Below are 54,427 nucleotides of genomic sequence, written 5' to 3'. Positions count from 1 at the left end.
GGCCTGCATTTCTTCGGCGACAAGATCGAGATCTACTATCTGATCCCCGGCTTCCTCGGCCTGCTCGCGCTGCCGATGATCGCGCTCGGCGATATCCTGGAAGGCACCTCGCGCGCCAACCATTGGCCGGTCATGGCGCTGAGCCCGGTCTACATCGTCCGGCCGATCCTGATCATCCTCTTCATGCTGATCGCCAACGCCATGGGCGCCGAGCATACGGCGGTCGTTGCGATGCAATCGGCCCTGCTCGCAACCTATGTCACGGCGCTCGGCCAGTATGTGGCGACGCTGCTGCGCCTGCGCCGCCATTACGACACCGGCCAGCGCAAGGTGGATTTCATCGCCTGGCTGAGCGTCGCCTTCCCGATCTTCCTGATCGAGGGGGCGAGCTTCCTGCTCACCAATTCCGATGTCGTCATCGTCGGCATCTTCCTCGAGCCGCATGACGTCGCGATCTATTTCGCCGCCGCCAAGACCATGGCGCTGGTGCAGTTCATCATGTTCTCGGTGAAGGCAGCATCGGGCCCACGCTTCTCCAGCATCATCGCCGGCGGCACCCGGGCCGAGCTTGCCGTGGCTGCTGCCGATGCGGCCCGCTGGACCTTCTGGCCGGCGCTCGGTATCGGCCTCTGCGTCCTGGCCGCCGGCCATCTGCTTCTCTCGCTTTTCGGCGGCGCCTTCACCGCCGGTTATGTGCTGATGGCGATCCTGCTTGCCGGCATCCTCGCAAAGGCGCTGGTCGGCCCGGCCGAAACGCTACTGATGATGGCGGGCAAGCAGAACCTCTGCGCCGCCCTCTATGCCGGCGCGCTGACGGCAAACATCACGCTCAACCTGACCCTCATCCCTCACCTCGGAACCGTCGGCACCGCGATCGCCACGGCATCGGCCATGGCCGTCGAGGCGACACTTCTCCACATCGCCGTGCGGCGCACGCTCGGCATCGTTCTCTTTGCATTCAGCCGCCCGGCAACGGCGCAGGCAGACAGGAAGGCCCATTGATGGTGCGCACTCCTCCGAATACCGAGTCCACGGACGCCACGACGAACCGCATGGTCCATGAGCTCGCCTCCTTGAATTTCGACGGACCGCAGGCGGAAGCCCGCGTCGAGGTCGGCCGCGCCGGCCGCGAGCTCTGCGTCTATCCCGGCAAGCTCGGCTATGAGCTGCAGGACGAGCTCGACTTCCTTTCGAACCGCGCGATCGAGCCGAACGTCTTCTTCACCGGCCGCTTCCTTGCGCCCGCCATGCCCCGCCTCGACGACAGGCAGGTGAGCTTCGCCCTGATGCGCGACACCGGCAGCAACCGCAGCCGCATGCGCTTCCTGATGCCCTTCTCCGTCGAGAAGCCGGGCTTTGCCGTCGGCCCCTCGATCATCCGCGGTTGGTCGAACAGCTTTGCGCCGCTCGGCACTCCGCTCGTCGATGCCGAGGATGCCGCCGAGACGCTCGACAACCTCTTCGAAGGCCTCACGGCCCGCGACCTGCGACTGCCGCAGATTCTCGTGCTGCCTGATCTCCGGCTGAACGGCATCTTCGCCCGGCTTGTGAAAGCAGTCGCTCTCGGCCGCAACCTGCCGCTGACGATCACCAATCCCTTCGAGCGCCCGATGCTGGAGAGCGAGGAAGACGCCGTCGCCTATCTCGCAAGCTCCGTCTCCTCCTCGCACATGCGCGAGATGCGCCGCCAATGGCGCCTGCTCGAGGACAAGGGCACCGTGACCTACAGCGTCGCCCGCCAGCCGCGCGACGTGCATATGCGCTTCGAGGAGTTCCTGGCGATGGAAGCCGGCGGCTGGAAGGGCAAGAAGCGCAGCGCGCTCGTCACCGACCGCTATCACACCGCCTTCGCCCGCGAAGCCGTTTCCAATCTCGCCGCCATCGACGCCGTGCGTATCCATACGATCGACTTCAACGGCAAGGCGATCGCCGCGATCGTCGTGCTGATGATGGGGGGCGAAGCCTATACCTGGAAGACGGCCTATGACGAAGAGTTCGCCCGCTTTTCGCCCGGCAAGCTGCTGATGGGTGAACTGACGGAATGGCATCTCGACGACGCCAACATCGTCCGCTCGGATTCCTGCGCCATCCCCGATCACCCGATCATGAGCCGCTTCTGGAAGGAGCGCGAAGACATGGGTACGCTGGTCATCGGCCTTAACCAGAACGGCGACCGCGATGTCCGCCAGGCGGCCACCCAGCTTCACATGTACCGCAACACCCGCAACATGGCGAAGATACTGCGCGCCAAGATCATGTCGCTCGCAGGCCGCGGCTGACCTGCTGAGCTCAAGCGGCTTCGGCCGCTGCCCGCTCACGCAGCAGGCGGCGGATCACCTTGCCGGTTGTCGTCAGCGGCAGGGCATCGACGAATTCCACCTCGCGCGGATATTCATGCATCGAAAGCCGCATCTTCACCCAGTCGCGGATTTCGGCGGCAAGCTCTGCGCTGGCGCAAATGCCCGGTACCAGGACCACATAGGCCTTGACGATCTCGGTGCGAACCGGATCCGGCTTGCCGACGGCAGCCGCCAGCTGAACGGCCGGATGCCCGGACAGACAGTCCTCGATCTCGGCGGGCCCGATCCGGTATCCCGAGGAGGTAATGACATCGTCATCCCGGCCCTCGAAGGTGATGAACCCTTCCGCATCCTGATGTGCGAGGTCGCCCGTCAGCAGCCAGCCATTGGCAAACTTGCGCTCCGTCGCCTCCGGATCGTTCCAGTATCCCAGGAACATCACCGGATCCGGCGCCTGGACGCCGATCTGGCCTGTCTCGCCCACCGGCAATTCAATGCCGCGATCATCGACGACGGCAACCCGATGTCCCGGCGACGGACGGCCGATCGCACCGGCTTTGGAAACACCGGCAGCCCGGCTTGAGGAGATGACGAAATTGCACTCCGTCTGGCCGTAGAATTCGTTGACCGTGATACCGAGCGTATCGCGCGCCCAGGCATAGGTTTCGCGCCCGAGGGATTCGCCGGCAGAACCGATCGTCCGCAGATTGAGCTTGTGCGTCAGATGCGGATCACCGGCCGCCTTCAGCAACCGCAGCGCCGTCGGCGGGATAAAGGCATTGCGCACCTGCATCTCGGCCATGATGCGATAGGCCGTATCGGCATCGAACTTTTGCGCCGGAGACGAGACGACGGGGACGCCCAGCAACAGGCTCGGCAGCAGCGCATTGAGCAAGCCGCCCGCCCAGGCCCAGTCCGACGGCGTCCAGACCTTGTCGCCCGCCTGCGGAAATCCTTCATGGGCAAACTGCATGCCGGGAATATGCCCGGCGAGCACGCGATGCCCATGCAGCGCACCCTTCGGCGCTCCCGTCGTGCCCGAGGTAAAGATCATCAGCGCCGGATCGTCCGGCCCCGTATCGACCACCTCGAAGACCGGCGGATGCGAAGCGACGAGCTCGTCAAATGCCAGTGCCTCTCCGCCATCGATCGAAATCACCGTCTTCAGATCAGGCAGGCGATCGCGGATCTCTGATATTCGCGCCATGCCGAAAGCATTGGTGATGACGGCAGACGCACCGGCTGTCTTCAGCCTGTATTCCAGCGCCTCGACACCGAAGAGCAACGCCAGCGGCAGCGCAATCGCGCCCATCTTGTAGATCGCCACATGCGAGATGACAGTCGCAAAGGATTGCGGCAGCAGCAACGCCACGCGGTCCCCCCGCCGGATGCCGAGCGATACAAGCCCATTGGCAAGCGATGCCGACCGTGCCGACAGTTCGCCATAGGTCATCGAGGGGTGCTGGCCGCCGGGATCGAAATGTTCAAGACAGATCCGGTCGGGCTCGATCTTCGCCCAGTCGTCGCTGACGGCACGGCCCATATTGAAATCATCGGGGATGTCCCACGCAAAATCGCGGTAGAGATCGTCATAGCGATCGAAGCGGGGCAATTTCATAGGCTAGTTCCGGTCAATGCTGCACCAGCTAACACCCGCAGGCGCGCGAGTGCAAGCGCGAGCATTGAAGGCACCCTTCGGCCGGTCATCGAAATTTATGCGCGATGCTTGCTGACTTTTGTCGCCGCTCCGCCCTAAATTGATCTTCAGGCGGCGGGCGGAATTCAATCACGGAGTCATTTCAATGGATTATGTAAAACTAGGCAAGACGGGCCTCGAAGTTTCAAAGATCTGCCTGGGCTGCATGACCTTCGGCGATCCCGGCCGCGGCAATCATGCCTGGACGCTCGGCGAAGAGGAAAGCCGCACGATCCTCAAGCAGGCAATCGATCTCGGCATCAACTTCCTCGATACGGCCAATACCTATTCCGACGGCTCCTCCGAAGAAATCGTCGGCCGGGCCATCAAGAGCTTTTCCAAGCGCGAAGACATCGTGCTTGCCACCAAGGTCTTCAACCGCATGCGCCCCGGCCCGAACGGCGCCGGCCTGTCGCGCAAGGCGATCTTCGACGAGATCGACAACAGCCTGCGCCGCCTCGGCACCGATTATGTCGACCTCTACCAGATCCATCGCTTCGACTATTCGACACCGATCGAGGAAACGCTGGAGGCGCTGCATGACGTCGTGAAGGCCGGCAAGGCCCGCTATATCGGCGCCTCCTCGATGCATGCCTGGCAATTCGCCAAAATGGTCTACACCGCGCGCCTCAATGGCTGGACGGAGTTCGTCAGCATGCAGGACCACGTCAACCTGCTCTACCGCGAGGAAGAGCGCGAGATGCTGCCCTTCTGCCAGGACCAGAAGATCGCCGTCATCCCCTGGAGCCCGCTTGCCCGCGGACGCCTGACGCGGGACTGGGACGAGCAGACAGCCCGCACCGAAAGCGACGAATTCGGCAAGACGCTCTACCGGCAGGCCGAAGATTCCGACCGCAAAATCATCGATGCCGTCGGCCGTCTCGCCAAGGAGCACGGCGTTCCCCGCGCGCAGATCGCCACCGCCTGGATCCTGCAGAAGAGCGCCATCACCGCCCCGATCATCGGCGCCTCACGCCCCGGCCACCTCAGCGATGCCGTCGCCGCGCTTGCCGTCAAGCTGACGCCGGAGGAAGTGGCGATGCTGGAGGAACCCTACGTTCCGCACCGCGTCGAAGGTTTCAAGTAGGACGCTCGCGCGGCGCCTCAGATTTCGAGAGGCGCCGTCGCCGGCGACAGCTTCTGGCGCGTGGTCGAGAGAAACTGCGCGGCAAGCTCGCGGCTCTCGACAGCCCTTGCCAGGCTGACCGCCCCCATCATCGATGACAGCGTCGTAAAGCCGTTCTTGCGCCGCTCTTCCGGCGTATCGCCTGGCACGACTTCGGCAAGGATCGACACGAGCATCGAGAGCCCGTCATTGAAAATTTCCCGCACGGCACCCTTGCTCCGGGCAACCTCGTCCATCAGCGACACGAAAACGCAGCTGTTACCGGGATCGTCGACTGCGCACCAAGAGACATAGTGCTCCAGCAGCGCTTCGAGCGGCCGGTGCGGCGAGCCTGCGATCAATTCCTTCCAGCGCACCTCGACGCGGGCCACCAGCGCGCGGCTGACCTCGATCTGCAACTCGTCCTTCGACTGGAAGTGACCGTAGAACCCTCCATGCGTCAGCCCGCAGGACTTCATGATATCGGCGACACCGACGCCATCGAAGCCGTTTTCGCGAAACATCACCCCGGCTGCCTCGATGATCTTCTGGCGGTTTTCGGCAAATTTTTCGCGGCTCACGCGCATTGCAGCAATTCCTGAAATTGGTCGCTTGACAATTTATATGATGCCAATCATCAATACGCAACAAATATGATGACCATCATCTAAATCGGTGATGTATTGATCAGCCCTCTGAATGGATGACGCCTCATGGTATCGACAGCGCTTGCCTCCACCCTCGCCCGGCGAAACATTCATTACGGATGGATCATCGTCGCCGCCACCTTCCTGACCATGCTGGTAACGGCCGGCGCCATGGGCGCACCCGGCGTCCTCATCAAGCCGCTGCAGGATGAATTCGGCTGGGAAACCTCGCAAATCTCCTCGGCCTTGGCGATCCGCCTGATCCTCTTCGGCCTGATGGGTCCGTTCGCCGCCGCCTTCATGAATTATTTCGGCGTCCGCAAGGTCATCGTCTTCGCCCTCGGCCTGATCGGTGCCGGCTTCATCGGCTCGCTGTTCATGACCTCGCTCTGGCAGCTTCTGGTGCTTTGGGGCATCGTCGTCGGCTTCGGCACCGGCCTGACGGCGATGGTGCTGGCAGCAACAGTCTCCGCCCGCTGGTTCACCAAGCATCGCGGCCTCGTCGTCGGCATGCTTTCGGCAAGCTCGGCAACCGGCCAGCTGGTCTTCCTGCCGCTGATGGCCGAGCTGACGGAGCGCTATGGCTGGCGCTCGACGGTGTTCTTCGTCTGCGCCATGATCATGGTCGCAGCCCTCGTCGTCCTGCTCTTCATGCGCGACCGCCCGTCGGACCTGAACCTGCCGTCCGTCGGCGAGGCGCATGTGACGGCCGCTCCGGCCCGCGGCACGCTGATCGACGCCTTGAAGATGCCTCTCGTCATTCTCCGGGAAGTCTCGACGACCTCGACCTTCTGGATCCTGTTTGCCACCTTCTTCATCTGCGGCCTCAGCACCAACGGCCTGATCCAGACGCATTTCGTCACCCTCTGTGGCGATTTCGGCATCCTGCCTGTGGCCGCCGCCAGCGTTCTGGCAGTTATGGGCATCTTCGATTTCTTCGGCACGATCGGCTCCGGCTGGCTTTCCGACCGCTTCGATAACCGCTGGCTGCTTTTCTGGTATTACGGTCTGCGCGGTCTCTCGCTGCTCTTCCTGCCCTTCAGCGATTTCACCTTCTACGGCCTGTCGATCTTCGCCGTCTTCTACGGCCTCGACTGGATCGCCACGGTCCCGCCGACCGTGAAGATCGCCGCCGATCGCTTCGGCAAGGAAAAGGTCGGCCTCGTCTTCGGCTGGGTCTTCGCCGGTCACCAGCTGGGTGCCGCGACCGCTGCCTACGGCGCCGGCCTGTCGCGCACCGAGCTGCAGAGCTATCTCCCCGCCTTCTTCATCGCCGGCGCCTTCTGCTTGCTCGCCTCGATCCTGGCGATCACGCTCAAGAAGTCCGGCCAGGGCAGCGCCGGAGAGGCCATCGCCCATTAACGAAAATGGCTTCCGGCGCGCCTGCGCCGGAAGCCATATCAAATCAGCCGGATAACACCGCCCACCGTCTTGCATGCGCGGGCGCCCGCATGTTAGACACCCGCCCGTTACTATCCGTGCCCCATTGGCGGAATTGGTAGACGCGCTCGACTCAAAATCGAGTTTCGAAAGAAGTGCTGGTTCGACCCCGGCATGGGGCACCACTCCTCAGCAAAGCAGCTCTCAGCGCTCTCCTGACCCTACTTGTTCTTCAGCAGCCACATCTTGCCGGCCATGGTGATGCCGTAGACATCCTTGGCGGCGTCGGTGTCGAGGTTGCGGCGTTCGATGAGGCCGGAGTTGCTCAGTTCCTCGATGGACTTGGGCGTCACGGACTTGATCTTCTGCGGGCGCTCTTTCCACCGGTCGTTCTTCGCGTAGGTCACGGTGGCATTCTCATGCGTCCACTTGTTGGTGGGCTGAGGATGGAGGTCGCCGTCCTTTGCAAGCTTCAGCGCAGAGATGAGGGCGGGTGTAAGTTCGGTCATAATTGTAAAAGGCCTGTTCTAAGTTTCTGAGGGGCCCTTAGCACACATTTGCGGCAGCACCTCAAAAAAGCGGCCGGATTTGCATTTTCTGCGTGAATGCGCGGCAGATCCATCACAGCGGCGCCCGCTGGAGGCCGCCTGCTAGTGGATCAGCTGCAGCCTGATCTCTTCCTTCGCCGCAAACGACCGGCATTCCGCCAGGTCGTCGCCGACGAAGATCACGTCTCCGTCCTCGTCGAACACGCCCCAGCACGCCTCGTCTTCGAGCAGGACCTCGCGGACATAGCCGAACTCGACGGTATCCTCGGAATAGTAGGTGGCTGACGCAGCAACAGTTCCTAATTCTCGCATGGAAATCTCCAATGAGATGGCATCGACTGTTTTAGTGCGCACTCATATTGCGTCCCGAAACTGGCTTCAGGCTGTTGCAACTTTTGCGGATTATCTGCGGGAAGCGCTGCGGCGCCTCAAATCAAGTGTTTAATTCTGCTCATCCTTCGTTCTAAAGTGGCGCCGCATTCAACACCGAGGGAAAGACGTGCATCAGGAAGCAACCCTTATCGCGACGGTGGCCGTAAGCTTCGTCTTTGCAGCGGTGCTCGGCTATGTGGCGGACAGGCTGCGGCTGCCGCCGTTGGTCGGCTATCTGATGGCCGGCATCCTGATGGGCCCCTTCACGCCGGGCTTCATCGCCGATACCGGGCTTGCAAGCCAGCTCGCGGAAATGGGCGTCATCCTGCTGATGTTCGGCGTCGGCCTGCATTTCTCGGCCGGCGACCTCCTGGCCGTCAAGGGCATCGCCATTCCGGGTGCCGTGCTGCAGATCGTCATCGCCACACTGCTTGGCGTTGCGCTCTGCTCCTTCTGGGGCTGGGGGCTCGGCGCCGGTATCGTCTTCGGGCTCAGCCTCTCGGTTGCCAGTACCGTCGTCCTGTTGAAGGCGCTGGAGGAGCGAAATCTCGTCAATTCCGCCAGCGGCCGCGTGGCGATCGGCTGGCTGATCGTCGAAGATCTGGCCATGGTTCTGGCGCTCGTGCTGCTGCCGGCGCTGGCCGAACTGCTCGGCGGCCATGCGAGCGATGCGCTCGCCCATGGCGGCGGCCTCCCGCTGCCCTTGACCATCGGCCTGACGCTGCTCAAGGTCGGCGCCTTCGCGGTCATGGCCGTCGTGCTCGGCCCCAAGGTGGTTCCCTGGCTTTTGACGCTGGTGGCGCGCACCGGTTCGCGGGAACTCTTCACGCTTGCGGTTCTGGCGATCGCGCTCGGCATCGCCTTCGGCTCGGCCGCCATCTTCGGCGTATCCTTCGCGCTCGGCGCCTTCTTCGCGGGCGTCGTCATGAGCGAGTCCAATCTCAGCCATCGCGCCGCCGCCGATTCCCTGCCGCTGCAGAACGCCTTCTCGGTGCTGTTCTTCGTCTCCGTCGGCATGCTCTTCAATCCAGCGGTTCTGGTGAAGGAGCCGATGGCAGTGTTCTGTGCGCTGCTGCTGATCATCGTCGGCAAGGCGATCATTTCCTTCGGGGTCGTGCTTCTCTTGCGCTATCCCGTCGGCATGGGCCTGACGGTCGCTGGCGGCCTGGCGCAGATCGGCGAATTCTCCTTCATCCTCGCCGGTCTCGGTGTTTCGCTCGGCCTGATGCCGCAGGAGGGCCAGGATCTGATCCTCGCCGCCGCCATCCTGTCGATCACCCTCAATCCGCTGGTCTGCTTCGCAGCCGAGGTCGCGCATAAGAAGGTGCACAAGAAATGGCCGCACCTTTACGACGGTTACGGCCGCAAGCGTCTCGACGTGCTGGGCCGCGAGCTTGAGAAGAACCGGCTTCTCGGCGAAGAACGCGAGCGCGAGCACCAGCTGGAAATGCAGAAGCTGGTCGAAACCTTCCCGCTCTTTGCCGAGGTCGATGAGCATTCGCAGGAAGAGCTCCTGCTGCTCTTCCGGCCGAAATCGGCTCTGCCGGGTGAACGCGTCGTGCGCAAGGGCGACCGCGGCGACGGCATGTATTTCATCTCGTCGGGCGCTGTCGAGGTTCGCGTCAATGGCGGACCGGTGGCGCTCGAGGCGGGCGCCTTCTTCGGCGAAATGGCGCTTCTCTCGGGCGGGCGCCGCACGGCCGATGTCATCGCCATCGATTTCTGCCAGTTCCTGGTTCTCGAGCGGCGCGACTTCAACATGTTCTCGGCGCGCCACCCGGCACTGAGGGCGGCCGTCAGCGAAATGGCACGCGAGCGCACGGAAATGAACGTGATGCGCGCCAAGCGCGCCAAACAGGCCGAGCAACACGAGCCCTCGACGGAAAGCTGACGGCGCAAGATCACGAAAAATTTCCACGCCGGCGCCGCTATCATTGCCATAGTCGGCATTTACAGCGCCGGACCGGCCCCCTAATGCTTTTGCACCGCAGCACGAAAGGAATGGAATGCTCCGCAGACTTTACGACTGGACCATGTCTCTCGCCGCCCGCAAGTCGGCCGAAGTCTGGCTCGCCGTTATCGCCTTCGTCGAAAGCTCCGTCTTTCTCGTTCCGGCCGATGTGCTCTACCTGCCGATGGCCCTTGCCAAGCCCGAGCGCGCCTATCGCTACGCGCTGGTCGCCACCGTCGCCTCCGTTCTCGGCGGCATAGCCGGCTGGGCGCTCGGCTACTACGCCTATGATGCGATCGCCCGCCCCGTTCTGGAATTCTACGGCAAGCTCGATGCCTTCGAGCAGCTGAGGGTCTATATCCACGACGAGTGGGAAATCCTGCTGCTGCTTCTGGTAACCTCGGGTCTCGCGCATCTGCCGCCGATCAAGGTGGTCACCATTCTCGCCGGCGTCATCCACATGAACCTCGGCTTCTTCGTCATCTCGGCGATCATTGCCCGCGGCGCGCGCTTCTTCTTCCTCGCCTGGCTGCTGCGCCGCTATGGCGAGCCGATCCGCGATTTCATCGAGAAACGCCTCGGCCAGCTGGCGGCGATTGCCGCAGTCGTGCTGATCGCGCTCGGCGTCGCCTACAAGTTAATTGCCCACTGAGACCAACTCGCGGAGTTCCGCCATGACTGCCATTGCCTCGCCCCTCACCCGTCCGGTCCTCGTCTATTCGCTGGTCCTGGCTGTCGCCATGGCTGCCGTCGTCGGCACCGCGCTCGGTTTTCAGTATATCGGCGGCTACATTCCCTGCGAGCTCTGCCTGATGCAGCGCCAGCCCTACTACTATGCCATTCCGATCGCCCTGCTCGGTGCTGTCGGTTCGCTTTTCCGCCTGCCCAACTGGATGTGCCGCGCACTGCTTCTCGCCGCCGGCATGCTGATGGTCGTCGGCGCCGGCATGGGCGTCTATCACTCCGGCGTCGAATGGCACTTCTGGGCTGGCCCGACCGCCTGCTCGACCACGGCCGGCAGCATGACCGAGAATGCCGGCGACCTCTTGACGGAGCTCAACACCATCAAGGGTCCGTCCTGCACCGACGCAGCGCTGCGCGTGCTCGGCCTGTCCTTTGCGGGCTGGAACGTGATTGCAAGCCTGGCACTCGCGGCCTTCGCCTTTATCGGCGTCCGCAAGTCGGCCTGAAGATGGCTGCAGCCGTCAGGGCTGCAGTTCGCTATCCCAGTAGAGATAGTCGAGCCAGCTGTCGTGCAGATAGTTCGGCGGGAAGAGCCGGCCGTTATTGTGCAGGTCCTGCACTGTCGGCTGATACGGCTTTTGATGCGGGAACATGCCTGCCTGCTTCGGTAGCTTGCTGCCCTTCCTGAGATTGCAGGGGGAGCAGGCCGCCACGACATTCTCCCAGGTCGTCTCGCCGCCATGAGCGCGCGGGATGACGTGGTCGAAGGTCAGGTCGTTGTGATCGCCGCAATACTGGCACTCGAACTTGTCGCGAAGGAACACGTTGAAGCGCGTGAAGGCGGGATTACGGGACGGCTGAACGTAGGTCTTGAGGCAAACGACACTGGGAAGCCGCATCGAAAAGCTCGGAGAAGAAACCGAGTGTTCGTACTCTGCGATGATATTCACACGGTCAAGGAAGACCGCCTTGATCGCGTCCTGCCAGGACCAGAGCGACAAGGGATAATAACTCAAAGGCCTGTAGTCAGCGTTCAGGACGAGCGCCGGCAGGGCCTGGGGGGAGACTGCAATCGTCAAGGGACTCTCCTGATCGATTCGGCATCTGCATCCTTATATTAGGCCGGTTGTGACAGCCTTGTGAAGTCCAATAAATTCAGTCAATAACGGCAATTCGATGAGTGTTGCAGATCAGGCGACCGGCACGAGCCCGCGGCCGAGTTTCTTGGCATAGTAAGCCCAGAAAAGCCTTGCAGCGACGGACCTCCAGGGCGACCACGCTTCCGCCATCGCCGCCAGCGCTTTCGCCTGTGGCCGTTGAGCGAGACCGAATGCCGCGGCCACGGCATTCTGCAGTGCCACATCGCCGGACGGAAAAATATCCGCATGGCCGCAGCAGAACATCAGATAGACCTCCGCCGTCCAGGGGCCGACACCCTTCAGCGTTGTCAGTGCATGCAACGCCTCGCCCGGCGGCAGTACCGAAAGTGCTGTGAGATCGAGGTGCCCGGCGGCGACGGCGGTGGCGATCCCCGAAAGGGTCGTGGCCTTGGCCCGGGAGAGCCCGAACTCCCGCCACGCCTCGTCATGCAGCATCACATAAGTCTCGGCCTTCAGCTCGCCCGAAACAGGCAGCATCCGCCGCCAGATGGCCTCCGCGCTCGCTCGCGACACCATCTGCGAGACGATGATATGCGCCAGTCCGGCAAATCCCGGCTCGCGCAGCCGCAGAGGCAGCGGTCCGGCATCGGCGGCGACAACGGAAAGGCGCGGGTCGAGGCGCAGCAGTTCCGATAGTCCCTGCTCGACATCGCCTTCGTTTCGAATGATCTGCACGTCGCCTCGCGGTGGTTTCGAATCCGTGGCAGAAGAAAGCATGACCACGACTCAGCGTCAAAAGCCCGTCTTCCGTTTTGCCCCAAGCCCGAACGGCCCGCTGCATCTCGGCCACGCGCTGTCCGCCTTCATCAATCAGGACATGGCAAAAGCTTCAGGCGGCCGTTTGCTGCTGCGCATAGAAGACATCGACCAGACGCGCTGCACACCCGATTTCGAGACCGGCATCTATCGGGATATGGACTGGCTTGAGATCGACTGGGAGAAACCGGCCCGCCGCCAGTCGGAACATTTCGGCGAGTACCAGGCAGCCCTTCAGACATTGATCGAGCGAGACTTCGTGTATCCGTCTTTCATGACGCGTGGCGAGGTGAAGGCCGAGGTTACGGCATTCGAGGCCAAGGGCGGCAGCTGGCCACGCGATCCCGACGGCTCGCCGCATTATCCCCCACGTGACCGGGGGCTGACGCAGGACGAGCGCGGGGAACGGCTGAGATCAGGAGTGAAACATGCCTGGCGCCTCGACACCAAACGCGCGCTGGATGAGCTTGGCGCCAAGCTCGATTGGGCGGAAACCGGCGATGGCGACACCGGCACCATCGAAGCCGATCCGGCAGAATGGGGAGACTTTATCCTGTCGCGCTCCGATGCGCCTTCGAGTTACCACCTGTCGGTCGTTCTCGACGACGCCCTGCAGGGCATCACGCATGTCGTGCGTGGCATGGATCTTTTCCACGCGACCTCGGTCCACCGGCTATTGCAGTCCCTGCTCGGACTTCCCGCACCGATCTACCATCACCACCGGCTGATCACCGATGCTTCAGGCCGCAAGCTGTCCAAGAGCGAGGGCGATACCGGGCTGGCAGAACTGCGGGCCAAGGGGCTCTCAGTGGCCGGCGTCAGGCAGCTTGTCGGTCTCTGAGCGCTTGTGGCCGTTGCCGCTCAGGAAGTTGCGTTTGAAGATCGCCCGCACCCGGAACTTTAAAAGCGCCGCATTGAGCTCCGCCCCGATGATGAAGATCACGCCGACCATATAGAGGAAGATCAGTACCACCATGACGGAGGCCAGACCCGCATAGGTCGCGGTGTAGTTGGCGAAGGTGGCGAGGTAATAGGCAAAGATCAGCGCTCCCGCCAACCAGAGCAAGAGCGTCAGCAGCACCCCGGGGATGACATCGAAGACCTTCCGGCGCCCTGCCGGAAGCCAGAGATGGACGACAAGCAGCCCCAGCGTCAGCATCACCAGCGTTCCGTAGATACGCCAGCTGAAGACGATCTCCAGCGTATCGACGATGACAGGCAGCCACTGGCGGATCGTATCCGGCACCCACTCGAACGTATCGTTGTGCAGCAGCCATTCGCGGGCATAGTTCAGCCCGACCGGAACGGCGACCAGCAGAATGCTGATCGCGGCGAAGATGATCACGGCGACCAACACATATCCAAGACTGGCGAGGCGGGTGAAATACCAGGGCCGCGTCTCCTGAACCCGGTAGGCGCGGTTGAGCGAAATGCGCAAAGCCTCGACGCCGTTGGAGGCGAAGTAGGCCGCCGCCAGCACCGAGATCGTCAGCAGTCCACCGCGCGGGATGGTCAGAACCTGCACGACCTGATCAGCCAGCGGTTTGGCGATCGCTTCCGGCCAGGTATCGAAGATGATGTGGATCGCCGTCATCGAAAACTGATCGGCGCCGAGGAAGTTCGCAAGCGCCGTTCCGAAGATCAGGAAGGGGAAGACCGCAAGCAGCGTCGACAGCGCCACGTGGCTCGCCATGGCGAAGCCGTCGTCCTCGATGAGATGGCAGATCGCATCATAGACCACCTCATAGAGCGTGCGCAGTATCTTCGGCATTCCATCTCCGGCTCTGACGATTGTAACCTCGGTGCGAATATGGGAAACGAGTCCCAGTTTGTACAGGAATCATTGAATGGCTGAACCGCGCACAATCATCGTTACCGGATGCTCGTCCGGTATCGGTGCCTATTGCGCACGCGCCCTCAAGGCCGATGGCTGGAGGGTCTTCGCCACTGTACGGAAACAGGAAGATCTCGGATCGCTTGAGGCCGATGGCATCGAAGCCTTCCGCATGGATTATGCCAATGGCGATTCCATCGCCGATTTCATGCGTGAGGTGGAAGCTCTCTCGGGCGGGCGGATCGACGCGCTCTTCAACAACGGCGCCTATGGCCAGCCGGGCGCGGTCGAAGATCTGACGACGGATGTGCTGCGCGAACAGTTCGAGACGAATTTCTTCGGCTGGCACGACCTGACGCGCCGCGTGCTGCCGCTGATGCGCAGGCATGGAAGCGGCCGGATCGTCCAGTGCTCTTCCATCCTCGGCGTCGTGCCCTATCGTTACCGGGGAGCCTATACCGCATCGAAGTTCGCGCTCGAAGGTCTGAGCGTCACCCTCAGGATGGAACTGCAGGGCAGCGGCATCCATGTGAGCCTGATCGAACCGGGGCCGATCGCCTCTCGCTTCACGGCCAACGCGCTCGCCAAGATCAACGAACACATCGATGTGCGCGGCTCCGTGCATGCGGCAGATTATCGCCGCCAGCTCGCCCGGCTTGACGGCAGCGGTCCGGTCAGCCGACATAAACTACAACCGGATGCGGTTTATGCGGTGCTGAAACACGCATTGAACTCGAAAAATCCGAAGCCACATTATCCTGTAACGGTTCCGGCAAAGCAGGGCATGATGCTGAAGAGGCTGCTGCCTGCAGATCTCTTCTACCGCCTGATGCGCTGGACCGACTGACCAAGAAAGCCGAATGCCATGTCCACGGCCACTTACATTCTCGCCATCATCGTCATGGGCCTCGTCGCCCTGGTGCTGATCCGCGGCCTCTTCAACATGATGAAGGGTGGCGATTCCAATCTGTCGAACAAGCTGATGCAGTTGCGCGTGCTGCTACAGGCGATCGCCGTCATCCTGATCATGCTGACGCTGTGGCTGACCGGCGGTGGCCGCCCGACCTGACGCACTGACAACCGGGGGATCGATTGGTCAAGCTCAACAAGATCTACACCAAGACAGGCGACGACGGCACGACGGCGCTCGTTTCCGGCCCGCGGCGGCAGAAGCACGATCTGCGTGTCGAGGCCTATGGAACGATCGACGAGACCAATTCGGCGATCGGCATCGTCAGGCTGCATACTGCCGACCTGCCCGAGCTCGACCGGATGCTGATGCTTATCCAGAACGACCTCTTCGATCTCGGCGCCGATCTCGCAACGCCCGATACCGGCAAGCCACTCGACTACGAGCCGCTGCGCATCGTCGCCGCGCAGGTGACGCGCCTGGAAGGCGATATCGACACGCTGAATGCCGATCTCGAGCCGCTGAAATCCTTCGTGCTCCCCGCCGGCTCTCCGGCAGCAGCGCATCTCCACCTCGCCCGCACGATCTCACGCCGCGCCGAGCGTCTGATGGTGGCGCTGTCGCGCACCGAAGGCGAGATCGTCGGCGCCGAGGCGCTGAAATACGTGAACCGCCTTTCGGATTTCCTCTTCGTCGCCGCCCGTCATGCCAATGACCAGGGCCGCGCGGATGTGCTTTGGGTTCCCGGAAAAAACAGATAGGGTCCGGCATCGACATAGCCGGGGGCGGCCTTCCATGTTCATTCCGCTGCATGATGCCAACACGCTGAAGCACATCAAGGTTCAGTGGGTCACCCTTGGGCTCATTGCCGCCAATGTCGCGATCTGGCTGTTCACCGGCTTTGCCGCACCCGATCTCGCCAAGGCGGCGACCGTCGGCCTCGGCTACATCCCCGCCGTCGCCTTCGACCATGCGATCCTGCCGCCGGAACTGGAGCTCGTCCCCGAGCCACTGACCTATATCAGCTACGCATTCCTGCATGGCAGCTTCTGGCATCTCGCAGGAAACATGATCTTCCTCTGGGTCTTCGGCGATAATGTCGAGGATGCGATGGGCCACATCCGCTTCCTGATCTTCTATCTTGCCTGCGCCGCTTTCGGCGCTCTTTGCCACGGCTTGTTGGCAACCGAATCTCAAGCGCCGCTGATCGGCGCGTCCGGTGCCATATCCGGCGTTGTCGCAGCCTATCTTGTGCTGCACCCGCGGGTAAAAGTCTGGGTTCTCGTCTTCTTCCGCGTGCCCCTGCCGCTCCCGGCCTTCATTCCGCTGCTGCTCTGGATCGGCCAGCAGTTCTTCATGCTGGTCGTCAACCGCGACGGCGATGTCTCCTGGGGTGCCCATGTCGGCGGCATCATCGCCGGCGCCGTCCTCATCGTCCTCTTCCGGCGGCGCGGCGTTCCGCTTTTCGACCGGGAGATCGTCACGCCCCGCGCCGTTCGCAGCACCCCGGCAATCCGGCGCACGGTGGCGACCGAAGACGGCACCTCCTGAGCCCACAGCCACAATATTGACGTTCACGTAAACGTAATATATTTCCCCTCTCCAATTTGTCTGTCTGCGACTGGCAAGCGTTGTGTTTGGAGGAAAAACGCGTATCCATGTCGCCATTCGACAATCGGAGCAGCGCCGAAGCGCGCATTTTCTTGGCGAAAGAGTTGAAGGAAGGACCCCATGAAAATTCTCGTCCCAGTGAAGCGGGTGGTTGATTACAACGTGAAGATCCGCGTCAAGCCTGACGGTACGGGTGTTGAGCTCGCCAACGTCAAGATGTCGATGAACCCGTTCGACGAGATCTCGGTCGAAGAGGCTCTGCGCCTGAAGGAAGCCGGCAAGGCTGAGGAAGTGGTCGTCGTCTCGATCGGTCCGGCCAAGGCCGAGGAAACGCTGCGCACCGCGCTCGCCATGGGTGCCGACCGCGCCGTTCTCGTCGAAACCGACGATGCCGTCGAGCCGCTCGCCGTCGCCAAGATCCTGAAGGGCGTCGCCGATGCTGAAAAGCCCGGCCTCATCATCGTCGGCAAGCAGGCAATCGATGACGACTCGAACCAGACCGGCCAGATGCTCGCCGCCCTCCTCGGCACCGCCCAGGCAACCTTCGCCTCGAAGATCGAGATCGGCGACGGCAAGGCAACCGTGACCCGCGAAGTCGACGGCGGCCTGCAGACGATCGACGTCAAGCTCCCGGCTGTGGTCACCACCGACCTTCGCCTGAACGAGCCGCGCTATGCCTCGCTGCCGAACATCATGAAGGCGAAGAAGAAGCCGCTCGACAAGAAGAGCCCGGCTGACTTCGGCGTCTCCACCGAGCCGCGCCTCAAGGTGCTGAAGACCGAAGAGCCGTCCGGCCGCAAGGCAGGCGTCAAGGTCAAGTCGGTCGCCGAGCTTGTCGAAAAGCTTAAAGTCGAAGCTGGCGTCCTCTAAGGTTCGAGAAAGGATTTACGACCATGGCCATTCTTCTTCTGGCTGACCACGACAATGCAACCCTTTCCGACCAGACCGGCAAGGCACTGACAGCTGCTTCCAAGATCGGCGGCGACGTTCATGTGCTGGTCGCCGGCAAGGGCGCCAAGGCTGCTGCCGATGCGGCTGCCAAGCTCGCAGGCGTCTCCAAGGTTCTGCTCGCCGAAAGCGACGAACTCGCCAACAATCTCGCCGAGCCGCTCTCCGACCTGATCGTTTCGCTGGCTGGCAGCTACGACACGATCATCGCGGCCGCGACCTCGACCGGCAAGAACGTGCTGCCGCGCGTCGCCGCTCTGCTGGATGTCGCGCAGATTTCCGAGATCATCGAAGTCGTCTCCGCCGACACCTTCAAGCGCCCGATCTATGCCGGCAATGCGATCCAGACCGTACAGGCGAGCGATTCCAAGAAGGTCATCACCGTCCGCACCGCTTTCTTCGCTGCAGCCGCAGAAGGCGGCTCGGCCTCGGTCGATGCCATCCCGGCCGTTTCCAATCCGGGTCTCTCGACCTTCGTCAAGGACGCGCTATCGGCCTCCGACCGTCCGGAACTCACCTCCGCCAAGATCATCATCTCCGGCGGCCGTGCGCTCGGCTCTGCCGAGAAGTTCCAGGAAGTCATCCTGCCGGTCGCCGACAAGCTCGGTGCCGCCGTCGGCGCCTCGCGCGCTGCCGTCGATGCAGGCTACGCCCCGAACGACTGGCAGGTCGGACAGACCGGCAAGGTCGTCGCTCCGCAGCTCTACATCGCCTGCGGCATCTCGGGTGCGATCCAGCATCTCGCCGGCATGAAGGATTCGAAGGTCATCGTCGCCATCAACAAGGACGAGGAAGCGCCGATCTTCCAGGTCGCCGATTACGGCCTCGTCGGCGATCTCTTCGAGATACTGCCCGAGCTGCAGAAAGCTCTCTGAGCGGGCAGATTGCCGGTTTTTCGCACTTGCGAATGACTGGAAAATTATCTTTTATGGCGCTACTACTGCTGCCGGGCGATCACTTTGCCCGGCAATTTCATTAGAAAATACGGCAGCGCTTTCGGGGGTGACTGCTGCGGGGGTTTGGAGATGAACGCGGTGTTGAAGACGATCGGTATTGTCGGTGCGGGCCAGATGGGTTGCGGCATCGCGCATGTTTCGGCTGCCGCAGGCTACAAGGTCCATATCTACGACCTCAGCCAGGAGCGCATCGAATCGGGCCTGGCAACCATCAACGGCAATCTGGCCCGTCAGGTGACGAGCGGCAAGATGACCGAGGAGGAGCGCAAGTCGACCCTCGCGCTGATCTCCGGCTCCGCCAATCTCAACGATCTCGCGCCCTCCGACCTCGTGATCGAGGCCGCGACCGAGGAAGAGGCCGTCAAGCGCAAGATCTACGCGCAGGTCTGTCCGGTCCTGAAGCCGGAAGCGCTTCTTGCCACCAACACCTCTTCGCTGTCGATCACCCGCCTTGCATCCGCAACCGACCGCCCCGAGCATTTCATGGGCATCCATTTCATGAATCCGGTCCCGGTCATGAAGCTGGTCGAACTGGTGCGCGGCATCGCCACCGACGAGACGACTTTTGCGACCGCCAAGGCCTTCGTGGCCTCGCTCGAAAAGACAGTCACCGTCGCCGAAGACTTCCCGGCCTTCATCGTCAACCGCATCCTGCTGCCGATGATCAACGAGGCGATCTATACGCTTTACGAAGGCGTCGGCACCGTCGACGCGATCGACACCGCCATGAAGCTCGGCGCCAATCATCCGATGGGCCCGCTGCAGCTTGCCGATTTCATCGGCCTCGACACCTGCCTGTCGATCATGCAGGTCCTGCATGACGGCCTGGCGGATTCGAAATACCGCCCCTGCCCGCTGCTGGTGAAATATGTCGAAGCCGGCTGGCTCGGCCGCAAGTCCGGCCGCGGCTTCTACGATTACCGCGGCGAGGTTCCGGTTCCGACCCGCTGACCGGCCTTACAGGCCGATCGCGCCCTTGATCAGCGCTTTCGCATCCTCGCTGTCCCAGGCAGCCGGACCGTTCATCGCCGAGATCAGGCATCCCTTGTCGTCGAGCAGCAGCGTGACCGGCAGCCCGAAGGCCAGGCCTTCCTTCTTCAGATTGTTGAACACGCCGATCGTGTTGTCGCGATAGAGCTTCAGGGAATCGACGCCGGTTTCGCTGAGAAACGCCTTCGGCTTCTCGTCATCGCCCGTATCGATATTGACGGCGACGACCTGGAACTTGTCGCTACCCATATCCTTCTCCAGCGCATTCAGCGCCGGCATCTCTTCGCGGCAGGGCACGCACCATGTGGCCCAGAGATTGAGAAGCACGGTCTTGCCGGCAAAACTGTCGAGCGTCACCGGCTTGTTGTCGGCATCGTTGAAGGCAACCGTTGTCAGCTTGCGCGGCTCGTTGGCGGCAACCATGGCGGCAACCTGCCCCTTGGCGAGGGGCGTAATCTTCTGCGCCAGATCCTTCGCAGCAGCGCATTGGCCGGACGCCGTTTCGCCGCCGCCATTGCCAGACCCCGTCTCCTTAATGTAAACCGCTGCCGCACCGGCAATTATGCCTGCAACGGCGGCTATCGAGATCAGTTTCAGGGATGGCAGCCCAAGCGGCTTTCTTGTCGTCATTTCATTCTCCAGGACATGCATCCTCAAGGCAGGCAGCTTCGATGGCCGACGGCAACACGGACACCAAATCCTCCAACCAGATGTGGGGCGGACGTTTCGCTTCTGGCCCCGATGCGATCATGGAGGAGATAAATGCCTCGATCGGTTTCGACAAGAAGCTATTCGCTCAGGATATCCGCGGGTCGATCGCCCACGCGACGATGCTTGCCCATCAGGGCATCATTTCCGGCGACGATAAGGACAAGATCGTTCACGGGCTAAACACGATCCTGTCAGAAATCGAAAGCGGCAATTTCGAATTTTCGCGTCAGCTCGAAGACATTCACATGAATGTCGAGGCGCGCCTCGCAACGCTGATCGGTCCGGCCGCCGGCCGCCTGCACACCGCCCGCTCGCGCAACGACCAGGTGGCGCTCGACTTCCGCCTCTGGGTCAAGGAAGAGCTGCAGAAGACCGAGGCGATGCTGACGAGCCTGATCGCCGCCTTCCTCGACCGCGCCGAAGAGCACGCCGAGAGCGTCATGCCCGGCTTTACCCATCTGCAGACCGCTCAGCCCGTCACCTTCGGCCATCATTGCATGGCCTATGTCGAAATGTTTGGCCGCGACCGCTCGCGTGTGCGCCACGCCATCGAGCATCTCGACGAGAGCCCGATCGGCGCCGCAGCGCTGGCCGGCACCGGCTACCCGATCGACCGCCACATGACCGCGAAGGCCCTCGGCTTCCGCGAGCCGACCCGCAACTCGATCGACACCGTCTCCGACCGTGACTTCGCCATCGAATTCCTGTCGATCGCCGCGATCTGCGGCATGCACCTGTCGCGCCTCGCCGAAGAGATCGTCATCTGGTCGACGCCGCAGTTCGGCTTCGTGCGCCTGTCGGACGCCTTCTCGACCGGCTCCTCGATCATGCCGCAGAAGAAGAACCCTGACGCTGCCGAGCTCGTGCGCGCCAAGACCGGCCGCATCAACGGCTCGCTGGTCGCGCTGCTGACGATCATGAAGGGCCTGCCGCTCGCCTATTCGAAGGACATGCAGGAAGACAAGGAACAGGTCTTCGACGCTGCCGAGAGCCTGGAACTGGCGATTGCCGCGATGACCGGCATGGTCCGCGACATGACCATCAACACCACGCGCATGAAGGCGGCGGCCGGTTCAGGTTACTCGACCGCCACCGATCTGGCCGACTGGCTGGTGCGCGAAGCCGGCCTTCCCTTCCGCGACGCCCACCACGTTACCGGCCGCGCTGTGGCGCTTGCCGAGAGCAAGGGCTGCGATCTGGCCGAGCTACCGCTCGCTGACCTGCAGGCGATCAACTCTGCCATCACCGACGCTGTCTACAGCGTGTTGACGGTGGAAGCATCGGTGGCCAGCCGCAAGAGCTTCGGCGGCACCGCCCCCTCGGAAGTGCGCAAGCAGATCGCCTACTGGCGCGGCCGCAACTGAGTTCCGGCCGCCGCTATCAGCGCAACAATCAGGGTGCACAAGCCGGATAAACTTCGCTATGAAGGTCTCCAACAGCGCCGCTCCAAGAGGAATCCCATGCAGACCAGCTTGCCGCACCTCATCCGCCTGACGGTCGTTTTCGCCGTCATCGGCCTTGCCGTTGCCGGATGCGGTCGCAAAGGCGATCTCGATCCGCCGAGCGCGATGGCAACGAAGGGTGGCGATTCCTCCAAGCCGACGAAACAGCCGGGTGTCGCAGACAAGCCTTTCCTTCTCGATCCCCTGCTCTGATAGGCTAAAGCCGTGAACCATTTCGAGTACCGCGACGGCATCCTCTACGCCGAGAACGTTCCCGTTCCCGACATCGCCAAGGCCGTTGGCACACCCTTCTACTGCTATTCCACCGCGACGCTGGAGCGCCACTACCGCGTATTCGCCGAAGCCTTCAACGACGTCGACTCCATGGTCTGCTACGCCATGAAGGCGAACTCGAACCAGGCGGTGCTGAAGACCCTCGGCAAGCTCGGCGCTGGTATCGACGTCGTGTCCGAAGGCGAGCTGCGCCGCGCGCTGGCCGCCGGCATCCCGGCAAGCCGCATCATGTTCTCCGGCGTCGGCAAGACGCCGCACGAGATGGATTTCGCGCTCGAAGCCGGCATCTACTGCTTCAACGTCGAGTCCGAGCCGGAGCTCGAGATCCTCGACCAGCGCGCCGTCAAGGCAGGCAAGAAGGCTCCCGTTTCCTTCCGCATCAATCCTGATGTCGATGCCAAGACGCATTCGAAGATCTCGACCGGCAAGAAGGAAAACAAGTTCGGCATTTCATGGGAACGCGCCCGCGCCGTCTATGCGCGCGCCGCCACCCTGCCGGGCATCGAGGTTACCGGCATCGATATGCATATCGGCAGCCAGATCACCGAGCTGCAGCCTTTCGACGACGCCTTCAAGCTGTTGCGCGATCTCGTCGATACGCTGCGCGGCGATGGCCACGACATCCATCACGTCGATATCGGCGGTGGCCTCGGCATCCCCTACAAGGACGACAACAACCCGCCGCCGCTTCCCGATGCCTATGCGGCGATCGTCAAGAACCAGCTGCGCAGCCTCAACTGCAAGATCGTCACCGAGCCCGGCCGCCTCATCGTCGGCAATGCCGGTATCCTGGTGACCGAAGTCCTCTATGTGAAGGATGGCGGCGAGAAGACCTTCGTCATCGTCGATGGCGCCATGAACGACCTCATCCGCCCGACGCTTTACGAAGCCTATCACGAGATCAAGCCTGTGGTGATTTCGGCCGCCAACGCGCCGCGCATCAAGGCCGATATCGTCGGCCCGGTCTGCGAGACCGGCGACTACCTGGCGCTCGATCGCGAAATGGCGATGCCGAAGCCCGGCGATCTCTTTGCCGTGATGTCCGGCGGCGCCTATGGCGCGGTGCAGGCGGGCACGTATAACAGCCGCCTGCTGGTTCCCGAAGTCCTGGTGAAGGGCTCCGAGTTCCATGTTATCCGGCCGCGCCGGACCTACGAGGAACTGATCGGCCTCGATTCCGTCCCGGCCTGGCTCGACTGACGAAAGCATCACTTTTTGGCGACTGGGCGTGAAAAACCGGCATTAGCAGCTGGCCGCCCTCGCCTTCGCCACAAAGAGTGTTATCCTTTCAGCATGCGAGCGAATTGCTGAGCAATCGCCGGAAGCGCCCACTGTTACTCTAACACGCCATGGCGGAGACCGGATTGAAGAAGAGCCCAGGCAGGCAGGGACATGGTGCATTTGCCATCAGGCCATCTCTTGCGAGGCTGGTTGCGGTAAAGCGGCTCTTCGCGCGTGTCGTCCTCCTTTCCGAGCAAATCTTGCCGCCGCTGGTGCCGGTTCTTTCGGTCATCGCGCTTTATCTGGCCTCCTCCTGGTTCGGCCTTTTCCGCAGCGTCCCCGATATCGCCCGCATTCTGCTGCTGATCGCCTTTGCCGGAGCGCTGGTTGCCGCGCTGATCCCGTTCCGCCGCCTGCGCTGGCCGGATACGGCGGAAGCCGACCGCCTTCTCGAAGAGCGCAACGGCCTGCCGCACCAGCCGGTCACCGTGCAGGAAGACGAACCGGCCTTCGACACACCCTTCGCCCGTGCCCTTTGGCGCGAACATCAGACGCGCATGGCCGAGAAGATCGCCGCACTCGATGCCGGTTTCCCTCGCCCTGACATCGCCAAGCACGACCGTTTCGCTCTTCGCGCCATTCCGGCGCTGCTCGTCGTCATGGGCTTCGGCTATTCGCTGTCGACCAATGGCGGCTCGATCGCCGACGCCTTCCAGCCACCGGTCGAGCAGGGTGAAAGCAATCCGGCCGTGCGCATCGACGCCTGGGTCACGCCACCCTCCTATACCGGCCGTGCGCCCGTCTACCTCACGGCAACAGGTACCGAACAGGCGCCCATCAACGTCCCGCAATTCTCCAACCTGACGGTGCGCGTCAGCGGCGGCCAGGCCGACGAGAAAGTCGTCTTCAAGAAGGAGAACGGCGAGGCGAAAGAGATTGCCGCTGAAAAGCAGGCAATCCAGCAGCCGCTTGGCGCGCCGCAGCAACCCCAACAGCCGCAGCCACAGCAGGCGGCAGCCGGCGAAACACCTGTTCCCGCAGCGCAGACGCACCTGATGAAGCTTGAGGAAAACGGCGCGCTGCAGCTGAATGGCCGAAGCTGGACCTTCAACGTCATCCCCGACAAGGCGCCCGAAATCGCCTTCGACGGCATCCCGAAGGCAACCGTCAACGGCGCGCTGGAGATCAAGTTCACCGCCAAGGACGATTACGGCATCCAGGAAGCCCATGCCGAAATCCTGCCGGTGGAGACCGATCCGTCAGCCAAGCCGCTCTACCCGCTTCCCGATTTCCGCCTCGAGATTCCGCGCCGTAATGCGCGCGACGCAAAGGGCGTCAGCAGCAAGAACCTGACCGAGCATCCGCTCGCCGGCAAGCGCGTCCGCGTCACGCTGGTTGCCAAGGATGGCGCCGGCCAGATCGGCCGCAGCCCGCCGCACGAAATGACGCTGCCTGCCCGCCCGTTCAACGAGCCGCTGGCCGCAGCCGTTGCCGAGGAGCGCCAGGTCTTCGCGCTCGATACCCGCAAGATGCCCGAGGCGATCGCGCTGAACGAGGCGCTGACGATCCGCCCCGAAGAGACGATCCCGAAGCTCACAAATTACCTGCTGATCGAATCCGCATTGGCGCGCATGAAGCTCGCCAAGACCGACGAGCAGCTGAAGGACACCGCCGACTATCTCTGGGACATCGCCCTCGGCATCGAGGATGGCGACCTCTCTCAGGCCGAGCGTAACCTGCGCAACGCCCAGCAGAACCTCGCCGACGCCCTGCAGCGCAATGCGCCGGACGCCGAGATCAAGAAGCTGATGGACGAGCTTCGCAAGGCAATGAACGACTACATGAAGGAGCTCGCTCAGCGCATGCAGAATGCGCCGATGACGCAGCCCAACCAGAATGCGCAGATGCTGCGCCAGCAGGATCTGGAGCGCATGATGGACCAGATCGAAAACCTTGCCCGCTCCGGCAACCGCGATGCGGCCCAGCAGATGCTGTCCGAACTGCAGCGGATGATGAATAACCTGCAGGCAGGCAGGCCGCAGCAGGGCCAGCAGCAGCAGGGCGACAACAGCCAGATGCGCCAGCAGATGGACAAGCTCGGCAAGATCCTGCGCGATCAGCAGCAGCTGATGGAACAGACCTTCAAGCTGGACCAGCAGCTGCGCGACCGCATGCAGCGCGGCGACCCCGACATGGGCATGAACGATCCACTGCTCGACAACATGATGCCCGGCCAGGACGGCGAGCAGCAGGATCAGGGTCAGCAGCAACAGCAGCAGGGCCAGAACGGTCAGCAGGGCGATCAACAGTCGAACGAGATGACCGAGCAGCAGCTGCGTGACGCGCTGAAAAAGCTGCGCGAGCAGCAGGATGCGCTCGGCAAGCAGCTCGGCGAGTTGCAGAAGGGCCTCGGCGACATGGGCATGAAGCCCGGCCCGGGCTTCGGCCAGGCACAGCGCGAGATGGAAGGCGCCGGACGCGAACTCGGCCAGGGCCGCGGCGATACCGCCGTCCAGGGCCAGGGCCGCGCGCTGGAAGCCCTGCGCCAGGGCGCCCGCGACATGATGAGCCAGATGATGCAGGCACAACAGGGCCAGCAGGGTCAACAGGGACCGAACGGCCAGGTTGGCCAGGGTGACCAGAACGGCCGCGATCCGCTCGGTCGTCCGCGCCGCGCCGACGGCCCCGATTTCGGCGACACCGTCAAGGTACCCGACGAGATCGACGTCCAGCGTGCCCGCGAGATCCTCGATGCCATCCGCGAGAAGCTCGGCAACAACCCGCCGCAGGAAATGGAGCGGCGTTATCTGGAGCGGCTGCTCGATATTCAGTAATCGGGCGGCCGAAGGGCTCGCGTTTTTCGGTCAGCTTCGTAATGTCAATCTTGACGATTGACGAACGACAGCGATTCGATGGCAATTCTCTTCAAGACCGCAATCAGCGAAAACTCGGCATTCGAGATGATCGAACGGGCGCTGTCAGGCGCCTACCAGTATGACGGCTATCTCAACGTCGTCAGCGATGCCGGCGAGACGGCCTTGTCCTGGGGCCCGGCAATGCATGCCGAAGAGTTCAAGGCCGAAGTCAGCGAGATCCTCAGGAAGACATGGGATGCGGCCCGCTTCTGGATCATCTACGAGCGCCGTGAAGACAGGCGGGATCCCGAAGCGACCGATATCCGCAACGCGGCCTTCCGCATCACCCGCGGCTATAGCGGCGTCATCGTTATCACGCTCAGCCTGCTCGGAAAGCGGGACAGCGACAATGACATCGAACTGGTGTTCGTCTGCTTCGAGCAGGATTTTCACAGGCGGAATTTCCGGGTGCGCTACGAAGGCAAATTCGTCCCCGACGATAACTGAGGCTGCCCGAAATCAGGCAGCCAGAGCGCGGGCAACCGCCTTGCGGATATCGGGAAGCGCAAATGGCTTCGAGACCACATCAACGATCTTTTCTGCGAGATCATCAGCGCGCTCGCGCTGTTCGGCATAGCCGGTCATCAGCAGGATCTTCAGCGCCGGAAACGCCGACTTTGCCTGGTGTGCCAATTCGATACCGTCCATGACGGGCATACGAATATCGGAGAGCAGCAGGTCGTAAACGCCGTCCTTCAGCTTCTCCAGTCCCTCGGCACCATCGGCCGCTTCTTCGGTCTCATGACCGTCGAGCCGCAGTGCCCGGGCGACGAAAGAACGGAGGGAATCTTCGTCTTCCGTGATCAGAATTTTTGCCATGATGTGCATCGCTCCGTCTTCATGCCCCAAGACGGAGATCGCACGCCGCTCCTTTGCGATCGGTAAACAGCGGCGGGCGATGGACGGGATGGTTAACAACCCGTCTGCATCCGGGACGGCTCAGGCGTCGCCGGTGACGACGCCGACGAAGGGCAGTTCGCGGAAAGCATAGGCAACGTCCATGCCGTAGCCGACGACGAAATAGTCGGGGCATTCGAAGCCGACATAATCAGCCTCGAGCTTTTCCTTGCGCTTGACGCTCTTGTCGAGCAGCACGGCGATCGTCACGTTGCGGGCGCCGCGTTCGAACAGCAGTTCCTTAGCAAACAGCAGCGTGCGGCCGGATTCTAGGATGTCGTCGATCAGGAGGACGTCGCGGTCCTTCACGTCGCTGTCGATATCCTTGACGATGCGAACGCCCTGCGAAACCGTTCCCGTGCCGTAGCTCGACAGCGTGATGAACTCGACCTCGGGGGCGAGACCGTTGTTGTGCAGCGCCCGGATGAGGTCGGCGGCAAAAATGAACGACCCCTTCAGAACGGCAATGACCAAAAGGTCCTTTGTGGGACCTTCGGCGATCTGCTTTGCCATCGCATCATTGCGCTCGGCAATCTGCTCGGCAGTGAAAAGAGGCTCGATATTTTTTCCGCGCACGACAGGCATACGGCTTGCTCCGTGAAAATGAAGGGTAAGCCGTTAGCACATTAGAGGCGGAGAAACACCCTTAGGGCATGAATGACAGCCGGACTTCCGGCATTTTTCCACCAGAGTGCTGGACGCGCGCCGAAAATCCGCGGCTCTCGCCGCCATAGATGACGTCAGCGGGCGGGTTGATGACGATGCTTGCGGTCAGCCTGCCGTCGCTGACAAGATCGGCGCGGATCGGCCGCACGGTCTGGGTCGTGCCGCTCTCGTTTTCGAGAATGCCGTTGATCATCAGGATGCGCATGCCGTTGGCATCACGCGGCGTCAGTGTCACGTGGGTGAAATGCAGCGGCGATCCCGCGGCCGCCTGGTCCTCTGCCTGCAGCCCGGAAAAGCCGCCGGAAAGGCCGAAAACCAACAGGAAAAGTAGGAAGACCAGCGCCGTGAAGCTCTTGAACGACGCCTGCTGCAGATGCTCCTCGACACCGCGGGCGATGCCCGCTGCAGCCGAAAACGCCTTGGGGGGCTCCGCCTTCCTGACGGCTGCGGCCTGTTGCTTGCGATTGTCGTTGAAGCTTTTGGCGTTGAACGCCTGCGACTGCCGGCCGCCGATGACGACGAATTCGGCATCCGAGATATCGGCAGGGCGAGCGCTCGCCCGCGGCTGGCGCGCCGCCCGGTCTGGCGGCAGGAAATCATAAGCGTGGCCGGGCGAACGGCGGCTGAACGAAGATGCTTCCATGATGACGGCCTTTCAGCTCTTCACATGGTTTCAGTGCATGGACGATCCCAGGCATTGAAACGAATCCCGCCCAGTCGTAAATTTTAATGGTTAATGCTTCGCTAAATCTGGCATCGGCCGGGCATCTTTCCGCCGAAATTTACCGGTTGTTAATCGAGTTGGTTAACAAGTCGATGGTGTGAAACCTCGAACAATCTGAGTTGCCCGTTGATCCACTTCGAGAATGTCGGTTTGCGCTATGGTATGGGACCGGAAATCCTCCGGGACCTGACCTTTGACATTCCGAAAAAGTCCTTCCAGTTTCTGACGGGTCCCTCCGGCGCCGGCAAGACCACGCTGCTGCGTCTTCTGTTCATGTCGCTGCAGCCGACCCGCGGTCTGATCCGCATGTTCGGCCGCGATATCTCCGATATTCCGCGGCCCGAGCTGCCGCTGCTGCGCCGCCGTGTCGGCATCGTCTTCCAGGACTTCCGCCTTCTCGATCACCTGACAACCTATGAAAACGTCGCGCTTCCGCTGCGCGTGCGCGGCAAGGACGAGAGCACCTACAAGACCGATGTGCTGGAACTCCTGAAATGGGTCGGCCTCGGCGAGCGCATCAACGTGCTGCCGCCGGTGCTGTCTGGCGGCGAGAAGCAGCGTGCCGCGATTGCTCGGGCGCTGATCGACCGCCCCGAAATCCTGCTAGCCGATGAGCCGACCGGCAACGTCGACCCGCCGATGGCGCGCCGCCTGCTCAATCTCTTCCTCGAGCTCAACCGGCTCGGCACCGCCGTCGTCATCGCCACCCACGATCTGGCCCTCATGGACCAGGTCGAGGCGCGCCGCATGATTCTTTCCGGGGGGCATCTCGACGTCTATGACTGAGCGATCCTCCAAGAAACCGGCGGCCGAACCCGCAGCGCAGCAGAAGCGCCCGGAAATGCGCGTGCGCCCGACGGCCCCGATCCTGCCGCCCTCGAATATTCAGGGCAACGCGCTGATGGTGGTGATCGCCATCATGGCTTTCCTCGCCTGCCTGACGCTTGGCGGCGTCAGCATGGTGCGGTCGACGGCTGCTAGCTGGGAAAGCCAGATCTCCCGCGAGATCACCATTCAGATCAAGCCGGACGACGGCCTCGACATGGAAAAGGCGCTGAACCAGGCCCGTGATATCGCCATGACCTTCGTCGGCACCAAGAGCGGCCAGATCGTCGATGAGGCGGCAACGGCACGCCTGCTCGAGCCCTGGCTCGGCAGCGGTCTCGACCTCAAGGAACTCCCGGTCCCCAGGCTCGTTATCGTCACGATCGATGAAAACAATCCGCCGGATTTCGAGGCAATGCGCTCGCTGCTCAAGGACAGTATCCCGCAGGCGACGCTGGACGACCACAGAACCTGGGTCGACCGGCTGGTCTCGATGGCGCATACGACCGTGATGATCGGCACCGGCATCCTGCTCCTCGTCTTCACCGCCATGGTGCTGACTGTTGTCTTCGCGACACGCGGCGCCCTGTCCGGCAATCGCCATATCGTCGAGGTTCTGCATTTCGTCGGCGCAGAAAGCTCTTTCGTCGCCACCGAATTCCAGAAGCACTTCCTGAAGATCAGCCTCAAGGGCTCGGCGATCGGTAGCGCGCTTGCCGCCCTCTTCTTCGCCAGCGCCGGCTTCCTGCAGAGCAAGACCATCGCCACACCGCAGACCGATCAGGCAACCGCGCTGTTCGGCACCTTCTCCGTCGGCGCGCTCGGCTATGCCGGCACCTTCGCGACGATGATCATCATCGCCCTGCTGACGACCCTGACGGCGCGCGTTACGGTCGTCCGCACGATATACGAGATCGATACACTCCGCTCCGATCCGACACGAACAGACGGGATAGCGAGCTGATGACAGCGATCACATTTACCGCCGCCTTTGCCTGTTCCCCGCCGCAATCTCGATATATGCACGACTCATGACCATGGGCTATACGCGACGCAATCCGATTCGGCCCGATCCGGCACTTGCAAGCTACCGGGTCGAGACGCCGCGCCGCGGCCCGCTGCGCCGGATGCTGCGCTGGAGCGGATTTGCCTGCATTCTCGCCATCGCCCTGATCTTCGGCGGCTTCCTGCGTTTTGCCGATTCGATCACCACGATGAAGCCGCCGGCAGACCCGAAGGCCGACGCGATCGTCGTCCTGACAGGCGGCTACCAGCGCATCGACCAGGCCGTCGAGCTATTGCAGAAGGGCGCCGGCAAGCGCCTGCTGATCTCCGGCGTCCACCCCTCCACGACACCCGCACAGATCCGCAAGACGACGACGGGTTCCGCCGATCTCTTCGATTGCTGTGTCGATATCGGCTATGACGCGATCGACACGATCGGCAATGCCGAGGAAGCCTCGAACTGGATCCACGCGAAGGGCTATAAAAGCGTTCTCGTGGTCACCAATAATTACCACATGCCGCGGAGCCTCGCCGAACTTGCCTATGTCGATAGCGACACGCAGTTCATTCCCTACCCGGTCGTCAATTCCGACCTGAAGACCCGCGCCTGGTTCATGGATCCGAATGCGCTGCGCGTCATGCTGGCGGAATATGGCAAGGTGCTGCTCGCCGGCGCCCGCAATATCACCGGCTTCGGCCGCCATCCGGGCCTGCGCTCGGCGGAGATGGGCGGCGAAGGCTGAGCCAAACCGTCTTTTTATGGCAGCGATAATCGTGTAGGCAGATCGCAACCGCCCTGCCCGCGGATATAGGCTTTTCGGGAATCCTTATGCTCGCCCTGCGTTCCGTTCTCTTCAACACGATCTTCTACGTCAACCTGATCATCCGGATGATCGTGCTCTCGCCCTATTACTTCATCGTGTCGCGCGAGACGGCCTACCGCATCCCGAAGAACTGGGCGCTTTCCAATCACTGGCTGATGGAAAAGATCGTCGGCACCACCTTCGAGATCGAAGGCCTGGAGAACCTGCCCGATGGCAGCTATATCCTGGCGCCCAAGCATCAGTCCTTCTGGGACACGTACGCGATCCTGCCCTGGCTGAAGGATCCGGTCTATATTCTGAAGCGCGAACTGATGTGGATCCCGCTCTTCGGCTGGTATGCCAAGAAGCAGCGGATGATCCCGGTCGATCGCGGCGCCCGCGGCAAGGTCATGGTCGAGGTGCTGAAGCGCACCAAGGAAGAGCTTTCGACAGGCCGCCAGCTGATCATCTATCCCGAGGGTACGCGCCGTCCGCCGGGCGCCGAGCCGGTCTACAAATACGGCATCGCCCGCATGTACCGCGACCTCAACATCCCCGTCGTTCCCATCGCCATGCATCCCGGCCTGTTCTGGCCGCGCCGCAGCACCATGCGCTATCCCGGCCATTTCAAGGTCCGGATCCTCGCCCCGATCCAGCCGGGCATGGATCCCGACGCCTTCTTTGCACATCTGATCGACGTGACGGAAAAGGCAAGCGACGAGCTGCTGCTCGATACCGTCGCCCGCAATCCGGACCTGCCGCTGCCGCAGACGGCGATCGATCGTCTGGCGGTCCTGCGCCAGACAAAGGCTGCGTCAGCGTAATCTAGGCCGCGCGCAACCGCTCGACTTCGCCGACCACCTGCTCCAGCCAATGATCGCGAATGCCCATCTCCTTCAGATGGGCAAGCGTATTGAAGACATAGGCGTCGTTCGGCCCCGACTGGCCCTCTGCGCGATCGACCACGCGAGCCGCCTCAAGCGCATCGAGCGCGCCGGCATATTGCCTGTGCGCGCGATCGACGACATAGGTCACCGCCTTCACGGCGCGTCCATCAGCCAGGAGAAGCGGCACCTTCCGCTCCAAATAGACATTGGTGACGAGCTCGCGCGCCCGGAGATACTCGATTACCTCTTCCCAATTTTCACGCGCTACCGAAAACGCCATGCCGCGGCATGAACCGCCGCGATCGAGCCCGAGCACGAGCCCCGGATTTTGCTCGGTACCGCGATGAACCCAGGAGCGGACGCAGAGCGAACGCCTGTAGCCATAAATCAGAGCCTGCGACCGTTCGGCAAACTCAAAGCCCGGATTCCACATCAGGGATCCGTAGCCAAACACCCAAAATTCGTCCATATCGCAAGCCAGACCGAGATTCCCATTCGCGATTCACCATTGGAGAACATCATGGCAGCGTCAAGCCAATCCGGTAGCAGCAGAAAATTCTGGTGGCTTGGATTGGGCATCGTTCTGGTTATCGCGATCTATACCGGCGGCTGGTTCTATGCCGCCTCGCAGCTCAAGGACACGGTGCTGAAGGCGATCGCGCCGCGCAATACCGCTGGCGTCAGCGGCGAGTGCACGGATATCGATTTCCGCGGCTATCCCTTCCGCATCGGCCTCTATTGCTCGAAAGTGGATGTCGACGACAACAAGAACGGCGTATCCGCAAGCTTCGGCGCCCTGCGCTCTGCCGCACAGGTCTATGCGCCCGGCCATATCGTCTGGGAACTGGATTCTCCAGCCGAAATCCGCACGGCCAACGGCCTGACGGTCAACGCCCAATGGGCGAACCTGCAATCGAGCCTGATCACCAAGCTGCGCGGCATCGACCGCACCTCGACCGTCATCGAGGGCCTGAAAGCAACCGCGATTTCCTCCTATGACGGGCAGACGATCAACGTCGATGCCGGCCGCACGGAAATCCATCTGCGCCAGAACGAAGGCGATCTCGACGGCGCGATCTCGCTGCAGGACGCCAATACCGTCATCAAGGATTGGCCGCAGGTCTTCCCGAAATTCTCAGCCAGCGCCGATGTCACGCTCGCAGGCAAGGCAGGCATGGTCGACGGCAGCGACAGGCAGGGCATTTACGGCGCAAACGGCGAGCTGCGAAAGGTCGTGGTTGATATCGGTGACGGCAAGGTAATGACGCTGACCGGCCCCTTCTCCTTCGACGAGCAGGGTTTCCTCTCGGGCAAGTTCAAGCTGGAGATCGAGCAGCTCGGCCCTTGGCGCGACAGCATCAAGCAGGCCTTCCCGCAGGTCGCTAAGACGGTCGATACCGCCGCCAAGCTCCTGAAGGCGCTGGCCGGTGGCGGCGAGCGCGCTTCGGTGGATCTGGTCGTCAATCGCGGCGAGGCGACCATCAGCGGCTTCATTCCGCTCGGCTCGATCCCGCCGATCTAAAGCGTTTCTTGAAAAACGCCCCCGGATCAGCTCTTCTTCTGATCCTGCCCGTGCGGGCGGCCGAAATCCGGCGCATCGACGTCCTGGCCGGCCTGGATGATCGAGCGGCGAATGGTGCGGGTGCGGGTGAAGAGCTCGAACAGCTTGTCGCCCTCGCCCCAGCGGATCGCGCGCTGCAGATAGGCGAGATCTTCTGAGAAACGTGCCAGCATCTCAAGGATTGCATCCTTGTTGTGCAGGCAGACGTCGCGCCACATCGTCGGGTCGGATGCCGCCAGACGCGTAAAGTCGCGGAAGCCGGATGCCGAATACTTGATGACTTCCGATTCCGTCACCGTCTCCAGATCATCGGCGGTGCCGACGATGTTGTAGGCGATGATGTGCGGCAGATGCGAGACGATCGCCAGCACCTTGTCGTGATGTTCCGGATCCATCTCGTCGACGCGGGCGCCGAGCGCTTCCCAGAATGCCCTGAGCTTGGCGATCGCAGCCGGATCGGTATCGGCAACCGGCGTGAAGATACACCAGCGCTGCTCGAACAGCCCTGGGAAACCGGCATCCGGACCGGATTTTTCGGTACCGGCGAGCGGATGGCCCGGGATGAAATGGACGTTCTCCGGCATATGCGGCTGCATCTGCGCGATAACCGACGCCTTAGTGGAGCCGACGTCGGTGACGATCGCGCCCGGCATCAGAGTGCCTGCAATTTCCTTCGCGACGCTGCCCGAGGCACCAACCGGCACCGACACAATCACCAGATCCGCACCCTTCACGGCTTCCGCCGCCGACGGCACGTAGCGATCGCCGAGCCCGAGCTCTTGCGCCCGCTTCAGCGTTTCGGCGCTGCGGGTCGAGACCACCACTTCCTTGGCAATCCCCAGCCGCTTGACGTCATAGGCGATCGAGGAGCCGATGAGGCCGATACCGATAAGCGCGATGCGGTCGAACTGGATCGTCATACCTTACGCCCCATAAACTCGCCGAGCGACTCGATAACGCCGCGGTTTGCTTCTTCCGGACCGACGCTCATGCGCAGCGAGTTCGGGAAGCCGTAGCCCTTGACGGCGCGCAGCACGTAGCCGCGGCTGGTCAGGAACTCGTCGGCATCGGCAGCGCGCTTGCCGTCGGCATCCGGGAAGTGGATCAGAATAAAATTGGTCACCGACGGCGTAACCGTCAGGCCAATGGCCTCGAAGGCACCCTTGAGCTTCTCGATCCACATCAGGTTGAAGGCGACGGCGTCCTGAACATGCGCCTGGTCGCGAACAGCCGCAGCACCTGCGGAGATTGCCGGCGCATTCATGTTGAACGGGCCGCGGATGCGGTTGACGGCATCGATGATCTCGGCCGGCGCATACATCCAACCGACGCGGAGCGCTGCCAGACCATAGACCTTCGAGAAGGTGCGGGTCATGACGACGTTTGCGTTGGACGAGACGATCTCGATGCCGGATTCATAATCGTTGCGGCGGACATATTCGGCATAGGCTGCATCGAGCACCAGCACGACATCCTTCGGCAACGCGGCCTGCAGACGGCGGATCTCGCTGACCGGCACATAGGTTCCGGTCGGATTGCCCGGATTGGCGATGAACACCATTTTGGTCTTTGGCGTCACGGCGGCGAGGATCGCGTCGACGTCGACCGCGTGATCCTTCTCCTTGACGGTCACGGGCGTCGCACCCGCGCCCATGATCTGGATCTTGTAGACCAGGAAGCCGTGCTCGGTGATGATCGCTTCGTCGCCGGCACCGAGATAGACGTGGCAAAGCAGGCCAAGCAGCTCGTCCGAGCCGTTGCCGCACATGATGTTAGCCGGATTCAGACCATGAACCGCAGCGATCGCTTCGCGCAGCTCATGGGCCTGGCCATCGGGATAGCGCTCGAGATTGCCGGCAGCGCTCTTGAATGCCTCGATCGCCTTCGGGCTGGCACCGAGCGGCGTCTCGTTGGAGGAGAGCTTGTAGACGCGCGCAACGCCCGGCGCATGTTCCTTGCCCGGCACATAGGCTGCGATATCCAGGATACCGGGACGCGGAACGGGCTTGCTCTTCTCAACGCTCATAGCTTCGACCTTGGAAAAATGCCGGGAAATCCAGCTCAAAATTGCCATGTGGCAATAAAGGGGAAAGCGGCTTTTGTCGAGCAGGACTTAGCGGTTGCGGGTCGTCGGAACGCCGTGCGGTGCCAGAACCGGCACAAAAACGCGCCGCGAAGCGCGAGCAGCCACCGGCAGCCCCTGATAGAGACGCTTCTGCGCCTCGACGATGATGACGCCGGAAAAGGCCGGCCAGAGCGTGCGCCCGATCCGCTCGAAGCCGCGCCGCAGGCTGAGCACCGTGCGCAGCTTGGACGGCGGGAAGAACAGCGCCTCGGCCGTGGCGCCCGGCGTGAAATTGGTCTCGCGCAGCAGATGCGTCAGCTGGCCACGCGAATAGGGCCGGCCCGAACCGAAGGGCGTGTGCTCCATGCGCGCCCAGACGCCGCGGCGGTTCGGAACGACGATGACGAGACGCCCGCCCGGCGCCAGCACGCGCCAGAGCTCCTTCAGCGTCTCCCGCGGGCTCTCGGCAAATTCCAGCGAATGCACCATCAGCACACGGTCGATCGACGAGTCCGGAAGCGGCAGTTCCTCGTCGAAGATCAGGGCCGTCGACGACAGCGAGCCCATCGGCCAGTTCACCGCGCCCTGCCCCGCCGGCATGAAGGCGAAGGTGCGCTCGGTATCGGCGCTGAATCGGTCGAGGAAAGGCACGGCATAGCCGAGACCGATCAATCGCTCCTGCGGCAACCGGACCCAGAGCGACGACAGCGCCATGGCAATCGACTGCTCCGCCAGACGGCCAAGCTCGGAATGATAAAACTGGCGTAGATCGACAATATCCGCGTGCATTGCACTAAATGTTATCAGTGGGCGGTTGGACTTCAAGGCCGGAGCCTCTACATTCCGGACATGTCCGTGGGAAAGAGGCCGCTTAGACTATGAAACCTTTGGAATTAGAAGTTTTTCTCTGCCGATCCGATAATTTTGGCGTTCTCGTGCATGATCCGGAAACCGGCCTGACAGCGACGATCGACGCGCCGGATGCGGCTGCCGTCGAGGCGGCTGCCAAGCGCCGCGGCTGGCGCATTTCGCATATCTTCACTACCCATCACCATACCGACCATGTCGAAGGCAATCTGGCGCTGAAGGAACAGTTCGGCTGCGAGATCATCGGCCCGGTCAACGAAGCCGTTGCCATTCCCGGCCTCGACAAGACGATGGCTGATGGCGACAGCTTCACCTTCGGCGACCATACGGTCAACGTCATCGAGACACCCGGCCACACCGCGGGTCACATCTGCTACCACTTCGTGGACGACAAGTTGCTCTTTGCCGCCGACACGCTCTTCGCGCTCGGCTGCGGCCGCCTGTTCGAGCGCCCAGCTGCCGACATGTGGCATTCGCTGCAGAAGCTTGCGGTGCTGCCGGATGAGACTGCCGTCTATTTCGGCCATGAATACACGCTGTCGAACGCCCGCTTCGCCCTGACGATCGACCCTGACAACGAGCGGCTGAAGGCCCGCGCGGCCGAGATCGAGGCGCTGCGCGCCGAGGGACGCTTCACGATCCCGACGACCTTGGCGCTGGAAAAGGAAACCAACCCCTTCCTACGCGCCGCCGACCCGGCGATCCGCCGCAACCTGCTGATGGAAACCAAGACGAACGAAGAGGTCTTTGCGGAAATCCGCAAACGCAAGGACAATTTCTGATGTCTCCAGACGAGATCATCGAGACGCTTTCGATGCAGCCGCACCCGGAAGGCGGCTGGTACGTCCAGACCTTCCGCGACACCAATGGCGGCGAGCGCGGCCATTCGACGGCGATCTACTATCTCCTGAAAGCCGGGCAGCGGTCGCATTGGCATCGCGTCCACGATGCCGCCGAGGTCTGGCACTATTATGCCGGAGCGCCGCTCGCCCTGCACCGCTCGGAAGATGGCAGCAGCAGCGAGACGCTGAAACTCGGCACCGATTTTGCCAAGGGTGAACGCCCGCAGGCGATCATCCCGGCGAACTGGTGGCAATCAGCCGAAACGCTCGGCGAATTCACGCTGGTCGGATGCACCGTGGCCCCCGGTTTCGAATTCTCGAAATTCGAAATGGCGCCGCCGGACTGGAAGCCGGAAGCCTGATTACTCGGCCGCGGCAGCTTCCGCTGCGGCCGACTTCCGCCGGAACATTTCCTGCGCCGCCAGCACCGCACCGCCGGTCACCAGCAGGCAGGCGAAGGCAATCCGCAGGCTCGGCTCGGCAAAGCCGAACAGCGTCAGGATCAGCGTCGAAAGCAGCGGCGCCGCATAGCTGGCGGCACCGAGGATCTGGATATCGCCGTTTTTGACGCCGTAATCCCAGGCATAGAAGGCTGCTCCGACAGGGAAGAGCCCGAGGCCGACCACAGCCAGCCATTCAAAGGACGTTTCCGGCCAGACCGTCGTTTCCAGGCCGATATGGCAGATCAGAGACAGGACGGAGGTGGCAAGGCAGAAGCCGGTCACCACATCCGTCGACACCGCATCGAAGCGGCGCGTCAGCAGCGAGTAACCGGACCAGGTGAAGGCGCAGAGGAAAGCTGCGCCATAGCCGACGGCATAGGCGCCGTCGAAATTGATGCCGTTGCGGCCAACGATCAGGAAGGTGCCACAGAGCCCGGCGAGCGCGCCGGCAACGTGATACCAGCGCAGCCTCTCGCCCGGCAGCAGCGCCGAGCCGACGACGATCAGCAGCGGCCAGAGATAGGCGATCAGCCCCGCCTCGACAGCCGGAGCGTTCCTGAGCGCCGTGAAATAGAGAAAGTGGTAGCCGAAGAGACCGGCGATCCCGATTATCCACACCTTCGCCGGCTGCTTCAGCAATGCGAGCCGCGAGGGATTGAGAACGAGCACGGCAATGCCGGGAATACTACCGATGGCAAAGCAAATCGCCGAAAGCTGAAACGGCGGCATCTTGCCGGAGGCGGCAGTAAAGAGCGCCAGAAACGACCACATCAGAATGGCCGTGAACCCGATCAAAGTCGCCCGAAGCTTCATCATGTCCCCCGAAACCGGAGACAGGCTCCGTCAGCTTGCGCTGTATTTCACTGCCTTGATCGTCACTGTTCCGTACTGCGTCGGAATACTGACGTAGACAGGAGCATATACATTCGCGGCGTCGGCCTTGGCAAACCAGATTTCCATCTGGCCGCTCTTGCTGAGGTAATCGATATCCTTGCGGCCCTTCTTGTATCCGGCCTTCGGCACGAAGCGCACGCTGCAGACCGTCGCCTGACCGGCGAAGCCATCCGTTTCGAAATCTTTCGATCCCTTGGGCGACAGCACCAGATCCATGCGCATCTCGCCGTCATAGATCGGCAGCCGTTGCGAGCAGAGCTTCGTATCACCGGGGAAGATCAGCCCGGAGATCGGGTCGAGCACGGCGCGCATGTCGCCCGGCTTGAGATTGACCCAGTTGTTCGGCAGCTTCCGCTCCGGCTTCACCGTCGTCGAGACGATATTGCCGTTGGCATAGCGAACCTCATAGGTGCGCGCCCGCTTGCCGCTCTTGTAATAGAGGTAATAGCGCTGCGCCTGCAGCCGGTCGTCGCGGATGACGCCATCGACACTGGTCTTGGCCGAGATCGTCGTCACCAGATCGGCGAGGCCCGCCGAACTGATATCGCCGGAAACCTTGTAGCTCTTGTCATCCTCGATCTTGGTGACGAAGGCCGCACGCGCGATCGGCAGGATGCCGAGGGCGACGCGATATTCCGTGCGATGGCGGATTTCTTCCGCACCTGCCGGAACGGCCATCAACGCCGCGGTTGCCGCGATCAAAATTCGTCTGCCCGAAAGAGCCATGAAGCAAGCCTTGTTTGACGGGCGAAACCCGCCCTGTTAAGCGGTCTATACTCTGCCCGCCCCGCGAAGCAAACACGAGCTTTTTGACAGAATTGCGGGAAAGGCCAAGGTTTGGCTTGACGCGGGCGGCCGCTCTGACTATAGAACCGCAACTTTCCAATCATGGCCTTGGATTGCAAGCCCGGTTTTGCCGTGCGTCGCAATTTGATGGCTGAGAAAAACAAGAATAGGTGTCAAATGTCTCGCGTGTGCGAATTGACCGGCAAGGCCGTCCTCGTTGGCAACAATGTCAGCCATGCCAACAACAAGACCAAGCGTCGTTTCCTGCCGAACCTGTGCCAGGTTACGCTGATCTCCGACGCTCTCGGCCAGCGTTACCGTCTCCGTGTTTCGGCCCACGCTCTGCGTTCGGTTGAACACCGCGGTGGCCTCGATGCGTTCCTGATCAAGGCAAGCGAAAACGAACTGTCGATGCGCGCTCGTCTGCTGCGCCGCCAGATCGTCAAGAAGACTGCAGAAGCCGCTGCCGCTGCTTAAGCATCGGCCAGCTTTCTTCTCGAAAGTTTCAAAAGGCTTGCACGGTTGATACCGGACAAGCCTTTTGCTTTGCCGGCATGGTGCCGGCCAAAATTTGTTCACTCCAACTGGTGGCATCACCCAGGATAAAAAAATGCTGAAGACACGCTATCTGCTTATCTATGTGGCCCTGATGACGCTCGTCGTCGTCGCCTCCAACTTCCTCGTTCAGTTTCCGCTGAACGCCACGGTTGCCGGCATCAATCTTGCCGACATCCTGACCTGGGGCGCCTTCACCTATCCGATCGCCTTCCTGATCACCGACCTGACGAACCGCCAATTCGGCCCGCAGACCGCCCGCAAGGTCGTTTTCGCAGGCTTTGTCGTCGGCGTCGGCCTATCTTTCTATACGGCCGTCCCGCGCATCGCGATCGCTTCCGGTTCCGCCTATCTGGCAGGCCAGCTGCTCGACATCTCGGTCTTCAACCGCCTTCGCCGTCAGGCCTGGTGGCGCGCGCCGCTGGTCGGCTCGCTGATCGGTTCGGCGCTCGATACGATCATCTTCTTCTCGTTCGCATTCGCCGCCTTCTTCGTCTTCTTCGGCCCGAACGAGCCCTTCGCGCTCGAAACGGCACCGATCCTTGGCGTGCTCTCGATCGAGGCCCCGCGCTGGATTTCCTGGGCGCTCGGCGACTTCACCGTGAAGATGCTGGTCGGCCTCATCATGCTGCTGCCCTATGGCGCGCTGATGAACACCCTGCGCCCGATGCAGGCAACGCCTGCCCGCTGATTGCAGCAAGGGCCGCCGGCGCTAAGCCTGCGGCCTTTTCTTTATCAATGCTGCATGGCCCAGAACCTGCGCAACGAGATCGCCGACCGGCTGTGACGAGTCGAGCCTCAGCAACGGCGTGGCCCTCTCCTTCAGCCATTCCTCATGCGAAGCAGCGCTCCGCCGCTCCGGCCCCGCCGTATCGTAGCTCTCGGCCCATTCCAGAAACTCCCGGCTCTTCTCTGCCATATCGCCGCCCGGCTTGATCCGGTCGCCGTAGCGCGTCTCCTCACGCCGCCGGATGCGCGCCATGCGCACTACAGGATCGATCTTGAGGAAGACGATGAGATCGTAGAGCGGCTCGAACTCGGCCGCCCATTTCAGCGCCGAGCCCGAGAGCACCCAGCCATCGGCGGCCCCGATCGCCTCGCGCAGCATTTCTACGCGTGCCTCGACCGGCCGCTGCGTCGTGAAGGGCGGATCGGTCGGCATCCAGAAGAAGTGATCGGTATCGAGATGACGGATCCCGAGCTTTTCGGCGAGCGCCTGACCGAGCGTGGTGGTGCCGGAGCCTGAGGCTCCCATGACATGGATGTTCAGCATGGCTCTCTCGAAACGGGTGAAGGGAGGGAGCAGATAGCGGAAAGTTGTGACAGTTGTTCGGCGGCGCGCTCAGTCGAGGAGCCGGAATTCCAGCATCATGTTCCGCTGCAGGATCGAATGGTTGTCATCAGACACGAGGATGATATGCGTCGAGCCATCCTCCGCCTGGAAGGCATCGAGCCCTTCCATATTGTCGATCTCATAGCCGAAATCGGCCGTCATCAGTACCTTGCCCGTTGCAACCGCACCGGGCCGGATTTCGGCAGCAGCGATCCGCCGGATGCGCATGCCGATGCCGTTCGCCATATTGAAGCGCCGCTCCAGAAGCAGCAAGTCGCCATCCGGCAGGAACGCGCCGTCGGTCGGGTCGAAATCATCGCTGCGACTGACCGTGAACCGGCCCTTCAGCGGCCCCTCCAGGATCGCCGCATAGACGTTTCCGTCATCATCAAGGCTCTCTTCCGAAACGATGACTGCAGCGCCCTTCAGGGCGCTGTCTGCGGGCGCGATTGCCACCGTCTCGAGGCTGCGGTTGCCCCTGAGCTCGTCGCGCGGAATGAGGATCGGCAGCGTGCCAACGGCGGCTGATGTCGCGAAGCCTTGGCGCGGATAGATATCGACGCGGTGATTGCCCTCGAAGGAGACCAGCGCCCGTTCCCTGTCGAGCGCCAGCCCCTCGGCATCCATACGGCCCTTGCCTTCGAAACTGCGGCCCGTGCGATCCTGCATCGGCGTGATACCGACATCGGCAAGACCGGAGAGGCGGCCCTGCGCATCGCGCACCAGCGAACCCGTCAGCCAGTGGCCCGTATCGAGAACGCCCGCCACATGCTTGCGGTCCGGATCGACCTTGATCGACGACCACGAGCCAAAGATCCGGTTGCTCGAAACCATCTCCAACCCGCCGATAAATTCCAGCGGGCCGAACCTTGTTTCGTCAGAGCCGATCTTGAAGGTGGTGATGACGCGGCTCTCGATCGGAGCGCTTTCTGCGAAGACCGCAGACGGCAATCCCGCGAGGCAGGCGGCAAGGGTGGCCACGCGGGAAAGAGCGATCATACGGGTCAGCTGGCGCGGCGGAGGCGCCCGCCACGCGGCTCGGCCGCGTGATCCTCGAAGAGCGAAGCCAGCTGCTCGGTCATCGCGCCTGCAAGTTCGTCAGCATCGACGATGGTGACGGCACGGCGATAATAGCGCGTGACGTCGTGGCCGATACCGATGGCCAGCAGCTCGACCGGCGAACGCGTCTCGATCTGCTCGATGACGGCGCGCAGGTGCCGCTCCAGGTAGTTGCCCGGATTGACCGACAGCGTCGAGTCATCGACCGGCGCACCGTCCGAAATCATCATCAGGATACGGCGCTGTTCACGGCGGGCGAGGAGGCGGTTATGCGCCCAGATCAGCGCTTCGCCGTCGATGTTTTCCTTCAGCAGGCCTTCGCGCATCATCAGGCCGAGATTGCTGCGGGCGCGGCGCCACGGAGCATCGGCGGACTTGTAGATGATATGGCGCAAGTCGTTGAGACGGCCCGGCGTCTGCGGCTTGCCACCGGCAAGCCAGCTCTCGCGTGCCTGCCCGCCCTTCCAGGCCTTGGTCGTGAAGCCGAGGATCTCGACCTTGACGCCGCAACGTTCCAGCGTACGGGCCAGAATATCGGCGCAGGTCGCGGCAACCGTGATCGGACGTCCGCGCATCGAACCGGAATTGTCGATCAGCAGCGTCACGACGGTATCGCGGAACTGCGTATCGCGCTCCATCTTGAACGACAGAGCCTGCATCGGATCGATGATCATGCGCGTCAGGCGCGCCGGATCGAGGTAACCCTCTTCGAGGTCGAAATCCCAGGAGCGGTTCTGCTGCGCCATCAGACGGCGCTGCAGGCGGTTCGCGAGACGCCCGACGGCACCCTGCAGATGCGCCAGCTGCTTGTCGAGGAAGGCGCGCAGGCGCTCCAGCTCGGCAGCGTCGCACAGCTCTTCGGCCGTAATGATCTCGTCGAATTCCTCGGTGAAGACGTGATAGTCGACCTTTTCGTTGAAATCGGCAAAAGGCGTGTTCGGGCGGCGGGTTTCGCCCGGCGTCTCGGAATCGTCCTCGCCCTCTTCCATCATGTCGTCGTCGGAGATCTCGGCGCCTTCGGTCTCGCCGTCCTCCATCTGCTCGTCGGCAACTTCGCTGTCTTCGACAGGTGCTGCATCCGAGCCGGCATCTTCGTCGACTTCGTCCTGATCCTGCTCGTCGCCGCTCGGCTGATCGTCCTGATCCGAATCCTCGTCGGTCTCCGGCTCGCTGTCGTCGTCGCCATACTCCTCGGCCATTTCCATGGCCGACAGCATGTTGCGGATCACCTTCGAAAAGGCCTGCTGGTCGTTGATGACGTTCGAGAGGTTATCGAGCTCGGCACCGGCCTTGTCTTCGATGAAGGGCCGCCAGAGATCGAGCACCTTGCCTGCGGACGCTGGCGGCTTCTGACCGGTCAGCTTCTCGCGGACCATCATGGCGACGGCTTCGCCGATCGGCGCATCTTCCTGGCGTTCGATGCCGGAGAAATTGGCCTTGGCGTATTTTTCCTCGGTCATGGAGCGCAGGTTTGCAGCCATGCCCTCCATGCGCAGCGCACCGATCGACTCGACACGCGCCTGCTCGACGGCATCGAAGACCGCGCGGGCATCCGAGCCCTGCGGCGCCATCGTCGTGTGAACCTTCTCGTCGTGGCAGGCAAGCCGGAGCGCCATGGAATCGCCGAGACCGCGGGTCACCGCCAGCTCATGCGCCGTCGGGCGCTTCGAAAGTTCGGGCAGCCGGATACGCTCGGCCGTCATTCCCGGACGTTCGTTGGCGAAGGTCACTTCCACTTCGTCGTCACCGGCGATTGCGCGAACGCAGCCGGTTATCGCACGCCGCAACGGCTCCACATCGACGGGGCCGTTGGGCTTGGCTTTCGAATTGTCACCACGAGATGCCATGATCGACCGGCCTTAGGCCTCCAGCACGATGTTGGCAGCGCTTTCCTTCAGCTCGACGCCAAAGGCACGCTGATAATGCTCGGCCACGAGCGCACGCTCGAGCTCATCGCACTTGTTGAGGAAGGTGACGCGGAACGCGAAGGCGAGATCGCCGAAGATCTCCGCATTCTCGGCCCAGGTGATGACGGTACGCGGGCTCATGACGGTCGACAGGTCGCCGTTCATGAAGGAAGCGCGCGTCAGGTCGGCAACGCGCACCATCTTCGAAACGGTGTCGCGGCCTTCCTTGTCCTTGCCGAAGGTCTTCACCTTGGCGGCGATGATGTTCACTTCGTGGTCGTGCGGCAGATAGTTCAGCGTCGTCACGATCGACCAGCGGTCCATCTGTGCCTGGTTGATCTGCTGCGTGCCGTGATAGAGGCCGGTCGTATCGCCGAGACCAACGGTGTTGGCGGTCGCGAACAGACGGAAAGCCGGGTGCGGACGGATAACGCGGCTCTGGTCGAGCAGCGTCAGGCGGCCGGCGGATTCCAGAACGCGCTGGATAACGAACATGACGTCAGGGCGGCCGGCGTCGTATTCGTCGAAGACCAGCGCGACGTTGTGCTGGTAGGCCCAGGGCAGGATACCGTCCTTGAATTCGGTGACCTGCAGGCCGTCCTTGACGACGATCGCGTCCTTGCCGATAAGATCGATACGGCTGACATGGCTATCGAGGTTGATACGCACGCACGGCCAGTTGAGGCGCGCAGCGACCTGTTCGATATGCGAGGACTTGCCGGTACCGTGGTAGCCGGAGATCATGACGCGGCGGTTATGCGCAAAGCCAGCAAGAATGGCGAGCGTCGTCTCGCGGTCGAACAGGTAATCCGGGTCGAGGTCCGGCACATATGCGTCGCCCTTGCTGTAGGCAGGCACACGAATATCGGAATCGATGCCGAAAACCTCACGGACCGAAACAGTGGTGTCCGGCAGAGCGGGAATATCTAAGTCAATCTTGCTCATCACGTCTCCAAGGCGGGCAAAACACCCGGCCATATCTCTCAGGCCATTTCACGACCACGACGATGCAGTTCTATTCCGCGCCGTCCATGGTGAGAACGTCGGCGATGCTTCTCCGGGACTGAAATGAAACCTCGGCGGGATGATTACGCCCGAGCATTTTAGAACAAAGTCCCGGACAAGAAACGCCGCGTCCGGAAGGAAGGCAAAGGCGCCAGAAGCAAAACGCAATAATGCATGCCGCGTTGGCCTGCGGCCCTAGCCGATTTGGACCATACCCGATTGAAGACGGAGAGCAAGGACGGGAATTAACAAAAACCGTTCTGCTTCAACAATTGATAGGCCTGGATGACGGCGCGGAAACGCTCCTCGGAACCACGGTCCCCGCCATTGGCGTCGGGATGGTGCTTCTTCACCAGCTCCTTGTAGCGCGTCTTGATTTCCGCGGAGGTGGCGTTGGCGGCCAGCTCCATGGTGTCGAACGCCTTGGCTTCCAGGCTCTTCAGCTTGCGCTGCTCGGGAAACCGCGGCCCGTTGCCCTTGGCATCCTTGACGAAACCGAACGGATCGCGGACGCGACTATAGGAGCCGGAGCGCACGTCCGACTGAATCGGGCTGTCCTTGGCCGACTTGTTTACGCCGACAGTCCAGGTCGGGCGATGCCCGGTGATGGCTTCTTTCTGATAGCGCGCAATCTCCCCGTCCGAGAGGCCGGAGAAATAGTTGTAGCCCTTGTTGTATTCCTTGACGTGCTCGAAACAGAACAGAAAGAACTGCCCCTCGGCATTGCGGCCGACGGGAGCGCGATGGGCACCTTTCTTGTCACAGCCGTCCCACTGACAGGTCGGGGGAGCCTGTTCTGGTTCCTGCTCGCGTTTGCGGCGGGTCCGGATGCGATCGAAATATTTGGAATCAAGTCTCATGACGGCGCTAATTATGGGGCTGCCGCGAAGCGACAACAAGAATTGACAAACGGGAATGTTGCTGGCTTCTTGGGAACCCTTTTTTCACAAGCAACGAGACGAAAACGTGACCCTGCAGGCCCGCATTGAAGAAAAACTCACCGAGGCTTTCGCGCCCGAACGTTTGAGCGTCATCAACGAAAGCCATCTCCACGCCGGGCACCAGCCTGACATAACAGGAACAGGCGAAACGCATATGCGCGTTCGCATCGTCTCTGAAAAATTTTCAGGAATGACGAGGCTCGCCCGCCACCGTGCCATCACCGAGCTGTTGAAGCCGGAACTCGACGCCGGACTGCACGCCCTGGCCGTCGAACCGGCAGCACCCGGTGAAGCCACCCGCTGGTAGCGGAGACAGCATCCATATAGGCATTCCCGCCCGGCAATCCAACCGAAAACCGCTCAGAGCGCCTTGGTCGCTTCTTCTTCCGCCGGGCGGATGCGCAGCTTGGTGATGCGGTTCTTCTCGCGCTTCATGACGATGAACCGCTTGCCATAGAAGGTGAAGGCCTGGCGCTCCTCGGGAATGGTCATCGACTCGTGGATGACCAGACCGGCGATCGTCGTCGCCTCCTCGTCCGGCAGCTGCCAATCGAGGGCGCGGTTGAGATCGCGGATCGGCACGCCGCCATCGACGACGATAGATCCATCCGCTTCCTGCCGCACGCCCTGCATGTCGATATCATGCTCATCGGAAATGTCGCCGACGATCTCCTCGAGGATATCCTCGAGCGTCACGATGCCCTGTACCTCGCCATACTCGTCGACGACGACGGCGAAATGCTGCTTCCGGCGCAGGAAGGCGTTCAGCTGGTCTTCCAGATTGGTGCTGTCGGGCACGAACCACGGCTTCTGGGCAATCTTCACGATATCGAGATTTTCGGGCTCGACATTCGGCTCTGCCAGCGCCCGCAACAGGTCCTTGGCGTGAACGACGCCGATGATGTTGTCGATCGTTCCACGCCAGAGCGGCATGCGCGTATAGGGGCTTTCGAGAATGATGCGGACGATCGCCTCCGGCGCATCGTCGGCATTGATTGCCCGCATCGCCATACGGTGAACCATGATGTCGGAAAGTTCGAGCTGGCTGAGATCGAGAACCCCACCGAGACGGTCGCGGTCAGCCTTGACCACCGATCCTTCGCGGTGGAGCAGATCGACCGCGCCACGAAGCTCCTCATGCGCCGTCAGCATCGACGTTTCGCGTGAAAGCGTGATCCCGAAAATGCCGAGGATCCTGCGAACGATTCCATTGATGAAGGACGAGACCGGGCCGACGACGGCGACAAACATCTTGACGGGACGCGAGACGCCCAGCGCAAAGCGGTCAGGCGTCGAGATCGCCCAGCTCTTCGGGAGCACTTCGGCAAAGATGACGAGAATGACGGTCATCGCCAGCGTCGCAAGCGCCACGCCCGAATTGCCGAAAAGCCCGAGGAACAGGCTGGTTGCCAGCGACGAGGAGAGAATATTGGCGAGGTTGTTGCCGATCAGCATGGCACCGATCAGCCGGTCGCGCCGTTCGATCAGCTCGCGCACGACGCCGGCGCGCTCCTCGCCATTGGCCTCAAGCGTATGGATGCGGCTGCGCGAAACGGCCGTCAGCGCCGTTTCCGAGCCGGAGAAGAAGGCAGACATGAGGACGAGGGCCACGATGGAGACGATTTCTGGCCAGTAGACGGAAAGAAATGCCAGCGTGCCTTCGATGCTCATTGAGGGTGCTTTTCCTTCAGGAAACTCAACACTTCGGATTGCGGTACGTCGTCGGCGATAAAGGACTGCCCGATGCCACGCGTCAGGATGAAGGTGAACTTGCCGTTCTTGACCTTCTTGTCCTGAGCCATCGCCTCCATCAGCCGCTCTGCCGGCGGCAGCTCGCCCGGAATATCGGACATGCGCGTCGGCAGGCCAACTTCTTTCAGATGCTTCTCGACGCGCTTGCCATCGTCGGGGCTCGCAAGGTTCATGCGCGCCGAAAACTCATGCGCCAGCACCATGCCGATCGAAACGCCTTCGCCATGCACGAGCCGGGCGCTGTCATAGGCCGTGACGGCTTCCAGCGCGTGTCCGAACGTATGACCGAGGTTGAGAAGCGCACGGGGTCCATTTTCCCGCTCGTCGGCGACGACGACATCGGATTTCGCCTGGCAGCTCGTGGCGATAGCCTCGATGCGGGCATCGCCACCGGCAAAGACCGCCTGCCAGTTCTCCTCCAGCCAGGAAAAGAAATCCGGCTTGTCGATCAAGCCATATTTCGCGACTTCGGCATAACCGGCGCGGAATTCACGCTCCGTCAGCGTGTTCAGCACGTCGGTATCGGCGAGAACCAGATCTGGCTGATGAAAGACGCCGATGAGGTTCTTGCCGTGACGGCTATTGATACCGGTCTTTCCGCCGACGGAGGAATCCACCTGCGAAAGAAGCGACGTCGGCACCTGCACGAGGCGCACGCCGCGGCGCACGATCCCGGCTGCAAACCCCGCGAGATCGCCAATCACACCGCCGCCGAGCGCGACGACATAGTCGTTCCGCTCGACACGGGCTTCCAGCACCTTGTCGCAGACCGTCATCAGATGCTCGAAACTCTTGGTCTTCTCGCCCGCCGGCAGGACAAGCGAAGAAGCGGTGATGCCTGCGGCTTCGAGGCTCGCCACCAGCGCATCAAGATAAATCGGCGCGACATTCGCATCGGTGATCACGGCGGCCTTGCGGCCCTTCAGGCGCGAGGCGATCTCCGCACCGGCGCGCGCAATCAGCCCTGGACCGATCAGGATGTCGTAGGCGCGCTCGCCGAGCGGCACATGCACCTTCTTTTCGGTGGCAACGGAAGCGATCGCATTCATGGCACTGCACTTTCGGTTTGGTATTCGATCACGGCCTTCAAGACTTCGTCGGCCATCAGTTCCTTGCGCACGTCCCGCGACAGAACGGTGACGTCAGCCTGCGCATAGACCGGGTATCGCGCATTCATCAGGTTTTCGAGCGTCTGCTTCGGGTTCTCGGTCTTCAGCAACGGCCGGGTATCGCGCTTGTTGACGCGCTCCCAGAGAACGTCGAGATCGGCTTTCAGCCAGAGCGACAGGCCGCCCTTCTTGATATGCTTGCGGGTGCGATCGTTGATGAACGCGCCGCCGCCGGTGGACACCACGCGCGGGCCGTTCTTTAAAAGCCGCTTCATCACCCGCGTTTCCAGCGCCCGGAACTCTTCTTCCCCGTAGGCTGCAAACAGCTCGGTAATCGTCATGCGCGACACACGCTCGATCTCGACATCGCTATCGACGAAGGGAATGCCGAGCTGGCTCGCGACGAGGCGGCCGACGGAGGATTTCCCGGCACCCATGAGGCCGACAAGGATAAGATTGCGGGACCCGAGCGCGGCGCGAGCTCTGTCTTTCAGACTGTCTGCAACTGTCAGAACGGGATCACTCATTGGTCCATTCACACTTTGTTTGCAAACGGTATCGACAAATGCAGGTACAGCGTCAAGTCGCGGGCAAGGGAAACATGATCCAAATGCCGCTTCTTGCACGCAATCACGCTTCTTCCTAAAAAGAAGCCGAGCCCATGGAGTTCTGGAATGCCGACCCTCTTCCGCTTTCTGGCTGTCTTGGCTGTCATAGCCGGGATCATCTATGGCGGCATGGTCGCACTCGTGACCTTCGTCGAGCCGCAGCCCCGTGACGTGACGATCCGCATCCCCTCCGAGCGCGTCAATCCGCCGGCGACGGGAACGATTGCCCCTGCAAAGAAGTGAGCCGATGCGGGATCTCGGACGCGCCCATGTGGAAGCCTTTCTCGAGATGATGAGCGCCGAACGCGGCGCGGCTCAAAACACGCTGCTCTCCTATGAGCGCGATCTTGATGACCTGCACGGCTTCCTGAGCGGCAAGAGCGTGCGGCTGACCGAGGCCGCTTCCGCCGACCTGACCGCCTATCTCTCCTCGCTTGCAAGCCAGGGCTTCAAACCCTCCTCTCAGGCACGCCGCCTCGCCGCCATGCGGCAATTCTACAAGTTTCTCTATGCCGAAGGCATCCGCACCGACGATCCGACAGGCATCCTCGACGCACCGAAGAAAGGCCGCGCCCTGCCGAAGACAATGGGCGTAGCAGAAGTCACGAAACTGCTGACACAGGCCGAACAGGAAGCGTCCGACACAGCGCCCGGCCAGCTGCAGCGCCAGCGCATGCTCGCCCTGCTGGAGCTGCTCTACGCGACCGGCATGCGCGTCAGCGAGCTCGTCTCGCTTCCCGCCCGCGTCCTCGACCAGGAAGGCCGCTTCCTGATCATCCGCGGCAAGGGCAACAAGGAACGCCTCGTTCCGCTTTCCCAATCGGCAGTCGCCGCGCTGAAGGTCTATGGCCGCTCGATGGCAGTGGAAAACGCCAATAGCAAACAGCCTGTGGAAAGCCCCTGGCTCTTTCCGGCTGCCTCGAAGGAAGGTTATCTTCCCCGTCAGGTCTTTGCCCGCGATCTCAAGAATCTGTCGATCCGGGCCGGGCTGACGCCGTCGATGATCTCGCCGCACGTGATGCGCCACGCCTTCGCCAGCCATCTCCTGGCCAATGGCGCAGACCTTCGCGTCGTGCAGGAACTCTTGGGACATTCGGACATTTCGACCACGCAGATCTATACCCACGTCCTCGAAGAACGCCTGCAACAACTGGTGCAAACGCATCACCCTCTTGCAAAACAGGCGAAAAAGCACGAATAGGACCGGCGACAAGGGGCGACGCCAGCAATTTGCCCTGGGCACAAGGAACGGAAACGCACCTCATGCACAACTATCTCGACTTCGAAAAGCCGATCTCCGACCTCGAAGCTAAGATCATCGAACTGAAGAAGCTCGCGTCCGAGGGCGAGAGCATCGACACTTCGGATGAAGTCGGCCGCCTCGAAGTTCGCGTTCGCGAAGCGATGGTCGATATCTATTCCAAGCTCAACGCCTGGCAGAAGACGCAGGTCGCGCGCCATCCGCAGCGTCCGCATTTCGTCGATTATGCCAAGGTGCTGTTCCAGGAATTCACGCCGCTCGCCGGCGACCGCAAGTTTTCCGAGGACGCCGCCATCCAGGCCGGCCTCGCCCGTTTCCGTGGCCAGCCTGTCGCCGTCATCGGCCAGGAAAAGGGCAACGACACCAAGAGCCGCCTGAAGCACAATTTCGGCAGCGCACGTCCTGAAGGCTATCGCAAGGCGATCCGCGTTCTCGAAATGGCAGACCGCTTCAGCCTCCCGGTCGTAACGCTCGTCGACACCGCAGGCGCCTATCCGGGCGTTGGCGCCGAAGAGCGCGGCCAGGCGGAAGCCATCGCCCGCTCCACGGAAATGTGCCTTGGCGTCAAGGTTCCGATCATCTCCGTCGTCATCGGCGAAGGCGGTTCGGGCGGCGCCATCGCCATCGCCACCGGCAACAAGGTCTTCATGCTCGAACATTCGATCTACAGCGTGATCTCGCCGGAAGGCGCGGCTTCGATCCTCTGGCGCGATTCCACCCGCGCCAAGGAAGCGGCGACCAACATGAAGATCACCGCCGAAGACCTGAAATCGCTGGGCATCATCGACGGCATCATTCCGGAGCCGCTCGGTGGCGCGCACCGCGATCCGGACAACGTCATTGCCGCGACCGGCGACGTCATCGCCAACGCTCTGGCCGAACTTTCGCCCCGCACCGGCGAGCAGCTGCGCAACGATCGCCGACAGAAATTCCTGTCGATGGGTCGTAACCTCTAAGGCAAAGCCAGTGAAAATGGCCCGATTGGGGCCAAATCTTGGCCACAATAATGTTATCTACCGAACTTCGTGCTTGCGGGGGCGCCGCAGGCAGGTCATAGGCTGGTAAGGATTTGTAAAGTATAAGCCGCCTATGATTCCTGGTAATGCCCGGAACTCTGCGTGCGGAGTGGGCTGAATCCTTAGTTGGGCTAGTTGAATGCGCATTCGTCATTTCGCCTACGTGTCGCTGATGGCGCTCGCACTTGCGGGCTGCAACGACACTCTCGAATCCGCCAGCAAGATCGACCTCTCCACCGTCAAGAACAAGGTGGAGCAACCGCTGCCGCCGCGCATCCTGGCGCAGATGAGCGCCAAGAGCATGGATCGCAATTCGCCGATCCTGATCCGCATCTTCAAAGAGGAAGGCGCGCTCGAGATCTGGAAGGCGAAGACCGACAACCGTTTCGACAAGATCGCCGACTACAAGATCTGCGCCTGGTCCGGCCGTCTCGGCCCGAAGGTGAAGACCGGCGACCGTCAGGCCCCGGAAGGTTTCTACAACCTCACCCGTGCCAACCTGAACCCGAATTCGAAATATTATCTCGCGATCAACACCGGCTTCCCGAACAAGTATGACGCCGTCAACGGCCGTACGGGTTCCGATCTGATGATCCACGGCGCCTGCTCATCATCGGGCTGCTATTCGATGACCGACGAACAGGTCCTCGAGATCTATGCCTTCGCGCGCGACGCCTTCAAGGGCGGCCAGACCTCGGTGCAGCTGCAGGCCTTCCCGTTCCGCATGACTGCGGAAAACATGTACAAGCACCGGCTCGATCCGAGCTACGACTTCTGGAAGATGCTGAAGGTCGGCTACGACAATTTCGAAGTCACCAAGCGTCCGCCTGACGTCAATGTCTGCGAGAAGAAATACGTCTTCAACCAGCAGACCACCGATGGCGGCGCCTTCAATCCGGCCGGCAAGTGCCCGGCCATGTCGACGCCTCCGGCACTCGCATCCGCGCTGTCGTCCTACGACAAGACCTACGCGATGGATTATGCCAAGGCCGAGAAGAAGTTCGATGGCCTCGCCTGGTACGATCCGACAGAAGCCGAGCGCAAGGCAGTCGTCGCCAAGACCCGCAAGGGCCGCGAACTCGCCTACGCCCCGACCGGCACCTCGCTGGAAGCTGGCCGCATGGTCAAGGTCGCCGAACTCGAAGGCATGATGTCGAAGCCGGCTGTCCCCGCGACGGTCCCGGAAGCGGCGATCGCATCGGCTGCCCCGGCAGCAGCGCCGGCTACGGCAGCGCCCGCCGCCGCTCCGGCCGCAGCCAACGCCACGGCCGTGGCAGCAGCAACGCCTCCAAACGTTCCGGTTCCGCAGCAGAACCCGCTCGCCTTCGCACCCGAGCCGCCGCAGGAAACTGCCGACGCCTCCAAGAAGCCGTTCTGGAAATTCTGGTCCAAGAATTGAGCGGTACCGACGCCGTCGTCACTTATGACCTTCGCGGTCTGAAGTGCCCCCTGCCCGTCCTGAAGACGCGCCGCAAGATGTCATCCATGGCAAGCGGCGCGCTGATCCGCGTCGAAACCACCGACCCGCTGGCAGGCATCGACATCCCGCACTTCTGTAACGAAGACGGTCATCAGTTGCTGGAAACGGAAAAAACCGAGACCGGTCACAGCTTCCTGATCCGCAGGAAATAAGCCTCAGATCTTCATGCCGGGAATGGCGAGCGGATTGTCGTGAAGTGCGGCACGGTCCGGCGTATCGATACGCGGCTTGCCGAGAAACGCATCGAACAGCGTCTTCACGAAATCCTCCGGCAGATCCTTGGTGATCAGCACCATGCGCGTGCGCCGGTCGCTGGCGTCAGGCCATGCAGGCAGCCGCACCGGCGGATGGAAGATGTTCTGCACGCCGTGCAGCACCAGCGGCTTGTCCGGCCTGTCCGATACCGCGACGATCGCCTTCATCCGCAGCAGCTTCTCGCCGTGCGCCGAGCGCAGCAGATCGATGAACATCTCCAGCGCCATCGGATCGATCGGCTTCTCCTCGACGATCGAGAAGGACCGGATCGAGGCATCGTGACGGTTCACGTCGTGTGGATCCTGATCGTCGTGGCCGTGATGGTGGTGGTGATGCCCGTGATGATGATCGTGACCATGGTCATGGTGGTGATGATGATGCGCATCATGAGCATCTTCATCGCGCAGCCAGCGGCCGACATCGGCGATCTTCGTGTCCGGATCGTAGAGC

61 protein-coding genes and 1 tRNA gene (2 of these 62 only partly in view) are annotated in these 54,427 nt (G+C 62.1%); 36 read left to right on the top strand and 26 right to left on the bottom strand.

From position 1 onward, the window contains the following. A protein-coding gene (locus tag ACQZ5H_RS27020; protein WP_130284199.1) for a lipopolysaccharide biosynthesis protein crosses the window boundary here: on the top strand, window positions 1-1,002 show its 3' portion. The gene continues 414 nt to the left of window position 1, outside the view; 1,002 of the gene's 1,416 nt are visible here — the last part of the coding sequence; its start codon lies beyond the left edge, outside the window; it ends in the stop codon at window positions 1,000-1,002. Then, window positions 1,002-2,279, top strand: coding sequence for a GNAT family N-acetyltransferase (locus ACQZ5H_RS27015; protein ID WP_449099496.1), 1,278 nt, complete (start codon window positions 1,002-1,004; stop codon window positions 2,277-2,279). The genes ACQZ5H_RS27020 and ACQZ5H_RS27015 overlap by 1 nt, the downstream gene beginning before the upstream one ends. A 10-nt stretch (window positions 2,280-2,289) precedes the next feature. Here the strand turns inward: ACQZ5H_RS27015 and ACQZ5H_RS27010 are convergent, their stop codons facing one another. Further along, entirely contained in the window at window positions 2,290-3,918 is a 1,629-nt protein-coding gene (locus ACQZ5H_RS27010; protein WP_449099495.1) for an AMP-binding protein, read from the bottom strand. Between the two features lie 184 nt (window positions 3,919-4,102). On the opposite strand from ACQZ5H_RS27010, the gene ACQZ5H_RS27005 reads away from it, so the two are divergent. After that, window positions 4,103-5,083: an aldo/keto reductase gene (locus ACQZ5H_RS27005; protein ID WP_449099494.1), complete on the top strand. Its 981-nt coding sequence runs from the start codon at window positions 4,103-4,105 to the stop codon at window positions 5,081-5,083. A gap of 17 nt (window positions 5,084-5,100) precedes the next feature. Here the strand turns inward: ACQZ5H_RS27005 and ACQZ5H_RS27000 are convergent, their stop codons facing one another. Next, window positions 5,101-5,688 carry a TetR/AcrR family transcriptional regulator gene (locus ACQZ5H_RS27000; RefSeq protein ID WP_112720237.1) on the bottom strand — a complete coding sequence of 196 codons (588 nt, stop codon included), beginning with the start codon at window positions 5,686-5,688 and terminating at the stop codon, window positions 5,101-5,103. A gap of 126 nt (window positions 5,689-5,814) precedes the next feature. Between ACQZ5H_RS27000 and ACQZ5H_RS26995 the strand changes: the two genes are divergently transcribed. Then, on the top strand, window positions 5,815-7,110 hold the full coding sequence (locus ACQZ5H_RS26995) for an MFS transporter (protein WP_449099493.1): 1,296 nt from the start codon (window positions 5,815-5,817) through the stop codon (window positions 7,108-7,110). Window positions 7,111-7,228: 118 nt separating this feature from the next. Further along, a tRNA-Leu gene (locus tag ACQZ5H_RS26990) sits at window positions 7,229-7,313 on the top strand. 36 nt (window positions 7,314-7,349) lie between these two features. Here ACQZ5H_RS26990 and ACQZ5H_RS26985 read toward each other — a convergent pair. Then, complete coding sequence (locus ACQZ5H_RS26985; protein WP_112720227.1) at window positions 7,350-7,637, bottom strand: hypothetical protein; 288 nt, start codon at window positions 7,635-7,637, stop codon at window positions 7,350-7,352. A 141-nt stretch (window positions 7,638-7,778) separates the two neighbouring features. Continuing rightward, window positions 7,779-7,988, bottom strand: coding sequence for a hypothetical protein (locus ACQZ5H_RS26980; protein WP_112720226.1), 210 nt, complete (start codon window positions 7,986-7,988; stop codon window positions 7,779-7,781). Between the two features lie 187 nt (window positions 7,989-8,175). On the opposite strand from ACQZ5H_RS26980, the gene ACQZ5H_RS26975 reads away from it, so the two are divergent. The 3 genes from ACQZ5H_RS26975 (at window position 8,176) to ACQZ5H_RS26965 (ending at window position 11,189) form a co-directional block, all read left to right on the top strand. Next, the gene (locus ACQZ5H_RS26975) at window positions 8,176-9,939 is read left to right on the top strand and encodes a cation:proton antiporter domain-containing protein (RefSeq protein ID WP_449099492.1); all 1,764 of its coding nucleotides are present in this window, start codon (window positions 8,176-8,178) and stop codon (window positions 9,937-9,939) included. 115 nt (window positions 9,940-10,054) lie between these two features. After that, the gene (locus ACQZ5H_RS26970; protein ID WP_112720224.1) at window positions 10,055-10,651 is read left to right on the top strand and encodes a YqaA family protein; all 597 of its coding nucleotides are present in this window, start codon (window positions 10,055-10,057) and stop codon (window positions 10,649-10,651) included. Between the two features lie 22 nt (window positions 10,652-10,673). Beyond that, the gene (locus tag ACQZ5H_RS26965) at window positions 10,674-11,189 is read left to right on the top strand and encodes a disulfide bond formation protein B (protein WP_449099491.1); all 516 of its coding nucleotides are present in this window, start codon (window positions 10,674-10,676) and stop codon (window positions 11,187-11,189) included. A 15-nt stretch (window positions 11,190-11,204) separates the two neighbouring features. Here the strand turns inward: ACQZ5H_RS26965 and ACQZ5H_RS26960 are convergent, their stop codons facing one another. Together ACQZ5H_RS26960 and ACQZ5H_RS26955 are read right to left on the bottom strand one after the other, a co-directional pair. Continuing rightward, window positions 11,205-11,762 (bottom strand): HNH endonuclease, encoded by a 558-nt coding sequence (locus ACQZ5H_RS26960; protein WP_112720222.1) that lies wholly within the window; start codon window positions 11,760-11,762, stop codon window positions 11,205-11,207. A gap of 111 nt (window positions 11,763-11,873) precedes the next feature. Continuing rightward, a complete protein-coding gene (locus ACQZ5H_RS26955; protein WP_449099490.1) occupies window positions 11,874-12,560 on the bottom strand; it encodes a DNA-3-methyladenine glycosylase family protein in 687 nt (228 codons plus the stop codon). Between ACQZ5H_RS26955 and gluQRS the strand changes: the two genes are divergently transcribed. Continuing rightward, entirely contained in the window at window positions 12,559-13,440 is an 882-nt protein-coding gene (gene gluQRS / locus ACQZ5H_RS26950) for a tRNA glutamyl-Q(34) synthetase GluQRS (protein WP_449099489.1), read from the top strand. The genes ACQZ5H_RS26955 and gluQRS overlap by 2 nt on opposite strands. Here the strand turns inward: gluQRS and ACQZ5H_RS26945 are convergent. Next, window positions 13,405-14,370 (bottom strand): YihY/virulence factor BrkB family protein, encoded by a 966-nt coding sequence (locus ACQZ5H_RS26945; RefSeq protein ID WP_112720219.1) that lies wholly within the window; start codon window positions 14,368-14,370, stop codon window positions 13,405-13,407. The genes gluQRS and ACQZ5H_RS26945 overlap by 36 nt on opposite strands. A 76-nt stretch (window positions 14,371-14,446) precedes the next feature. Here ACQZ5H_RS26945 and ACQZ5H_RS26940 point away from each other — a divergent pair, with 76 nt between their 5' ends. The 7 genes from ACQZ5H_RS26940 to ACQZ5H_RS26910 all read left to right on the top strand — a co-directional run bounded on the left by ACQZ5H_RS26940 (window position 14,447) and on the right by ACQZ5H_RS26910 (window position 19,809). Continuing rightward, window positions 14,447-15,280 (top strand): SDR family oxidoreductase, encoded by an 834-nt coding sequence (locus ACQZ5H_RS26940; RefSeq protein ID WP_449099488.1) that lies wholly within the window; start codon window positions 14,447-14,449, stop codon window positions 15,278-15,280. Window positions 15,281-15,298: 18 nt separating this feature from the next. Next, window positions 15,299-15,502, top strand: coding sequence for a twin transmembrane helix small protein (locus tag ACQZ5H_RS26935; protein WP_112386119.1), 204 nt, complete (start codon window positions 15,299-15,301; stop codon window positions 15,500-15,502). 23 nt (window positions 15,503-15,525) lie between these two features. After that, window positions 15,526-16,104, top strand: a complete 579-nt coding sequence (locus ACQZ5H_RS26930; protein ID WP_449099487.1) for a cob(I)yrinic acid a,c-diamide adenosyltransferase — start codon at window positions 15,526-15,528, stop codon at window positions 16,102-16,104. A 34-nt stretch (window positions 16,105-16,138) separates the two neighbouring features. Beyond that, window positions 16,139-16,894 (top strand): rhomboid family intramembrane serine protease, encoded by a 756-nt coding sequence (locus ACQZ5H_RS26925; protein WP_449099486.1) that lies wholly within the window; start codon window positions 16,139-16,141, stop codon window positions 16,892-16,894. Between the two features lie 180 nt (window positions 16,895-17,074). Next, window positions 17,075-17,824 (top strand): electron transfer flavoprotein subunit beta/FixA family protein, encoded by a 750-nt coding sequence (locus ACQZ5H_RS26920; RefSeq protein WP_449099485.1) that lies wholly within the window; start codon window positions 17,075-17,077, stop codon window positions 17,822-17,824. A gap of 23 nt (window positions 17,825-17,847) precedes the next feature. Then, complete coding sequence (locus tag ACQZ5H_RS26915) at window positions 17,848-18,777, top strand: electron transfer flavoprotein subunit alpha/FixB family protein (protein ID WP_449099484.1); 930 nt, start codon at window positions 17,848-17,850, stop codon at window positions 18,775-18,777. A gap of 150 nt (window positions 18,778-18,927) precedes the next feature. Continuing rightward, on the top strand, window positions 18,928-19,809 hold the full coding sequence (locus ACQZ5H_RS26910; RefSeq protein ID WP_112720212.1) for a 3-hydroxybutyryl-CoA dehydrogenase: 882 nt from the start codon (window positions 18,928-18,930) through the stop codon (window positions 19,807-19,809). A gap of 6 nt (window positions 19,810-19,815) precedes the next feature. On the opposite strand, the gene tlpA is transcribed toward ACQZ5H_RS26910, so the two are convergent. Next, window positions 19,816-20,478: a thiol:disulfide interchange protein TlpA gene (tlpA, locus tag ACQZ5H_RS26905; protein WP_199627819.1), complete on the bottom strand. Its 663-nt coding sequence runs from the start codon at window positions 20,476-20,478 to the stop codon at window positions 19,816-19,818. Between the two features lie 41 nt (window positions 20,479-20,519). Here tlpA and argH point away from each other — a divergent pair, with 41 nt between their 5' ends. The 5 genes from argH (at window position 20,520) to ACQZ5H_RS26880 (ending at window position 26,878) form a co-directional block, all read left to right on the top strand. Beyond that, window positions 20,520-21,923 (top strand): argininosuccinate lyase, encoded by a 1,404-nt coding sequence (gene argH / locus ACQZ5H_RS26900; protein WP_449099483.1) that lies wholly within the window; start codon window positions 20,520-20,522, stop codon window positions 21,921-21,923. 96 nt (window positions 21,924-22,019) lie between these two features. Then, the gene (gene lptM / locus ACQZ5H_RS26895; RefSeq protein ID WP_130284234.1) at window positions 22,020-22,214 is read left to right on the top strand and encodes an LPS translocon maturation chaperone LptM; all 195 of its coding nucleotides are present in this window, start codon (window positions 22,020-22,022) and stop codon (window positions 22,212-22,214) included. Window positions 22,215-22,226: 12 nt separating this feature from the next. After that, window positions 22,227-23,495: a diaminopimelate decarboxylase gene (lysA, locus tag ACQZ5H_RS26890; protein ID WP_449099482.1), complete on the top strand. Its 1,269-nt coding sequence runs from the start codon at window positions 22,227-22,229 to the stop codon at window positions 23,493-23,495. Between the two features lie 149 nt (window positions 23,496-23,644). Then, the gene (locus ACQZ5H_RS26885) at window positions 23,645-26,350 is read left to right on the top strand and encodes a TIGR02302 family protein (RefSeq protein ID WP_449099481.1); all 2,706 of its coding nucleotides are present in this window, start codon (window positions 23,645-23,647) and stop codon (window positions 26,348-26,350) included. Between the two features lie 78 nt (window positions 26,351-26,428). Beyond that, window positions 26,429-26,878: a hypothetical protein gene (locus tag ACQZ5H_RS26880; protein ID WP_112720268.1), complete on the top strand. Its 450-nt coding sequence runs from the start codon at window positions 26,429-26,431 to the stop codon at window positions 26,876-26,878. 12 nt (window positions 26,879-26,890) lie between these two features. On the opposite strand, the gene ACQZ5H_RS26875 is transcribed toward ACQZ5H_RS26880, so the two are convergent. The 3 genes from ACQZ5H_RS26875 to ACQZ5H_RS26865 form a co-directional block, all read right to left on the bottom strand. Further along, entirely contained in the window at window positions 26,891-27,250 is a 360-nt protein-coding gene (locus tag ACQZ5H_RS26875; protein ID WP_130284240.1) for a response regulator, read from the bottom strand. Between the two features lie 120 nt (window positions 27,251-27,370). Beyond that, entirely contained in the window at window positions 27,371-27,913 is a 543-nt protein-coding gene (gene hpt / locus ACQZ5H_RS26870; protein ID WP_112720206.1) for a hypoxanthine phosphoribosyltransferase, read from the bottom strand. Between the two features lie 61 nt (window positions 27,914-27,974). Beyond that, the gene (locus ACQZ5H_RS26865) at window positions 27,975-28,637 is read right to left on the bottom strand and encodes a hypothetical protein (protein ID WP_449099480.1); all 663 of its coding nucleotides are present in this window, start codon (window positions 28,635-28,637) and stop codon (window positions 27,975-27,977) included. Between the two features lie 207 nt (window positions 28,638-28,844). Between ACQZ5H_RS26865 and ftsE the strand changes: the two genes are divergently transcribed. The 4 genes from ftsE (at window position 28,845) to ACQZ5H_RS26845 (ending at window position 32,175) form a co-directional block, all read left to right on the top strand. Further along, the gene (ftsE, locus tag ACQZ5H_RS26860; RefSeq protein ID WP_112720204.1) at window positions 28,845-29,504 is read left to right on the top strand and encodes a cell division ATP-binding protein FtsE; all 660 of its coding nucleotides are present in this window, start codon (window positions 28,845-28,847) and stop codon (window positions 29,502-29,504) included. A 55-nt stretch (window positions 29,505-29,559) separates the two neighbouring features. After that, window positions 29,560-30,507, top strand: a complete 948-nt coding sequence (locus tag ACQZ5H_RS26855) for a cell division protein FtsX (RefSeq protein ID WP_449099512.1) — start codon at window positions 29,560-29,562, stop codon at window positions 30,505-30,507. Window positions 30,508-30,574: 67 nt separating this feature from the next. Continuing rightward, window positions 30,575-31,291, top strand: a complete 717-nt coding sequence (locus ACQZ5H_RS26850; protein WP_112720202.1) for a YdcF family protein — start codon at window positions 30,575-30,577, stop codon at window positions 31,289-31,291. Window positions 31,292-31,377: 86 nt separating this feature from the next. Next, a complete protein-coding gene (locus tag ACQZ5H_RS26845) occupies window positions 31,378-32,175 on the top strand; it encodes a lysophospholipid acyltransferase family protein (RefSeq protein ID WP_449099479.1) in 798 nt (265 codons plus the stop codon). Between the two features lies 1 nt (window position 32,176). Here the strand turns inward: ACQZ5H_RS26845 and ACQZ5H_RS26840 are convergent, their stop codons facing one another. After that, window positions 32,177-32,707, bottom strand: coding sequence for a gamma-glutamylcyclotransferase (locus ACQZ5H_RS26840; RefSeq protein ID WP_449099478.1), 531 nt, complete (start codon window positions 32,705-32,707; stop codon window positions 32,177-32,179). A 51-nt stretch (window positions 32,708-32,758) separates the two neighbouring features. On the opposite strand from ACQZ5H_RS26840, the gene ACQZ5H_RS26835 reads away from it, so the two are divergent. Next, window positions 32,759-33,760, top strand: a complete 1,002-nt coding sequence (locus ACQZ5H_RS26835) for a DUF2125 domain-containing protein (RefSeq protein WP_449099477.1) — start codon at window positions 32,759-32,761, stop codon at window positions 33,758-33,760. A 26-nt stretch (window positions 33,761-33,786) separates the two neighbouring features. Here ACQZ5H_RS26835 and ACQZ5H_RS26830 read toward each other — a convergent pair whose 3' ends face one another. The 3 genes from ACQZ5H_RS26830 to ACQZ5H_RS26820 form a co-directional block, all read right to left on the bottom strand. Next, window positions 33,787-34,719: a prephenate/arogenate dehydrogenase family protein gene (locus ACQZ5H_RS26830; protein ID WP_112720198.1), complete on the bottom strand. Its 933-nt coding sequence runs from the start codon at window positions 34,717-34,719 to the stop codon at window positions 33,787-33,789. Continuing rightward, the gene (gene hisC / locus ACQZ5H_RS26825) at window positions 34,716-35,825 is read right to left on the bottom strand and encodes a histidinol-phosphate transaminase (RefSeq protein ID WP_413710402.1); all 1,110 of its coding nucleotides are present in this window, start codon (window positions 35,823-35,825) and stop codon (window positions 34,716-34,718) included. The genes ACQZ5H_RS26830 and hisC overlap by 4 nt, the downstream gene beginning before the upstream one ends. An 87-nt stretch (window positions 35,826-35,912) precedes the next feature. Beyond that, entirely contained in the window at window positions 35,913-36,689 is a 777-nt protein-coding gene (locus ACQZ5H_RS26820) for a class I SAM-dependent methyltransferase (RefSeq protein WP_112720196.1), read from the bottom strand. Between the two features lie 53 nt (window positions 36,690-36,742). Between ACQZ5H_RS26820 and gloB the strand changes: the two genes are divergently transcribed. Then, window positions 36,743-37,513 (top strand): hydroxyacylglutathione hydrolase, encoded by a 771-nt coding sequence (gene gloB / locus ACQZ5H_RS26815; RefSeq protein ID WP_449099476.1) that lies wholly within the window; start codon window positions 36,743-36,745, stop codon window positions 37,511-37,513. Then, window positions 37,513-37,935: a cupin domain-containing protein gene (locus ACQZ5H_RS26810; protein ID WP_130284258.1), complete on the top strand. Its 423-nt coding sequence runs from the start codon at window positions 37,513-37,515 to the stop codon at window positions 37,933-37,935. Before gloB ends, ACQZ5H_RS26810 begins: the two co-directional genes overlap by 1 nt. Here the strand turns inward: ACQZ5H_RS26810 and yddG are convergent, their stop codons facing one another. Continuing rightward, on the bottom strand, window positions 37,936-38,829 hold the full coding sequence (gene yddG, locus ACQZ5H_RS26805; protein ID WP_413711273.1) for an aromatic amino acid exporter YddG: 894 nt from the start codon (window positions 38,827-38,829) through the stop codon (window positions 37,936-37,938). It abuts the gene before it with no gap. Window positions 38,830-38,859: 30 nt separating this feature from the next. Continuing rightward, window positions 38,860-39,636 (bottom strand): DUF3108 domain-containing protein, encoded by a 777-nt coding sequence (locus ACQZ5H_RS26800; RefSeq protein WP_449099475.1) that lies wholly within the window; start codon window positions 39,634-39,636, stop codon window positions 38,860-38,862. Window positions 39,637-39,873: 237 nt separating this feature from the next. Between ACQZ5H_RS26800 and rpmB the strand changes: the two genes are divergently transcribed. Further along, window positions 39,874-40,173 carry a 50S ribosomal protein L28 gene (gene rpmB / locus ACQZ5H_RS26795; RefSeq protein WP_112386143.1) on the top strand — a complete coding sequence of 100 codons (300 nt, stop codon included), beginning with the start codon at window positions 39,874-39,876 and terminating at the stop codon, window positions 40,171-40,173. Between the two features lie 133 nt (window positions 40,174-40,306). Next, entirely contained in the window at window positions 40,307-40,942 is a 636-nt protein-coding gene (locus tag ACQZ5H_RS26790) for a VUT family protein (RefSeq protein WP_199627828.1), read from the top strand. 21 nt (window positions 40,943-40,963) lie between these two features. Here the strand turns inward: ACQZ5H_RS26790 and ACQZ5H_RS26785 are convergent, their stop codons facing one another. From ACQZ5H_RS26785 to ACQZ5H_RS26765, 5 genes are all read right to left on the bottom strand, one after another. Continuing rightward, the gene (locus tag ACQZ5H_RS26785) at window positions 40,964-41,524 is read right to left on the bottom strand and encodes an ATP-binding protein (protein ID WP_449099474.1); all 561 of its coding nucleotides are present in this window, start codon (window positions 41,522-41,524) and stop codon (window positions 40,964-40,966) included. A 69-nt stretch (window positions 41,525-41,593) separates the two neighbouring features. Next, the gene (locus ACQZ5H_RS26780) at window positions 41,594-42,583 is read right to left on the bottom strand and encodes an esterase-like activity of phytase family protein (RefSeq protein ID WP_449099473.1); all 990 of its coding nucleotides are present in this window, start codon (window positions 42,581-42,583) and stop codon (window positions 41,594-41,596) included. A 5-nt stretch (window positions 42,584-42,588) separates the two neighbouring features. Further along, a complete protein-coding gene (gene cobT, locus ACQZ5H_RS26775) occupies window positions 42,589-44,490 on the bottom strand; it encodes a cobaltochelatase subunit CobT (protein ID WP_449099472.1) in 1,902 nt (633 codons plus the stop codon). Window positions 44,491-44,502: 12 nt separating this feature from the next. Then, entirely contained in the window at window positions 44,503-45,495 is a 993-nt protein-coding gene (gene cobS, locus ACQZ5H_RS26770) for a cobaltochelatase subunit CobS (RefSeq protein ID WP_112720187.1), read from the bottom strand. Window positions 45,496-45,800: 305 nt separating this feature from the next. After that, window positions 45,801-46,415 (bottom strand): J domain-containing protein, encoded by a 615-nt coding sequence (locus tag ACQZ5H_RS26765; RefSeq protein ID WP_449099511.1) that lies wholly within the window; start codon window positions 46,413-46,415, stop codon window positions 45,801-45,803. Window positions 46,416-46,470: 55 nt separating this feature from the next. Here ACQZ5H_RS26765 and ACQZ5H_RS26760 point away from each other — a divergent pair, with 55 nt between their 5' ends. Then, window positions 46,471-46,803 carry a BolA family protein gene (locus tag ACQZ5H_RS26760; RefSeq protein ID WP_203427828.1) on the top strand — a complete coding sequence of 111 codons (333 nt, stop codon included), beginning with the start codon at window positions 46,471-46,473 and terminating at the stop codon, window positions 46,801-46,803. 53 nt (window positions 46,804-46,856) lie between these two features. Here ACQZ5H_RS26760 and ACQZ5H_RS26755 read toward each other — a convergent pair whose 3' ends face one another. The 3 genes from ACQZ5H_RS26755 to ACQZ5H_RS26745 are packed head-to-tail and all read right to left on the bottom strand — an operon-like array spanning window position 46,857 to window position 49,884. Beyond that, complete coding sequence (locus ACQZ5H_RS26755) at window positions 46,857-48,167, bottom strand: HlyC/CorC family transporter (protein WP_112720184.1); 1,311 nt, start codon at window positions 48,165-48,167, stop codon at window positions 46,857-46,859. Beyond that, window positions 48,164-49,297, bottom strand: a complete 1,134-nt coding sequence (aroB, locus tag ACQZ5H_RS26750; protein ID WP_449099471.1) for a 3-dehydroquinate synthase — start codon at window positions 49,295-49,297, stop codon at window positions 48,164-48,166. The genes ACQZ5H_RS26755 and aroB overlap by 4 nt, the downstream gene beginning before the upstream one ends. After that, a complete protein-coding gene (locus ACQZ5H_RS26745; protein ID WP_112720182.1) occupies window positions 49,294-49,884 on the bottom strand; it encodes a shikimate kinase in 591 nt (196 codons plus the stop codon). The genes aroB and ACQZ5H_RS26745 overlap by 4 nt, the downstream gene beginning before the upstream one ends. Window positions 49,885-50,031: 147 nt before the next feature. On the opposite strand from ACQZ5H_RS26745, the gene ACQZ5H_RS26740 reads away from it, so the two are divergent. From ACQZ5H_RS26740 to ACQZ5H_RS26720, 5 genes are all read left to right on the top strand, one after another. After that, window positions 50,032-50,208 carry a hypothetical protein gene (locus ACQZ5H_RS26740; protein WP_203427826.1) on the top strand — a complete coding sequence of 59 codons (177 nt, stop codon included), beginning with the start codon at window positions 50,032-50,034 and terminating at the stop codon, window positions 50,206-50,208. A gap of 4 nt (window positions 50,209-50,212) precedes the next feature. Next, window positions 50,213-51,166 (top strand): site-specific tyrosine recombinase XerD, encoded by a 954-nt coding sequence (xerD, locus tag ACQZ5H_RS26735; RefSeq protein ID WP_449099470.1) that lies wholly within the window; start codon window positions 50,213-50,215, stop codon window positions 51,164-51,166. Between the two features lie 62 nt (window positions 51,167-51,228). Then, window positions 51,229-52,182 (top strand): acetyl-CoA carboxylase carboxyltransferase subunit alpha, encoded by a 954-nt coding sequence (locus tag ACQZ5H_RS26730; protein WP_449099469.1) that lies wholly within the window; start codon window positions 51,229-51,231, stop codon window positions 52,180-52,182. A 199-nt stretch (window positions 52,183-52,381) separates the two neighbouring features. Next, window positions 52,382-53,641, top strand: a complete 1,260-nt coding sequence (locus tag ACQZ5H_RS26725; protein WP_199627834.1) for a L,D-transpeptidase family protein — start codon at window positions 52,382-52,384, stop codon at window positions 53,639-53,641. Continuing rightward, window positions 53,626-53,874, top strand: coding sequence for a sulfurtransferase TusA family protein (locus ACQZ5H_RS26720; protein WP_449099510.1), 249 nt, complete (start codon window positions 53,626-53,628; stop codon window positions 53,872-53,874). Before ACQZ5H_RS26725 ends, ACQZ5H_RS26720 begins: the two co-directional genes overlap by 16 nt. A 3-nt stretch (window positions 53,875-53,877) precedes the next feature. Here the strand turns inward: ACQZ5H_RS26720 and ACQZ5H_RS26715 are convergent, their stop codons facing one another. Next, window positions 53,878-54,427: the final stretch of a CobW family GTP-binding protein gene (locus ACQZ5H_RS26715; protein WP_449099468.1), read on the bottom strand. The gene runs 617 nt beyond the window's last position; only the last 550 of its 1,167 coding nucleotides appear in the window; the start codon falls outside the window, past its right edge; the stop codon is at window positions 53,878-53,880.

Source organism: Rhizobium sp. 21-4511-3d, assembly GCF_053522545.1.
Note: the sequence above shows the minus strand (reverse complement) of the source record. Positions and strands in the feature narration are given on the sequence as shown.

Coding starts and splice junctions, on each gene's coding strand:
- ACQZ5H_RS27015 (WP_449099496.1), top strand. CDS start 1,002: ATGGTGCGCACTCCTCCGAATACCGAGTCCACGGACGCCACGACGAAC.
- ACQZ5H_RS27010 (WP_449099495.1), bottom strand. CDS start 3,918: ATGAAATTGCCCCGCTTCGATCGCTATGACGATCTCTACCGCGATTTT.
- ACQZ5H_RS27005 (WP_449099494.1), top strand. CDS start 4,103: ATGGATTATGTAAAACTAGGCAAGACGGGCCTCGAAGTTTCAAAGATC.
- ACQZ5H_RS27000 (WP_112720237.1), bottom strand. CDS start 5,688: ATGCGCGTGAGCCGCGAAAAATTTGCCGAAAACCGCCAGAAGATCATC.
- ACQZ5H_RS26995 (WP_449099493.1), top strand. CDS start 5,815: ATGGTATCGACAGCGCTTGCCTCCACCCTCGCCCGGCGAAACATTCAT.
- ACQZ5H_RS26985 (WP_112720227.1), bottom strand. CDS start 7,637: ATGACCGAACTTACACCCGCCCTCATCTCTGCGCTGAAGCTTGCAAAG.
- ACQZ5H_RS26980 (WP_112720226.1), bottom strand. CDS start 7,988: ATGCGAGAATTAGGAACTGTTGCTGCGTCAGCCACCTACTATTCCGAG.
- ACQZ5H_RS26970 (WP_112720224.1), top strand. CDS start 10,055: ATGCTCCGCAGACTTTACGACTGGACCATGTCTCTCGCCGCCCGCAAG.
- ACQZ5H_RS26965 (WP_449099491.1), top strand. CDS start 10,674: ATGACTGCCATTGCCTCGCCCCTCACCCGTCCGGTCCTCGTCTATTCG.
- gluQRS (WP_449099489.1), top strand. CDS start 12,559: ATGACCACGACTCAGCGTCAAAAGCCCGTCTTCCGTTTTGCCCCAAGC.
- ACQZ5H_RS26955 (WP_449099490.1), bottom strand. CDS start 12,560: ATGCTTTCTTCTGCCACGGATTCGAAACCACCGCGAGGCGACGTGCAG.
- ACQZ5H_RS26945 (WP_112720219.1), bottom strand. CDS start 14,370: ATGCCGAAGATACTGCGCACGCTCTATGAGGTGGTCTATGATGCGATC.
- ACQZ5H_RS26940 (WP_449099488.1), top strand. CDS start 14,447: ATGGCTGAACCGCGCACAATCATCGTTACCGGATGCTCGTCCGGTATC.
- ACQZ5H_RS26935 (WP_112386119.1), top strand. CDS start 15,299: ATGTCCACGGCCACTTACATTCTCGCCATCATCGTCATGGGCCTCGTC.
- ACQZ5H_RS26925 (WP_449099486.1), top strand. CDS start 16,139: ATGTTCATTCCGCTGCATGATGCCAACACGCTGAAGCACATCAAGGTT.
- ACQZ5H_RS26920 (WP_449099485.1), top strand. CDS start 17,075: ATGAAAATTCTCGTCCCAGTGAAGCGGGTGGTTGATTACAACGTGAAG.
- ACQZ5H_RS26915 (WP_449099484.1), top strand. CDS start 17,848: ATGGCCATTCTTCTTCTGGCTGACCACGACAATGCAACCCTTTCCGAC.
- ACQZ5H_RS26910 (WP_112720212.1), top strand. CDS start 18,928: ATGAACGCGGTGTTGAAGACGATCGGTATTGTCGGTGCGGGCCAGATG.
- tlpA (WP_199627819.1), bottom strand. CDS start 20,478: ATGACGACAAGAAAGCCGCTTGGGCTGCCATCCCTGAAACTGATCTCG.
- argH (WP_449099483.1), top strand. CDS start 20,520: ATGGCCGACGGCAACACGGACACCAAATCCTCCAACCAGATGTGGGGC.
- lptM (WP_130284234.1), top strand. CDS start 22,020: ATGCAGACCAGCTTGCCGCACCTCATCCGCCTGACGGTCGTTTTCGCC.
- ACQZ5H_RS26885 (WP_449099481.1), top strand. CDS start 23,645: ATGGCGGAGACCGGATTGAAGAAGAGCCCAGGCAGGCAGGGACATGGT.
- ACQZ5H_RS26880 (WP_112720268.1), top strand. CDS start 26,429: ATGGCAATTCTCTTCAAGACCGCAATCAGCGAAAACTCGGCATTCGAG.
- ACQZ5H_RS26875 (WP_130284240.1), bottom strand. CDS start 27,250: ATGGCAAAAATTCTGATCACGGAAGACGAAGATTCCCTCCGTTCTTTC.
- hpt (WP_112720206.1), bottom strand. CDS start 27,913: ATGCCTGTCGTGCGCGGAAAAAATATCGAGCCTCTTTTCACTGCCGAG.
- ACQZ5H_RS26865 (WP_449099480.1), bottom strand. CDS start 28,637: ATGGAAGCATCTTCGTTCAGCCGCCGTTCGCCCGGCCACGCTTATGAT.
- ACQZ5H_RS26855 (WP_449099512.1), top strand. CDS start 29,560: ATGCGCGTGCGCCCGACGGCCCCGATCCTGCCGCCCTCGAATATTCAG.
- ACQZ5H_RS26850 (WP_112720202.1), top strand. CDS start 30,575: ATGACCATGGGCTATACGCGACGCAATCCGATTCGGCCCGATCCGGCA.
- ACQZ5H_RS26845 (WP_449099479.1), top strand. CDS start 31,378: ATGCTCGCCCTGCGTTCCGTTCTCTTCAACACGATCTTCTACGTCAAC.
- ACQZ5H_RS26840 (WP_449099478.1), bottom strand. CDS start 32,707: ATGGACGAATTTTGGGTGTTTGGCTACGGATCCCTGATGTGGAATCCG.
- ACQZ5H_RS26835 (WP_449099477.1), top strand. CDS start 32,759: ATGGCAGCGTCAAGCCAATCCGGTAGCAGCAGAAAATTCTGGTGGCTT.
- ACQZ5H_RS26830 (WP_112720198.1), bottom strand. CDS start 34,719: ATGACGATCCAGTTCGACCGCATCGCGCTTATCGGTATCGGCCTCATC.
- hisC (WP_413710402.1), bottom strand. CDS start 35,825: ATGAGCGTTGAGAAGAGCAAGCCCGTTCCGCGTCCCGGTATCCTGGAT.
- gloB (WP_449099476.1), top strand. CDS start 36,743: ATGAAACCTTTGGAATTAGAAGTTTTTCTCTGCCGATCCGATAATTTT.
- ACQZ5H_RS26810 (WP_130284258.1), top strand. CDS start 37,513: ATGTCTCCAGACGAGATCATCGAGACGCTTTCGATGCAGCCGCACCCG.
- yddG (WP_413711273.1), bottom strand. CDS start 38,829: ATGAAGCTTCGGGCGACTTTGATCGGGTTCACGGCCATTCTGATGTGG.
- ACQZ5H_RS26800 (WP_449099475.1), bottom strand. CDS start 39,636: ATGGCTCTTTCGGGCAGACGAATTTTGATCGCGGCAACCGCGGCGTTG.
- rpmB (WP_112386143.1), top strand. CDS start 39,874: ATGTCTCGCGTGTGCGAATTGACCGGCAAGGCCGTCCTCGTTGGCAAC.
- ACQZ5H_RS26790 (WP_199627828.1), top strand. CDS start 40,307: ATGCTGAAGACACGCTATCTGCTTATCTATGTGGCCCTGATGACGCTC.
- ACQZ5H_RS26785 (WP_449099474.1), bottom strand. CDS start 41,524: ATGCTGAACATCCATGTCATGGGAGCCTCAGGCTCCGGCACCACCACG.
- ACQZ5H_RS26780 (WP_449099473.1), bottom strand. CDS start 42,583: ATGATCGCTCTTTCCCGCGTGGCCACCCTTGCCGCCTGCCTCGCGGGA.
- cobT (WP_449099472.1), bottom strand. CDS start 44,490: ATGGCATCTCGTGGTGACAATTCGAAAGCCAAGCCCAACGGCCCCGTC.
- cobS (WP_112720187.1), bottom strand. CDS start 45,495: ATGAGCAAGATTGACTTAGATATTCCCGCTCTGCCGGACACCACTGTT.
- ACQZ5H_RS26765 (WP_449099511.1), bottom strand. CDS start 46,415: ATGAGACTTGATTCCAAATATTTCGATCGCATCCGGACCCGCCGCAAA.
- ACQZ5H_RS26760 (WP_203427828.1), top strand. CDS start 46,471: ATGTTGCTGGCTTCTTGGGAACCCTTTTTTCACAAGCAACGAGACGAA.
- ACQZ5H_RS26755 (WP_112720184.1), bottom strand. CDS start 48,167: ATGAGCATCGAAGGCACGCTGGCATTTCTTTCCGTCTACTGGCCAGAA.
- aroB (WP_449099471.1), bottom strand. CDS start 49,297: ATGAATGCGATCGCTTCCGTTGCCACCGAAAAGAAGGTGCATGTGCCG.
- ACQZ5H_RS26745 (WP_112720182.1), bottom strand. CDS start 49,884: ATGAGTGATCCCGTTCTGACAGTTGCAGACAGTCTGAAAGACAGAGCT.
- ACQZ5H_RS26740 (WP_203427826.1), top strand. CDS start 50,032: ATGCCGACCCTCTTCCGCTTTCTGGCTGTCTTGGCTGTCATAGCCGGG.
- xerD (WP_449099470.1), top strand. CDS start 50,213: ATGCGGGATCTCGGACGCGCCCATGTGGAAGCCTTTCTCGAGATGATG.
- ACQZ5H_RS26730 (WP_449099469.1), top strand. CDS start 51,229: ATGCACAACTATCTCGACTTCGAAAAGCCGATCTCCGACCTCGAAGCT.
- ACQZ5H_RS26725 (WP_199627834.1), top strand. CDS start 52,382: ATGCGCATTCGTCATTTCGCCTACGTGTCGCTGATGGCGCTCGCACTT.